54 protein-coding genes and 1 tRNA gene (1 of these 55 only partly in view) are annotated in these 57,671 nt (G+C 35.0%); 20 read left to right on the top strand and 35 right to left on the bottom strand.

What is annotated here, in order from left to right:
* The first annotated feature begins 10 nt into the window (after positions 1–10).
* Positions 11–499: an IPExxxVDY family protein gene (locus SLW70_RS04845; protein WP_320890912.1), complete on the top strand. Its 489-nt coding sequence runs from the start codon at positions 11–13 to the stop codon at positions 497–499.
* Positions 500–504: 5 nt separating this feature from the next.
* Positions 505–1,935, top strand: coding sequence for a pyruvate kinase (gene pyk / locus SLW70_RS04840; protein ID WP_320890911.1), 1,431 nt, complete (start codon positions 505–507; stop codon positions 1,933–1,935).
* Positions 1,936–2,012: 77 nt separating this feature from the next.
* Here the strand turns inward: pyk and SLW70_RS04835 are convergent, their stop codons facing one another.
* Positions 2,013–3,821 (bottom strand): chondroitinase-B domain-containing protein, encoded by a 1,809-nt coding sequence (locus SLW70_RS04835; protein ID WP_320890910.1) that lies wholly within the window; start codon positions 3,819–3,821, stop codon positions 2,013–2,015.
* Positions 3,822–4,049: 228 nt separating this feature from the next.
* Positions 4,050–5,348 (bottom strand): tyrosine--tRNA ligase, encoded by a 1,299-nt coding sequence (gene tyrS, locus SLW70_RS04830; protein WP_320890909.1) that lies wholly within the window; start codon positions 5,346–5,348, stop codon positions 4,050–4,052.
* Between the two features lie 257 nt (positions 5,349–5,605).
* Here tyrS and SLW70_RS04825 point away from each other — a divergent pair, with 257 nt between their 5' ends.
* Entirely contained in the window at positions 5,606–6,601 is a 996-nt protein-coding gene (locus tag SLW70_RS04825; RefSeq protein ID WP_320890908.1) for an NAD-dependent epimerase/dehydratase family protein, read from the top strand.
* On the opposite strand, the gene SLW70_RS04820 is transcribed toward SLW70_RS04825, so the two are convergent.
* The 3 genes from SLW70_RS04820 to SLW70_RS04810 are packed head-to-tail and all read right to left on the bottom strand — an operon-like array spanning position 6,598 to position 9,152.
* On the bottom strand, positions 6,598–7,086 hold the full coding sequence (locus SLW70_RS04820) for a DUF4296 domain-containing protein (RefSeq protein ID WP_320890907.1): 489 nt from the start codon (positions 7,084–7,086) through the stop codon (positions 6,598–6,600). The two genes, SLW70_RS04825 and SLW70_RS04820, sit on opposite strands and share 4 nt — an antisense overlap.
* Positions 7,070–8,416, bottom strand: coding sequence for a dihydroorotase (locus tag SLW70_RS04815; RefSeq protein WP_320890905.1), 1,347 nt, complete (start codon positions 8,414–8,416; stop codon positions 7,070–7,072). The genes SLW70_RS04820 and SLW70_RS04815 overlap by 17 nt, the downstream gene beginning before the upstream one ends.
* A gap of 10 nt (positions 8,417–8,426) precedes the next feature.
* Complete coding sequence (locus tag SLW70_RS04810) at positions 8,427–9,152, bottom strand: polyprenol monophosphomannose synthase (RefSeq protein WP_320890904.1); 726 nt, start codon at positions 9,150–9,152, stop codon at positions 8,427–8,429.
* A gap of 104 nt (positions 9,153–9,256) precedes the next feature.
* Here SLW70_RS04810 and SLW70_RS04805 point away from each other — a divergent pair, with 104 nt between their 5' ends.
* Entirely contained in the window at positions 9,257–9,928 is a 672-nt protein-coding gene (locus tag SLW70_RS04805; protein WP_320890903.1) for a DUF4271 domain-containing protein, read from the top strand.
* Positions 9,929–9,941: 13 nt separating this feature from the next.
* Positions 9,942–10,691: a uroporphyrinogen-III synthase gene (locus tag SLW70_RS04800; RefSeq protein ID WP_320890902.1), complete on the top strand. Its 750-nt coding sequence runs from the start codon at positions 9,942–9,944 to the stop codon at positions 10,689–10,691.
* Between the two features lie 354 nt (positions 10,692–11,045).
* Here the strand turns inward: SLW70_RS04800 and SLW70_RS04795 are convergent, their stop codons facing one another.
* Together SLW70_RS04795 and leuS are read right to left on the bottom strand one after the other, a co-directional pair.
* Positions 11,046–11,735: a zinc metallopeptidase gene (locus SLW70_RS04795; RefSeq protein ID WP_320890901.1), complete on the bottom strand. Its 690-nt coding sequence runs from the start codon at positions 11,733–11,735 to the stop codon at positions 11,046–11,048.
* Positions 11,736–12,120: 385 nt separating this feature from the next.
* Positions 12,121–14,982, bottom strand: coding sequence for a leucine--tRNA ligase (gene leuS, locus SLW70_RS04790; RefSeq protein ID WP_320890899.1), 2,862 nt, complete (start codon positions 14,980–14,982; stop codon positions 12,121–12,123).
* A gap of 196 nt (positions 14,983–15,178) precedes the next feature.
* Here leuS and SLW70_RS04785 point away from each other — a divergent pair, with 196 nt between their 5' ends.
* The 5 genes from SLW70_RS04785 (at position 15,179) to truB (ending at position 18,773) form a co-directional block, all read left to right on the top strand.
* Entirely contained in the window at positions 15,179–15,916 is a 738-nt protein-coding gene (locus SLW70_RS04785) for a sulfite exporter TauE/SafE family protein (protein ID WP_320890898.1), read from the top strand.
* Positions 15,917–16,043: 127 nt separating this feature from the next.
* A complete protein-coding gene (locus tag SLW70_RS04780) occupies positions 16,044–16,919 on the top strand; it encodes a cell division protein FtsX (protein ID WP_320890897.1) in 876 nt (291 codons plus the stop codon).
* A gap of 59 nt (positions 16,920–16,978) precedes the next feature.
* Positions 16,979–17,212, top strand: a complete 234-nt coding sequence (locus tag SLW70_RS04775; RefSeq protein WP_320890895.1) for a DUF3098 domain-containing protein — start codon at positions 16,979–16,981, stop codon at positions 17,210–17,212.
* An 83-nt stretch (positions 17,213–17,295) separates the two neighbouring features.
* Entirely contained in the window at positions 17,296–18,081 is a 786-nt protein-coding gene (locus SLW70_RS04770) for an undecaprenyl-diphosphate phosphatase (protein WP_320890894.1), read from the top strand.
* Entirely contained in the window at positions 18,081–18,773 is a 693-nt protein-coding gene (gene truB / locus SLW70_RS04765; RefSeq protein ID WP_320890893.1) for a tRNA pseudouridine(55) synthase TruB, read from the top strand. The genes SLW70_RS04770 and truB overlap by 1 nt, the downstream gene beginning before the upstream one ends.
* Before the next feature lie 378 nt (positions 18,774–19,151).
* Here truB and SLW70_RS04760 read toward each other — a convergent pair whose 3' ends face one another.
* Positions 19,152–19,763, bottom strand: coding sequence for a thioredoxin family protein (locus tag SLW70_RS04760; protein ID WP_320890892.1), 612 nt, complete (start codon positions 19,761–19,763; stop codon positions 19,152–19,154).
* A gap of 112 nt (positions 19,764–19,875) precedes the next feature.
* Between SLW70_RS04760 and SLW70_RS04755 the strand changes: the two genes are divergently transcribed.
* Entirely contained in the window at positions 19,876–20,673 is a 798-nt protein-coding gene (locus SLW70_RS04755) for a patatin-like phospholipase family protein (protein WP_320890891.1), read from the top strand.
* Positions 20,674–22,897: 2,224 nt separating this feature from the next.
* Here the strand turns inward: SLW70_RS04755 and SLW70_RS04750 are convergent.
* A complete protein-coding gene (locus SLW70_RS04750; protein WP_320890890.1) occupies positions 22,898–23,344 on the bottom strand; it encodes a hypothetical protein in 447 nt (148 codons plus the stop codon).
* Positions 23,345–23,609: 265 nt separating this feature from the next.
* Here SLW70_RS04750 and SLW70_RS04745 point away from each other — a divergent pair, with 265 nt between their 5' ends.
* Positions 23,610–24,440 (top strand): IS982 family transposase, encoded by an 831-nt coding sequence (locus SLW70_RS04745; protein WP_320888702.1) that lies wholly within the window; start codon positions 23,610–23,612, stop codon positions 24,438–24,440.
* Here the strand turns inward: SLW70_RS04745 and SLW70_RS04740 are convergent.
* The 17 genes from SLW70_RS04740 to aspS form a co-directional block, all read right to left on the bottom strand.
* Positions 24,437–25,627, bottom strand: a complete 1,191-nt coding sequence (locus SLW70_RS04740) for an NACHT domain-containing protein (RefSeq protein ID WP_320890889.1) — start codon at positions 25,625–25,627, stop codon at positions 24,437–24,439. The genes SLW70_RS04745 and SLW70_RS04740 overlap by 4 nt on opposite strands.
* A 294-nt stretch (positions 25,628–25,921) precedes the next feature.
* Complete coding sequence (locus tag SLW70_RS04735) at positions 25,922–27,292, bottom strand: NADH-quinone oxidoreductase subunit N (RefSeq protein WP_320890888.1); 1,371 nt, start codon at positions 27,290–27,292, stop codon at positions 25,922–25,924.
* Positions 27,293–27,443: 151 nt separating this feature from the next.
* Positions 27,444–28,883, bottom strand: coding sequence for an NADH-quinone oxidoreductase subunit M (locus SLW70_RS04730; RefSeq protein ID WP_320890886.1), 1,440 nt, complete (start codon positions 28,881–28,883; stop codon positions 27,444–27,446).
* 9 nt (positions 28,884–28,892) lie between these two features.
* Complete coding sequence (nuoL, locus tag SLW70_RS04725) at positions 28,893–30,776, bottom strand: NADH-quinone oxidoreductase subunit L (protein WP_320890884.1); 1,884 nt, start codon at positions 30,774–30,776, stop codon at positions 28,893–28,895.
* A gap of 6 nt (positions 30,777–30,782) precedes the next feature.
* Entirely contained in the window at positions 30,783–31,103 is a 321-nt protein-coding gene (gene nuoK, locus SLW70_RS04720; protein WP_320890883.1) for an NADH-quinone oxidoreductase subunit NuoK, read from the bottom strand.
* Complete coding sequence (locus SLW70_RS04715) at positions 31,103–31,615, bottom strand: NADH-quinone oxidoreductase subunit J (RefSeq protein WP_320890882.1); 513 nt, start codon at positions 31,613–31,615, stop codon at positions 31,103–31,105. The genes nuoK and SLW70_RS04715 overlap by 1 nt, the downstream gene beginning before the upstream one ends.
* On the bottom strand, positions 31,615–32,160 hold the full coding sequence (locus tag SLW70_RS04710) for a NuoI/complex I 23 kDa subunit family protein (protein ID WP_220763296.1): 546 nt from the start codon (positions 32,158–32,160) through the stop codon (positions 31,615–31,617). The genes SLW70_RS04715 and SLW70_RS04710 overlap by 1 nt, the downstream gene beginning before the upstream one ends.
* Positions 32,161–32,416: 256 nt before the next feature.
* On the bottom strand, positions 32,417–33,469 hold the full coding sequence (gene nuoH / locus SLW70_RS04705; RefSeq protein ID WP_320890880.1) for an NADH-quinone oxidoreductase subunit NuoH: 1,053 nt from the start codon (positions 33,467–33,469) through the stop codon (positions 32,417–32,419).
* Between the two features lie 3 nt (positions 33,470–33,472).
* On the bottom strand, positions 33,473–34,516 hold the full coding sequence (locus SLW70_RS04700; RefSeq protein ID WP_320890879.1) for a 2Fe-2S iron-sulfur cluster-binding protein: 1,044 nt from the start codon (positions 34,514–34,516) through the stop codon (positions 33,473–33,475).
* Between the two features lie 155 nt (positions 34,517–34,671).
* Complete coding sequence (gene nuoF / locus SLW70_RS04695; protein WP_320890878.1) at positions 34,672–36,039, bottom strand: NADH-quinone oxidoreductase subunit NuoF; 1,368 nt, start codon at positions 36,037–36,039, stop codon at positions 34,672–34,674.
* Between the two features lies 1 nt (position 36,040).
* Positions 36,041–36,571, bottom strand: a complete 531-nt coding sequence (locus SLW70_RS04690; protein ID WP_320890877.1) for an NAD(P)H-dependent oxidoreductase subunit E — start codon at positions 36,569–36,571, stop codon at positions 36,041–36,043.
* Between the two features lie 186 nt (positions 36,572–36,757).
* The gene (locus SLW70_RS04685; RefSeq protein ID WP_320890876.1) at positions 36,758–37,996 is read right to left on the bottom strand and encodes an NADH-quinone oxidoreductase subunit D; all 1,239 of its coding nucleotides are present in this window, start codon (positions 37,994–37,996) and stop codon (positions 36,758–36,760) included.
* 35 nt (positions 37,997–38,031) lie between these two features.
* Positions 38,032–38,553 (bottom strand): NADH-quinone oxidoreductase subunit C, encoded by a 522-nt coding sequence (locus SLW70_RS04680; RefSeq protein WP_320890875.1) that lies wholly within the window; start codon positions 38,551–38,553, stop codon positions 38,032–38,034.
* Positions 38,554–38,558: 5 nt separating this feature from the next.
* Entirely contained in the window at positions 38,559–39,107 is a 549-nt protein-coding gene (locus SLW70_RS04675) for an NADH-quinone oxidoreductase subunit B (RefSeq protein ID WP_320890874.1), read from the bottom strand.
* Positions 39,108–39,208: 101 nt separating this feature from the next.
* Positions 39,209–39,574, bottom strand: a complete 366-nt coding sequence (locus tag SLW70_RS04670; RefSeq protein ID WP_320890872.1) for an NADH-quinone oxidoreductase subunit A — start codon at positions 39,572–39,574, stop codon at positions 39,209–39,211.
* A 235-nt stretch (positions 39,575–39,809) separates the two neighbouring features.
* Positions 39,810–40,004, bottom strand: a complete 195-nt coding sequence (locus tag SLW70_RS04665; RefSeq protein WP_108739554.1) for a cold-shock protein — start codon at positions 40,002–40,004, stop codon at positions 39,810–39,812.
* Between the two features lie 108 nt (positions 40,005–40,112).
* A complete protein-coding gene (gene aspS / locus SLW70_RS04660) occupies positions 40,113–41,867 on the bottom strand; it encodes an aspartate--tRNA ligase (RefSeq protein WP_320890870.1) in 1,755 nt (584 codons plus the stop codon).
* Positions 41,868–42,106: 239 nt separating this feature from the next.
* On the opposite strand from aspS, the gene SLW70_RS04655 reads away from it, so the two are divergent.
* Positions 42,107–42,454, top strand: coding sequence for a membrane-binding protein (locus tag SLW70_RS04655; RefSeq protein WP_320890869.1), 348 nt, complete (start codon positions 42,107–42,109; stop codon positions 42,452–42,454).
* Positions 42,455–42,635: 181 nt separating this feature from the next.
* On the top strand, positions 42,636–42,983 hold the full coding sequence (locus tag SLW70_RS04650) for a membrane-binding protein (RefSeq protein ID WP_320890868.1): 348 nt from the start codon (positions 42,636–42,638) through the stop codon (positions 42,981–42,983).
* A gap of 79 nt (positions 42,984–43,062) precedes the next feature.
* On the opposite strand, the gene mtgA is transcribed toward SLW70_RS04650, so the two are convergent.
* Positions 43,063–43,809 (bottom strand): monofunctional biosynthetic peptidoglycan transglycosylase, encoded by a 747-nt coding sequence (gene mtgA, locus SLW70_RS04645; RefSeq protein ID WP_320890867.1) that lies wholly within the window; start codon positions 43,807–43,809, stop codon positions 43,063–43,065.
* Positions 43,810–44,074: 265 nt separating this feature from the next.
* Here mtgA and SLW70_RS04640 point away from each other — a divergent pair, with 265 nt between their 5' ends.
* From SLW70_RS04640 to SLW70_RS04630, 3 genes are all read left to right on the top strand, one after another.
* Positions 44,075–45,211, top strand: a complete 1,137-nt coding sequence (locus SLW70_RS04640; RefSeq protein ID WP_320890866.1) for a TlpA disulfide reductase family protein — start codon at positions 44,075–44,077, stop codon at positions 45,209–45,211.
* A gap of 198 nt (positions 45,212–45,409) precedes the next feature.
* Positions 45,410–46,519, top strand: a complete 1,110-nt coding sequence (locus tag SLW70_RS04635; protein ID WP_320891752.1) for a PQQ-dependent sugar dehydrogenase — start codon at positions 45,410–45,412, stop codon at positions 46,517–46,519.
* Between the two features lie 2 nt (positions 46,520–46,521).
* A complete protein-coding gene (locus SLW70_RS04630; protein WP_320890865.1) occupies positions 46,522–46,992 on the top strand; it encodes a cytochrome c in 471 nt (156 codons plus the stop codon).
* A gap of 2 nt (positions 46,993–46,994) precedes the next feature.
* Here SLW70_RS04630 and SLW70_RS04625 read toward each other — a convergent pair whose 3' ends face one another.
* Positions 46,995–49,088: a TonB-dependent receptor family protein gene (locus SLW70_RS04625; protein ID WP_320890864.1), complete on the bottom strand. Its 2,094-nt coding sequence runs from the start codon at positions 49,086–49,088 to the stop codon at positions 46,995–46,997.
* A 129-nt stretch (positions 49,089–49,217) separates the two neighbouring features.
* A tRNA-Ala gene (locus tag SLW70_RS04620) sits at positions 49,218–49,291 on the bottom strand.
* A 115-nt stretch (positions 49,292–49,406) separates the two neighbouring features.
* Between SLW70_RS04620 and SLW70_RS04615 the strand changes: the two genes are divergently transcribed.
* The 3 genes from SLW70_RS04615 (at position 49,407) to SLW70_RS04605 (ending at position 51,752) form a co-directional block, all read left to right on the top strand.
* The gene (locus tag SLW70_RS04615; protein ID WP_320890863.1) at positions 49,407–50,174 is read left to right on the top strand and encodes an enoyl-CoA hydratase/isomerase family protein; all 768 of its coding nucleotides are present in this window, start codon (positions 49,407–49,409) and stop codon (positions 50,172–50,174) included.
* Between the two features lie 328 nt (positions 50,175–50,502).
* A complete protein-coding gene (locus SLW70_RS04610; protein ID WP_320890862.1) occupies positions 50,503–50,955 on the top strand; it encodes a 6-carboxytetrahydropterin synthase in 453 nt (150 codons plus the stop codon).
* Positions 50,956–51,002: 47 nt separating this feature from the next.
* Positions 51,003–51,752 carry a UDP-2,3-diacylglucosamine diphosphatase gene (locus tag SLW70_RS04605; protein ID WP_320890861.1) on the top strand — a complete coding sequence of 250 codons (750 nt, stop codon included), beginning with the start codon at positions 51,003–51,005 and terminating at the stop codon, positions 51,750–51,752.
* On the opposite strand, the gene SLW70_RS04600 is transcribed toward SLW70_RS04605, so the two are convergent.
* From SLW70_RS04600 to SLW70_RS04575, 6 genes are all read right to left on the bottom strand, one after another.
* Positions 51,749–52,105, bottom strand: coding sequence for a hypothetical protein (locus tag SLW70_RS04600; RefSeq protein WP_320890860.1), 357 nt, complete (start codon positions 52,103–52,105; stop codon positions 51,749–51,751). The genes SLW70_RS04605 and SLW70_RS04600 overlap by 4 nt on opposite strands.
* A gap of 253 nt (positions 52,106–52,358) precedes the next feature.
* Positions 52,359–53,630: an MFS transporter gene (locus tag SLW70_RS04595; RefSeq protein ID WP_320890858.1), complete on the bottom strand. Its 1,272-nt coding sequence runs from the start codon at positions 53,628–53,630 to the stop codon at positions 52,359–52,361.
* Complete coding sequence (gene recJ, locus SLW70_RS04590) at positions 53,627–55,318, bottom strand: single-stranded-DNA-specific exonuclease RecJ (protein WP_320890857.1); 1,692 nt, start codon at positions 55,316–55,318, stop codon at positions 53,627–53,629. Before recJ ends, SLW70_RS04595 begins: the two co-directional genes overlap by 4 nt.
* Positions 55,319–55,351: 33 nt before the next feature.
* The gene (locus tag SLW70_RS04585; protein ID WP_320891751.1) at positions 55,352–55,696 is read right to left on the bottom strand and encodes a HopJ type III effector protein; all 345 of its coding nucleotides are present in this window, start codon (positions 55,694–55,696) and stop codon (positions 55,352–55,354) included.
* Positions 55,697–55,708: 12 nt separating this feature from the next.
* Positions 55,709–56,422 carry a 16S rRNA (cytidine(1402)-2'-O)-methyltransferase gene (gene rsmI, locus SLW70_RS04580; protein WP_320890856.1) on the bottom strand — a complete coding sequence of 238 codons (714 nt, stop codon included), beginning with the start codon at positions 56,420–56,422 and terminating at the stop codon, positions 55,709–55,711.
* Between the two features lie 357 nt (positions 56,423–56,779).
* Positions 56,780–57,671, bottom strand: partial view of a hypothetical protein gene (locus SLW70_RS04575; RefSeq protein ID WP_320890854.1) — the 3' portion only. 194 nt of this gene lie beyond the right edge of the window; the window shows 892 of its 1,086 coding nt (coding positions 195–1,086); its start codon lies off the right edge, out of view; the stop codon is at positions 56,780–56,782.

The following is a 57,671-nucleotide window of genomic DNA, read 5'->3' as shown; positions in this document are numbered from 1 at the left end:
TGGAAATATTATGGCTATTCACAAATTAGAAATTGGCGAGTTTGACGAAATAGATTACGATCTTATTGCGATACACACGGCATTAGAAGATTATCGATTAGCCTATTTCATCAATCAAAAGCTGCCCATTATTTTAGGCAAAAGTAAAGATGAAGTTCATATACAGATAAAAGATGGAGAAACACAATTTTCTAGATTTTATTATTATGACACCGAGAATACTGTTTCATGGAATTTAATCCAAAACAAAAATGAAGTTTTTCAACAGAAACGAGAAACAACACAGGATTTGTTTTCAGAGACAGCATTAGAAATGGCTACAAAAGTCTACTTACTTCCTGAATTTAAAAAAGCAGATTATTTTTTAAAAATAGAAAACACTGAAGACATGATAAATGTCTCCGAAATAAAACAAATATTAAATACAATTGAGGACATAACAACAGCCTATGCCGTTGATACGAATCAAATAAAATCAAAAAACAATTTAATTTTTTAACAACAATGAGTACAAACAAAAAAACCAAAATTGTAGCTACCCTAGGACCGGCGTGTAGCACAAGAGAGATCATCAAAGATATGATTGATGCTGGAGTAAATGTCTTCAGAATTAATTTTTCTCATGCGGATTATGAAGGTGTAAAGGAGAAAATCAACATCATTAGAAGTCTTAATGAAGAATTTGGTTATGCAACAGCAATATTGGCGGATTTACAAGGACCAAAACTTCGTGTAGGAGTTATGGAAGATGGAATTGTAGTTAATGACGGTGATACCATTACTTTTACTACCGCTGAAGATATTATTGGTACTGCTGATAGAGTATTCATGAAATACCAAAACTTTCCTAATGATGTTAATCCAGGAGAGAGAATCTTATTAGATGACGGTAAACTTATTTTTGAAATCCTTTCAACTGACAAGAAAACAGAAGTAGTAGCTAAAGTTATCCAAGGAGGTGAATTAAAATCTAAAAAAGGGGTTAACCTTCCAAATACAAAAATTTCTCTTCCAGCATTGACCGAAAAAGATATTGCAGATGCTATTTTCGCAATTGGACAAAAAGTAGACTGGATTGCACTTTCATTTGTAAAAACACCTCAGGATTTAAAAGACCTACAGGATTTAATTGCTGAGCATTCTGAATACAAAATTCCAATCGTTGCCAAAATCGAGATGCCAGAGGCACTTGAAAACATGGATAAAATTGTTGCTTATTGTGATGGTTTAATGGTAGCTCGTGGAGATCTAGGAGTTGAACTTCCTGCTCATGAAGTACCTTTAGTTCAAAAAGACTTAATCCGTAGAGCAAAAATGGCTCGTATTCCAGTTATTGTTGCTACTCAAATGATGGAAACAATGATCACTAGCTTAACTCCAACCAGAGCTGAAGTAAATGACGTTGCTAACTCTGTAATGGATGGTGCCGATGCTGTTATGCTTTCTGGAGAAACAGCTGCAGGAAACTACCCAGTTCAAGTAATTCAAAAAATGACTCAAATCATTGAAGCAGTTGAAGATGCTCCAGTAATTCAAGTTCCACAAAACACACCACAAATTAGAACAAACCGTTTTATCACTAAAACAATTTGTCGTCAAGCAGCTATTATAGCGAACACTATGGGAGCTAAAGCAATTTGTACCATGACTAATAGTGGATATACAGCTTTCCAAGTTTCTGCTTGGAGACCTGCTTCTCACATTCTTGTATTTACATCTAACAGAAGAATCCTTACTCAACTAAGTTTACTATGGGGAGTAAAAACATTTTACTACGATCAAGATGTAAGCACTGATGATACAGTAACAGATGTTAATAAGATTGTAACAGCATCAGGATTAGTTGAAAAAGGAGATTTCCTTATCAACTTAGCGGCTATGCCTATCAAAGAAAAAGGAATGGTTAATACCCTAAGAATTTCTGAAATAGTATAATCACCACTATATAAAACTAAAAAATCCGTCTTGTTCGTTTACAAGACGGATTTTTTTATGATTCTAAAATATTTATTTTACTTAACAAAGTGTTTACTCACACCTTGTACTTTAAGTACATAAGTTCCTTTAGAAAGAGTACTGACATCTAATTTATAAGCAGAATCAAAACAGAAATATTCTAAAACTACTTTTCCTTGAATATTGACTACCTGAATCTTTCCTAATATTTGATTCTCAAGATAGATATTGAGATAATCACCACTAACAGGAACAGGAAAAATTCTTAAGTTTTGATCTCTCAATTTATTTTTTGACAATCCTAAAGACCCACTACCACCAAAGCCTACTTTTACACCAACATCCGCTACTGTATAAGGCAAGCGAGTTCCGCCTGCTCCAAACTCCTCAGCGCCTGCATCAAAGGCTGTAGGACGAATCCCGTCTAAAATATCTTTTGTTAAGAAAGAATAAGTTCCTACCCCCGCATTAATTGCAGCACTTCCTGATTTTATTCTGTAAAAATCGGTATCACTTGTCAACAAACCTGATGTAACGAATTGATTATTTGATAATATCCCATTTAAAGTCCACGTACCTGATTGCCTTATATTTCCCGTATAGGTATATGGATATGACGAATTAGCAGCAATAAGTTCGTTAATGGCAATTTTAGTCGAGCCATTCATCAGAAAGATATTATTGGCTACTAACAAGTCAAGAGGTGGCAAAGTTTGACTACCGCCACCCACTCTAATACCGAAATCACAATTTACAAAAGTGTTATTAAGAATCGTAGCATTTTTCACCTGATAATACCCATTTAAAGGAGAACTAGCTTGCCCTTTCATAATATTGATACCTCCCAAATTACTAGAAGTACTGCTACCACTAGCACTTAGTTTTGTAGAGTTTACTCCTTCAATATAATTATTATATATTTTATGGTTTTCACCTATCACACGTATTCCTCCTGAAAAATTATTATTGTTCGCAAAAAAGTAATTGCCGTACACCTCGCAATTATCACCGTGTCTAAGTGTTAAGGAGCCACTATAATTCCTAAAAGTATTATTGTAGTATTTATTATTACCACTTTTATTAGAGATAATCTCTATCTCACCTTGCCAGTTATTAAATAAATTATCATAAACTTCGGTAAATGAATCTGATAAAGATGTACTACTGTTTCCTATTCGTATTGCATCTTGATCATTGTGATCATCAACATAGTCACCAACTATTCTTCTATCACTAAAATAGTTATGATGAATTTTGGAATAATTAGCCGTTGAAGCGTCTCTGTTATCATTAATCACACTACCTATTCCTTTTTTATTTACAAATGTGCAATAACTAATTTCGTTATATTGTCCATACAGCAATACCCATTTAAACGTTAATCCTGTACCACCATCTGCAGGTAATTTATCCGATTGAGCTGCTGTTCCGTTATATCCGTCAATTTTTACATTTGTAAGAGTACAATAATTACAAAGATTACTGCTATCATACCTAAATTTAACAACGGGTTCAATAGTGGTACCACTTGTCACTAAGGAATTGGGATTTCTAAAAACCACACCTTGAAATGTGATATATGCACTACCCATTGCAACTCTTGAATTTCCTTCAAAAAAGACTTGACCTGGATTTGCAGCTTTTACGACAATAGGATTTGCGGCTGTTCCAGTTCGTTTTATATTTATAAAAGCATCGGTATAGGTACCATCTGCAATAATAATAGTGGTAACCGTCCCAGCATTGATTCGGTTAACAGCACTTAATAAATCCGTTTTATTTGTAACAGTTTCCTGCTGAGCATTAACGGACAAGGTAATCACTAAAATAAATAGTCGTAATAGGAGTAATTTTTTAATCTTCACTGAAATAATTGAATTATAATTAGTTATAAATAATTCATAAACTTAATAAATAATTCTCGTAAAGAAGCAAAAACAGGCTTAAATTGGTTAACCAATTAACGTTTTGAGGAACAAATCTTACTAGACCAGAGTATAATTTCACATCTTTTGAAACTCAAAATCCATAAAAAAAACCTCGTTTAAAACAAATTAAACGAGGTTTGTAAATTATTCAAATAAGTCGCAAGACTAAACCACTCTCACTACAAAATAATTCTTCTTCCCACTTTGCAACAATACAAATTGGCCGTTAATTAAATCATTAGTACCAAGAACATAATCTTCTTTTACTTTTTCTTTATTTATCGAAATAGAATTTGCCGTCAACGCTCTTCTTGCTTCTCCATTCGATTTAAAGAATCCTGTTTTTTCATTCAAAACAGTAATAATTTCAATTCCAACTTCAATCTCTGTTCTTGCAATTTCTGCTTGTGGTACACCATCAAAAACCTCTAAAAAAGTAGCTTCATCTAAGGTTTTCAAATCTTCAGCTGTTGCATTTCCAAAAAGAATTGTAGACGCTTTTTGAGCTTTTTCTAATTCTTCTTTTGAATGAACAAAAGTAGTCAACTCTTCTGCCAATCTTTTTTGCAACACTCGTAAATGAGGTGCTATTTGGTGTTCAACAATTAATGCTTCGATAGTTTCTTTGTCTAAAAAAGTAAAGATTTTGATGTACTTCTCAGCATCAACATCAGTGGTATTCAACCAAAATTGATAAAACTTATAAACCGAAGTTTTATCTGCTGTTAACCAAACATTTCCGCCTTCAGATTTCCCAAACTTAGAACCATCGGCTTTTGTAATCAAAGGACAAGTCATCGCAAAAGCTTTCGCTTCTTCACCAACATTCATACGACGTACTAATTCGGTGCCTGTGGTAATATTTCCCCATTGGTCAGAACCTCCCATTTGTAACAAACAGTTGTATTCTTTATGCAAATGGTAAAAATCATATCCTTGAATCAATTGGTAGGTAAACTCCGTAAACGACATTCCTTCACCTTCACCATTAATACGTTTTTTCACAGAATCTTTGGCCATCATATAATTAACCGTAATTCTTTTACCCACATCGCGAGCAAAATTGATAAAAGACAAATCTTTCATCCAGTCGTAATTATTAACTAACACAGGCGCATTAACTTCTGTTGCATTAAAATCTAAAAAGCGGCCTAAAACTCCTTTAATTCCTTCAACATTACGGGTCAAAGTAACTTCGTCTAATAAATTACGCTCATCTGATTTTCCAGATGGATCTCCAATCATACCTGTTGCCCCTCCTACCAAAGCGATAGGTTTATGTCCGAAATTTTTAAGGTGTACCAAAAGAATAATAGGCACCAAACTACCAATATGCAATGAATCTGATGTAGGATCAAATCCAATATAAGTAGCAGTCATTTCTTTTAAAAGTTGTTCTTCGGTTCCAGGCATAATGTCGTGAACTAAACCACGCCATTGTAATTCGGAAATAATATTTTTCATCTTTATAATCAGTTTACTTCATCAGTTCAGCCTTTCAGGCTTCGAGTGCGCAAATATAACAATATGAACTGCAAAAATCAATTACAATGACCATCAAAAAAAATAAACAGATGGAGACATTGCCCTTTTATAAAATTGAAGTCAATTTGCTTTGGCTAGTATCGCATTAAGTATACCTTTTTACATATAAAACAACCGAACTCGAATTAAAAACTTTACCTATTGGCGACTTCGACACAAATAGGTATATTTACCAAATGATTTTAGTTACGGGAGGCACAGGTTTAGTGGGCGCACATTTATTACTTCATTTGGTTGAAAATGAAGAAAAAGTACGTGCTCTTTATCGTACTCCTCAAAGTATTGAAAAAACGAAATCTCTTTTCTCACTTTACAAAAAAGAAACTTTATTTTCTCGAATTGACTGGTTCGAAGGCGATATTACTGATATCCCATCGTTAGAAAGAGCATTTATTGATATCGACTATGTCTATCATTGTGCTGCCATTATTTCTTTTGATCCAAAAGACGAAAATGCCATGCGAAAAACCAATATCGAAGGAACAGCCAATATTGTCAATTTTTGCATCGACAAAAACATCCAAAAACTATGTCATTTCAGTTCTACTTCAGCCTTAGGCGATTTAGCAGAACATGAAACTATAATTACCGAAGAAACAGAGTGGAACCCCGAAAAACCACACTCAGACTATGCTATTTCAAAATATGGAGCCGAAATGGAATTATGGCGCGGACAACAAGAAGGCTTAAACAGCATCATCATAAACCCTGGAATTATCCTTGGCCCTGGTTTTTATAATCAAGGAAGTGGTTTGTTATTTCAAAAAGTCTCCAAAGGGCTACCTTATTACACCGACGGTACAACTGGTTTTATTGCCGTAACCGATGTGGTTCGAATAGCGGTTGAACTCATGCAAAGTGCTATTTCAAATCAGCGATACACGCTTATTGCCGAAAATTGTAGCTTTAGAGATATCATTTACACAATGAGTGACGCACTACATAAAAAACGCCCTCAAACTCATTTAAAACCTTGGTTAATAGAAATTGCTTGGCGCATCGATTGGATTAAGTCGGCTCTTTTCAAAACTAAAAGAAAACTAACTCGATACACTGCTAAGTCTTCCTACACAAAAACGACCTTTTCAAATGAAAAAATAAAAGCTGATTTAAAAACCAGCTTTTTAGATATTCATCAATATATTAAGGATATTTCTAAATTGAAAAATTAATCTAGTACCCCTTCATCTTTTGTCTTTGCCCCTTCTTCAAGTCGTTCTTTTAAACTTTTCTTTCTTTTTAATGAATCAGAAACCCTCTTCTCCTTAAGTGAAAGATTTTTTTTGTTTTCTTCTCGATTGATTATTGTATCCAGTTTTATTCTCTCGTTATTTATCCTTTCGGTTACCTGATCAAACATTTTTTTATACTCCTTATAATTAGACGTATAATAATTATTGTTTTGTATAAATTGGGCGCTATCTATTTTATATTTTTTATAAATATATTCCAATTCATTTGTATCATACCCTTCTAATTGACTTTGGCTTTGATACTTCATAGCATTCAAAAGAGATAAATCATACATTATATCAACCATCACTCCTTTTTCAATAAGATGCTCTGGTTTTTGAATGACTTCCTCTTTGCAGCCTGCAAAAAACAATAATAAAACGATGAAAACTGATTTTCTCATGGTGTTAGAAATTCCTGTCAAACAACAATCTTTTACCAGCCTTGGTGTTTTTAACTTTAAAATTGTTATAAACCAATTGACCGTTAACAAAAGTATGCGTGATTCTAGATTTAAAAGTAAATCCTTCAAATGGAGACCAACCACATTTGGCCAAAATATTTTCTTTCTTAACTCCCCAAGGCAATCCTGCATTGACAATCACTAAATCAGCATAATATCCTTCTCTAATAAAACCACGTTTTTCAATTTGGAAAATTTTAGCTGGATTATGACACATTTTTTCGACGATTTTCTCAATGCTAATCTTACCCTGATGAAACGCCTCAAACATAGCCACTACTGCATGTTGTACAAGAGGTCCTCCTGAAGGTGCTTTTAAATAAGGTTGCTTTTTCTCTTCTAAAGTATGTGGTGCATGGTCTGTAGCAATTACATCAATGCGGTCGTCTAACAATGCTTTCCATAGTGCCTCTCTATCATCAGCTGTTTTAACAGCAGGATTCCATTTTATCATATTGCCTTTGGTTGCATAATCATCATTTGTAAACCACAAATGGTGCACACATACTTCAGCAGTAATTTTCTTTTCTTCTAATGGAATTTTATTGGTAAACAAATCCATTTCCATAGCAGTCGAAAGGTGAAAGATATGCAAACGAGCACCAGTCTTTTTAGCCAACTCAATTGCTTTTGAAGACGATTTATAGCAAGCCTCAGTCGAACGAATTAAATGGTGTGCTGTTACAGGAACATCATCCCCGTATTCAGCAATATATTTTGCCGTATTTTCCTTAATCGTTGCTTCATCTTCACAATGAACAGCAATTAACAAAGGCGTGCTTGAAAATATTTTCTCTAAAGTAGCTTCATTATCCACCAACATATTCCCAGTTGACGAACCCAAAAATATTTTGATACCCGCAACATTTTTTGGGTTGGTTTTCAAAACCTCTTCTAAATTATCATTAGTTGCCCCCATCATAAACGAGTAATTCGCATACGATTTTTGAGCAGCCACTTGATATTTTTCTTCTAAAATTTCTTGAGTAACAGCATTAGGAACTGTATTTGGCTGTTCGATAAATGAAGTAATCCCACCAGCTACAGCTGCTTTAGATTCTGATTCAATATCCCCTTTATGCGTTAATCCTGGCTCTCTAAAATGAACTTGATCGTCAATTGCACCTGGCATCAAATAATTTCCTTCGGCATCAATAATCATATAATCAGATGATTTTGCACTAATGCTTTCTGAAATTTCAACAATTAAGTCATTTTCAATTAAAACATCGCCCTCAAAAATCACCCCTTCATTTACTATTTTGGCATTCTTAATTAAAACCCTATTCATTGTATTTGTATTATAATGTATTAAATATTTTTTTCAATCTAAGTGATATCACTCCAAAAACAGCCTCTACGATAATTGAATTACTCATCTTAGACTGCCCTTTGGTTCTATCGGTAAAAATAATAGGAACTTCAGCTATACTAAACTTTTTACAATAGGTCCTGTATTTCATTTCTATTTGGAAAGCATAGCCTACAAACTTGATTTTATCAAGATTAATAGTCTCTAACACCTGTTTTTTATAACATACAAAACCAGCAGTTGCATCATGAATTTGCATTCCAGTAATCATACGAACATAGACAGATGCAAAATAGGACATCAAAACTCTGTTCAATGGCCAATTGACCACATTAACACCTGTTTTATAACGAGAACCAATAGCTAAATCAGCATCACCAAAATGGCAAGCATTATATAATTTTTCTAAATCATTCGGGTTGTGTGAAAAATCAGCATCCATTTCAAATATAAACTCATACCCTCTTTCAATTGCCCATTTAAAACCATGAACATAAGCAGTACCTAAGCCCGATTTTTTCATTCGTTTTTCCAAAAACAATCGCCCTTCAAATTCTGACTGGAGTAGCATCACTTTATCAGCAGTGTGATCTGGCGAATTATCATCTATAATAAGTACATGAAAATTTTTATGCTGCGATAACACTGCGCGAATGATACTTTCGATATTTTCAATTTCGTTATAGGTCGGAATTATAACAATACAGTCGCTCATATTTCAACTAATTTCACCGCAAAAGTAAACTTTTTAATGCATTTGTATGATAATAAATCTATAATAAAAAGTTTGAATCAAAAAATTACTAATTTTGCTCCACTATGACAGAACATTTACTTCATCCGAGGATAGTTGAAAGCAAGGATTGGGCTACAATATTATTTGTATTGTCTTTTTTGCTTATTACGGTTACCAAATCGACAAACGAGAATCGTTTTGGAGATTTTATGAAACTTATATTTTCAGACAAATACTCCAAAATATACCGTGACTCTAGTCATTTAATGAGTGGGTTTACTCTTTCTTTATTTATTGTACACGCCATTTCTTTTGCTTTTTTCATTCAATTAACCTTGACTATTTTTGGCTATGCATCTAAAACAGATTACCTTCTTTATATCCAAATAATTACTTTTGTTGTTTTCTTCATTTTATCAAAATATTTGATTGAAAAAATCATTGCCACTGCTTTTAACATTGAAGAGTTTGTAGAACAATTTAACTTACAAAAAGTTACATATCGAACATATATTGGATTGCTCATCCTTCCTTTTAACATTATTTTATTCTACAACGAAAGTATTCCTGTAATAATTCCACAATTAATAATAGCTATAGTGTTGGTTTTCAGCGTAGTAACTTACCTGATGTCAATAAAAAATTATCAAAATATAATATTCAGTAAGTTGTTTTATTTTATTTTATATCTTTGCACTCTCGAAATAGCACCCTATTTTTTGATGTATTATTGGTACACAAAAAGTATCGCTTAGAAACTGTTAAAATATGAAAGTGAAAACTATTTTGGTGTCACAACCTGAGCCTAAAGTTGAAAATTCTCCTTATTATGAATTACAACAAAAGCATAAAATAAAAATTGATTTCAGACCTTTTATCCATATAGAAGGAGTAAATGCTAAAGAGATTCGTCTTCAAAAAATCGACCTCAACAACTATACTGCAATTATTTTAACTAGTAGAAATGCTGTTGATCATTTTTTCAGAGTAGCCGATGAAATGCGTTATAAAGTTCCTGAAACTTTAAAATATTTTTGCCAATCAGAAGCAGTTGCCTACTACTTGCAAAAATACGTGGTTTACAGAAAACGTAAAATCTATGTTGGAGCCAAAGATTTTGCTGACTTATCTCCATTGATTAAAAAGTATAAGGATGAAAAATTCCTTTTGCCTGCCTCAGACCAATTAAATGCTGATGCCCCAATTACTTTAGATAACCTAAAAGTAGATTGGACTCAAGCAACTTTTTACAAAACCGTAATGAGTGATTTGTCTGATTTAGCAGATGTTTATTATGATGTATTGGCTTTTTTCAGTCCAACAGGAATCAAATCATTATTCAAAAATTTTCCTGATTTCAAACAAAACAATACTCGCATAGCAGTATTTGGAAGTTCGACTCAAAAAGAAGCTTTAGACAACGGATTGCGAATTGACATTCTTGCTCCAACACCTGACACACCTTCTATGACAATGGCTTTGGAAAAATACATTGTAGAAGCAAATAAGACAAAATAAGATAACCTTATTCAATATAATACTAAAACCGCAATGAAAAATTGCGGTTTTTTTTTGTGCGAAAAAAACACTAATTTATAAAATAAATGGCGTTATGCAGCAAAGAGGCGCTGCAGTGCCCTATCCCCAATACATCTCTACACAAAACGACACAATACTATTCACAACAAAAAAATCCCAAACCCCAATCGTAGAACAGACAAACGACCAGTGATATGTTGACGTAGAGAGGCACTGCAGTGCCTCTCTACTACACAAAATAACACAACACATATGAAAACAAAAAAATCCAAACCCCAATCGTAAAAATTGGAATTTGGAATTTTATATTTTTTCTGGATTTCGCTTTATAATTTAATCTCTTCTATTGCCTCCTAGATAAATTGAAAGATAATACAACAGTGTCGCAATAGACCCTAGAGCCGCAACCAAATAGGTTCGTGCTGCCCATTTTAAAGCATCTTTAGCACCTGCTTGCTCTTGTTGTGTCAACATTCTTTTGTTTTCTAACCAAGCCAAGGCACGATTACTCGCATCGTATTCTACTGGTAACGTAATAATCGAAAAAACAGTCGTTGTGGCAAACAATATAATTCCAATTAACAACAACTGCGGAAAACTCTCTAAAAGTAAAATCCCTCCAAGCAACACCCACTGCATATAGGTCGAAGCCACGTTTACAAACGGTACTAACTTGGAACGCATCGTTAACCACTCATAACCCACAGCATGCTGGACGGCGTGACCACATTCGTGTGCCGCTACTGCTGCCGCTGCTGCATTACGCTGATTGTATACTGCCTCACTTAAATTGACCGTTTTATCCATCGGATTGTAATGATCCGTTAAACGGCCAGGTGTTGAAATAACACGCACATCGTAAATCCCGTTATCCGCAAGCATTTTTTGAGCAATCTCGGCACCACTCATGCCGTTCTGTAAATGTAACTTAGAATAATGTTCGAATTTACTTTTGAGTCTCGAACTTACTAACCAACTCGCTAGCATAATCATACCAGCCAATATCATATATCCCATTCCCATATTTTATATTTTTTATTGATTTCTAATTTAGTTTAAATTTATCAAAATGTGCACCAATTTTAAAAAATGCCAAATTGACATTTTTAAAAGGAAATTCCAATACTAAAAATTCCAAATCCCAAACGTACTGCGAATAGGCATTATGTAAAGAGGCACTGCAGTGCCTCTCTATACAGAAAAAAATTCCAAATTGTGATATTCCAAATTCCAACCGTATCCCGCAAAGAGGCACTGCAGTGCCTCTCTACAATATAACATTCCTTTTACAACAAAAAAAATCCCAAATCCCAATTACACTTCGATCCTTCGACAAACTCAGGACAGGCTGAGCTCAGTGTGACAATTGGAATTTGGAATTTAAAATATTGGAATTTCTCTTATTTGGCTATCCTACCAAATTGATAATTTTCCCTGGAACGATAATCACCTTATTCGGTGTTCTACCGTCTAATTGTTTTTGCGTTCTTTCGTCTTGCATTACAATTTCTTCGATTTGATCTTTGGTTAAATCCAAAGGCAATTTGATGGTGAAACGCATTTTTCCATTGAAAGAAACAGGGTACTCTTTTTCAGATTCTATCAAATGTTTTTCTTCGAATTTTGGAAAAGCTACCGTAGCAATCGAACCTTCATGTCCTAAAGCCGACCATAATTCTTCAGCGATATGCGGCGCATATGACGAAATCACAATCGCCAACGGCTCTAAAATTGCACGAGAATGACAACCTTGCGTTGACAATTCGTTTACACAAATCATAAACTGAGAAACCGAGGTATTGAAAGAGAAACTCTCGATATCCTCAGACACTTTTTTAATGGTTTTGTGTAATGATTTTAGATTATCTTTCGTTGGTTCATCATTAGTTACAATCAATCCCGACTCATCAAAATACAGACGCCATAATTTTTTTAGGAAACCAAATACTCCCGAAATACCGGCCGTATTCCATGGTTTTGCTTGTTCCAATGGCCCTAAGAACATTTCGTATAAACGCAAGGTATCTGCTCCGTATTCATTACAAATATTGTCTGGAGTCACTACATTGTATTTGGATTTTGACATTTTTTCGACTTCACGACCTACAATGTATTTCCCGTTTTCATCACAAATGAATTCAGCATTAGCGTATTCCTCTCTAAATTTTTTAAATTTTTCAATATCCAATTCATCAGAAGCATTTACAAAGGAAACATCTGTATGAATTGGCTGAACTGCTTGTCCTTCAATTTTATTTTTAGAAACAAAAGTATTTGTCCCTTCCAATCTATACACAAAAGCACTCGTCCCCAAAATCATTCCCTGATTAATCAGTTTTTTGAATGGCTCTTCGGTTGGAGCAAAACCTTTGTCTTTTAGGAATTTATTCCAAAAACGAGAATACAATAAGTGACCCGTAGCATGCTCGCTTCCACCAATATATAAATCCACCGATTCCCAGTATTTCAAGGCCTCTTGACTCGCAAATTCGGTTTCGTTTTTAGCATCCATATAACGCATCCAATACCAAGAACTTCCTGCCCAACCTGGCATGGTGTTTAACTCTAAAGGGAAAATGGTCACATTGTCTATCAACTGATTACTAACCACTGTACACTGAACACTATCCCAGGCCCAAACCGTAGCATTTCCTAATGGAGGCAAACCATCTTCTGTTGGCAAATATTTCTCCACTTCTGGCAAAATGATAGGCAAATGTTGCGCATCAATCATCTGTGGCAAACCATCCACATAATATACTGGGAAAGGCTCTCCCCAATAACGTTGACGCGAAAAAACCGCATCACGCAAACGGTAATTGATTTTACCATACCCTTGACATAGTTTTTCTAATTCTTCAATTACTTTTTGAGTTCCTTTTTTATAACCTAATCCGTTTAAGAAATCAGAGTTTACTAATTCAAAACCTTCTTTACCTCCAAAAGCTGCTTCCGAGATGTCTTTATCAAAAATGTTCTTGATGTCCTGCATTCCGTTTTGACCTTTAAAGAAATTAGCAAAAGCATAATCTCTCTCATCACCACAAGGCACCGCCATTACAGCCCCTGTTCCGTAACCTGCCAAAACATAATCCCCAATCCAAACTGGAATAGCTTCTTTAGTAAACGGATGTTCTGCATAAGCTCCCGTAAACACACCCGAGATGGTTTTTACATCGGCCATACGCTCACGCTCCGAACGCTTGGCTGTTTTTTCGATATAGGCTTCCACAGCTGCTTTTTGTTCTGGAGTTGTGATTTTGGCTACCAATTCGTGTTCTGGCGCCAAAGTCATAAACGTCACTCCAAAAATAGTATCAGGACGAGTGGTGAATACCGAAATATTTTCTTGATGTCCATTCACTTTAAAAGAAACCATCGCCCCTACTGATTTTCCAATCCAGTTGCGTTGACTTTCTTTAATACTTTCTGTCCAATCAATTTCATTTAAACCTTGCAATAAACGCTCTGCATAAGCCGAAATACGCATGCTCCACTGGGTCATTTTTTTTCGAACCACCGGATAGCCACCACGTTCTGAAACGCCGTTGATGATTTCGTCATTAGCCAAAACCGTCCCTAATCCCGGACACCAGTTTACTTCGGTTTCTGCTAGGTAGGTCATTCGGTACTGCAATAGTATTTTTTCCTGCTGCGCTTTCGCGAAAGCGTTCCATTCTGATGCAGAAAATGGAGTAATATTATCATCACAAACAGCATTCACATTTCCATTTCCTTCTTTTTCAAAAATCGAAATTAAGGTCGAAATACCTTCTGCTTTGTCTGAACTTTTATTATACCAAGAGTTGAACAACTGGATAAAAATCCATTGTGTATGTTTATAATAATCAGGATTGGATGTGCGTACTTCACGGTCCCAATCATATGAAAATCCTATTTTGTCCAATTGCTTTCTGTAACCTGCAATTTGGTTTCCTTCTTTATCAAAACCACCGTCAATATTCACACGAGTTGTATCTTCTGGACGTTGTCCTGTTTGAATCGCATATTGCTCTGCTGGCAATCCAAAACTATCGTAGCCCATTGGGTGCAACACATTAAAACCTTGATGTCTTTTGTATCTCGAATACACATCCGAAGCAATATACCCTAACGGATGCCCCACGTGCAATCCCGCTCCTGATGGATAAGGAAACATGTCAAGTACATAATGTTTTGGTTTTTCAGAAGTGTTGGATGCTGCAAAAGTTTTATTATCAGCCCAGTATTGTTGCCATTTGGCTTCGATTTCGTTCGGATTGTATTTCATTTCAAAGTTTCAAAGTTGCAAAGTTGCAAAGTTTCTAAGGTTTTATTGCTTGATTTTCAGTTGGCAAATTTACGTTTATTGTAAATTGTACGAAAGGAATTTAATGAAAAGAAGAAATAAATAAATATCTCAATAAATACTAAGTAATAATACTTACTTTTGGAAAATTATTTTTATTTATCCAAATCCTCATATAATGGACTATACTTCTATTCTGTTGTTATTCTTATTAGCATTGGTTGCTTTCTTATATTCATCTGTAGGTCACGGAGGTGCCAGTGGATACCTAGCCATTATGGCTATTGCAGGTGTTGCTCCTCATATGATGAAACAATCAGCATTAATCATGAACTTAGCTGTATCCTTATTTTCTTTTATTGGTTTTTATAAGGCGGGATATTTTAGAATAAAACTGTTTCTCCCCTTTATGATAGCAAGTATACCAATGGCTTTTTGGGGCGGCACGATGAGCTTACCTGATTCAATCTATAAAAAAATATTAGCTGTATGCATTTTTATATCCATCATTAGATTGTTGTATCAATTTGAAGACAAAGACAAACCTAATCGTGAAATTCCTCTATGGGCAGGACTACTTTCGGGCGGAAGTATCGGTTTACTTTCAGGACTTTTGGGCATTGGAGGTGGGATAATCCTCAGCCCCTTAATGCTTTTGATGCGTTGGTCAAAATTAAAAGAAACGGCTGCCGTGTCAGCACTATTTATTTTTGTTAATTCGGTTTCAGGTCTTTATGGTCAGGTTCAAAAAGAAGGTCTTTTTATTCCAAAAGAATTACAAGTCGCTGTTCTAGCTACCATCATAGGAGGTTTATTAGGCTCTTATTTTGGAAGTCAAAAATTTAACAACAAAACACTAAAATACCTTTTAGCAGTCGGACTAACAATTGCGAGTTTAAAACTACTATTTACTTAAAACGACAGCTTTTTCTAAAAATGTTTTAAAAATCTCCGCTTTATGACACGAAACTTAAAACTTTGAACGTTATTAACTTCAAATAAAGAAATTCTTTATTATTTTTACCGCATAATTAAAATAGACTATGAGTTCTTCATTTGATAAGTTTCAAAAACGCAGATTAATTTCTTCTTATTTTTCGGTTGTCCTAAGCATCTTCTTGGTTTTGTTTCTTCTGGGAATACTAGGACTTTTCATCATTAATTCTCAAAAATTAGCCAACGATTTTAAGGAAAAAATTGCTATGACAGTTTTCTTCAAAAATGAAGCTAACGAAGATGATTTAAAACGTTTTGGTGAAGAACTAAAAAAAGAGGCTTTCGCAAAGTCTTCTGTTTATGTAAGTAAAGAACAAGCAGCAAAACAACATACGGACATCATTGGAGAAGACTTTTTGACTTTTCTCGGTGAAAATCCATTGCAAAACTCTTATGACATTCACTTAAAAGCTAGTTATGTTGAGAAAGATAGTATATCGAAAATTGAAAGTAAGTTTCGCGAAAACCAAATGATTTCGGATATCGTTTATGACAAACAATTAGTCAACTTAGTTAACGACAACATCAAAAAAGTGAGTATGTGGATTTTAATCATCAGCGGCTTTTTGACTTTTATTGCCGTTTTGTTAATCAACAGTTCATTGCGTTTATCAATATATTCTAACCGTTTCATCATCAAAACCATGCAAATGGTGGGTGCCACTAAATCTTTTATTCGCAAACCATTTGTAATGCGTAGTATCAAACTAGGGATTCTGGGGGCGGTTTTAGCTATTTTGGCATTAATTGGTGTTTTAGCTTATGTAGAAACGAATTTTCCAGACTTACAAATTTTAGACAACAAACTTATGATTGCAGCTGTGTTAATTGGTGTTTTTGGTCTTGGTGTTTTAATCACTTGGATTAGTACTCATTTTGCCACGCAACGTTTCTTGAATTTAAGAACAGACGATTTATATTAGTATTCAGTTTACAGTAATAAATATTCAGTAAATTCTGGAGAAAACAAAAATATAAAATGATGAAAGACAATAAACAAGAATTCTTATTTGATAAAGTAAACTACAAAATTCTTTTGATAGGAATTGGAGTAATTGCCCTAGGTTTTATCCTAATGTCAGGCGGAGGAAGTGATGACCCAAATGTGTTTAACGAAGATGTTTTTAACTTCCGAAGAATCAGATTAGCACCTACAACTGTTCTAATTGGATTTGGAATTACCATTTATTCGATCCTTAAAAGCCCTAAAAAATAGTTTGCAGTTTCAGTTGTAAGTTTGCAGTAAAAGCAAATTTAAAAAAACTGAATACTAAAAAACTGAACATTGAATACTAAAAAATGAACACACTTCAAGCCATTATCCTTGCTATTATAGAAGGAATTACTGAGTTCTTACCCGTATCTTCAACTGGACATATGATTATCGCATCTTCCTTTTTTGGAATTGCTCAAGAAGATTTTACCAAACTTTTTACTATTGTCATTCAGCTAGGAGCGATTCTTTCAGTGGTGATTCTATATTTCAAGCGTTTTTTTCAAACCTTTGATTTTTATTATAAATTATTAGTTGCCTTTATTCCGGCAGTTGTTTTAGGATTATTACTGAGTGATAAGATTGATGAGTTACTTGAAAACCCTATAACGGTAGCAGTTTCTCTTTTGGTAGGAGGTATAATTCTTTTAAAAGTTGATGATTGGTACAACAAGTCCGAAGAAACTGAAATCACTTATTTAAAAGCCTTAAAAATTGGATTATTTCAATGTCTTGCCATGGTCCCAGGAGTTTCCCGCTCGGGTGCGAGTATCGTAGGCGGAATGTCTCAAAAATTATCTAGAACTACAGCTGCTGAATTTTCTTTTTTCCTTGCTGTTCCTACGATGTTTGGCGCTACAGTAAAAAAATGTTACGACTATTACAAAGACGGTTTCGTATTAAACCAGGAGCAAATTAACATCTTAATTATTGGAAATGTAATTGCTTTTATTGTAGCCATGTTGGCCATCAAAAGTTTTATTGATTTCTTAAGTAAAAAAGGATTCAAAATCTTTGGTTACTACCGTATTGCCGTTGGAATCATACTCTTAGTAATTCATTATTTTATTCATCCTTTGACCATCATCTAATGACTGTAGAAGACTACTTAAGCGGACAAATAATTCTAATTGACAAGCCCCTAAAATGGAGTTCGTTTCAAGCAGTGAATAAATTAAAATATGCCCTTATTAATAAAGTAGGCCTTCCTAAGAAATTTAAAATTGGACATGCCGGAACCTTAGACCCTTTGGCCACAGGATTACTCATCATATGTACTGGGAAATTCACCAAAAGAATCACCGAAATTCAAGGTCAAGCCAAAGAATATACTGGAACTTTTCATATCGGAGCCACCACTCCTTCCTACGATTTGGAAACCGAAATTGATCAAACCTACCCGACCTCACATATTGACGAAGCACTTATTCACGAAACAATAAAGCAATTTTTGGGCGAAATTGACCAAAAACCGCCTATTTTTTCCGCTATAAAAAAAGATGGAGTGCGCCTATACGAACATGCACGTGCAGGAGAATCTATTGAAATCGCTTCTAGAAAAACAACGATTCACGAATTTGAAATCACCCGAATCGAATTACCTGAAGTAGATTTTAGAGTAGTTTGCAGCAAGGGAACCTATATTCGCTCCTTAGCTTATGATTTTGGGAAAGCAATGCACTCTGGCTCCCATTTGACAGCGCTACGCCGAACTAAAATAGGAGATTACGATGTGACTAATGCCATTGATGTTACTTTATTTGAACAAAGTCTGAAGCTGTAACATCAAAACATGAAAAAACACACAATAAAAACAATACTGAATTTATCATGTATTTTTAATTAACCGTTCTGTCTTTTAATGAATAAACTTTCACTATTTACACTAGATTAATAGTGAGAGATATGTTCATTACCGAATAGTAAACGAGAGAACCAATCATACAGTTTTTCGAAGAATTTTTTCATGACGATGTTTTTTAAATTGTTAAACAAATTAGTAAACACCATAAAAAAAGCAACTTTTATAGATAGATTTATCTGGGTGTCACTAAGATACGATTTTTTTTCAATAAAAAAAACATTTCCGCTAAAACTGCTAAGATAAGTACCAATAGGCTTTATAAACGGAATAGACCAAAAATTAACCGAATTAAAACCATTACAAATGATCAAAACTTGCCATCATAGCTGTAATTTCTTTTTGAACCGATACACCTTTGTCATGCAAATACCACAATTGTAGTTCTGTTTTTGCTTCCTCATTAATCTCACCATATTTCTTTTTATACTCCTTAATTAAATCCAAAGCACCTTCTGGACGAGGTCCCCAATCCCCAAGCACGGAAGTGGTTTCTTTATCAATAATAATCAATTTAGGAATCGACCTAGTATTATTGGTCAAGAACAAATTCATCAGAGCATCATTTTCATCACGAAGAACAATTTTAAGATCAATTTTCCCATTTGAGACCAGCGCCATCTTATGTAAGATAGGCACTATTTGAGCAGCATCGCCGCACCATCCTTCCGAAAGTACCACCCAAATATATTCTTTTTTCAAAGTCTCTAAATGAACACTACATTCAGGGATTATTTTTATTGTTTTATCTAATCGACTCATCCGTGTATCGTTCAATTTACTATACTGAGTCAAAGCTTCAGTTTGTTCTAAACCTGTAGATTTTTGTTCAGTCAATAAATCAGAGACTAATTTTCGGTATTCTAAATAGGAATGACTATTAAATAAGGCTTTTGCAATTATTGTTTTCATAGCTCTTTTATTGTTTTCAAGTAAATTTAGGACAAAAAAACCATTTAAATCTGATAAAAATCACCTTCCAAACAATCAAAAAGTGTATTTTTATGAAAAGATTACGCAACATATGAATTTAGATAAAAAGTCAATTGGCCTTGTACTTTCCGGCGGAGGAGCCAAAGGAATTGCTCATGCAGGTGCCATCAAATTTTTGGAAGAAAAAAATATCATCCCAGAGCGAATAGCTGGCACAAGTGCTGGGTCCATCGTAGGTGCTTTATACTCTTTTGGAAAAACACCTGCAGAGATTTTATCTTTTTTTCAATCTATTTATATCTTTCACTGGAGACATCTTACCTTCAAAAAAGCAGGCTTGATTGATTCGGAATCTTTCTACGCCGACTTTTACTCTATTTTTCAAGATGCCACTCTTGGTGATTTGAAAATCCCTTTACAAGTCACCGCAACCAATATGGTTAGAGGAAGGTTAAAAATCTTCAAACCTTCTACAAAAATTGTCGATGCGCTTATCGCCTCGGCCGCTTTTCCTGGAATCATCTCTCCTTACGAAATCAATGGAGAAACCTATAGCGATGGCGGTATTTTAAACCATTTCCCATCGGATGTTTTGTATGGTCAATGTGAAAATATTATTGGTATTTATGTGAGTCCGATTCAAAAGATTAAAGCAGCCGACCTAAATTCTATTCGAGCAGTAACAACAAGGGCTTTCGATATCTTTTCTGCTAATTCGGACATCCAAAAATTTACCGTTTGCGATTGGGTTATAAAACCCGAAGAATTATGTATTTACAGCACTTTTGAGACCAATAAAGACCGAATGGAAGCGATATTCAATATTGGCTACGAAGCGGCCAAAAACTCATTTGAAGAGCTGTCTAAAAAGAAACTTTCAGTGAAGTAATTAGTTTTTTTTTTTAATGTGAACGTTTCACAAAGAGGCTCAATAGAAATACAGAGATTCACGAAGGTTTTAAAATACAGTAGCCAAAACCTTGTCTTTTTGACGATACGAGGGCTCGAGCGATAGCGAACAGCCGAAGCAATCTCCACAACAAGATGGATTAAAATCTTTCCCTACAATATAAGCCGAGCCTACGGCTCTTTGAAATATTTTACACGATCAATTGCAATTCTATATGTTGTTTAAGTGGTAAAGTTCCGTAGGAACGATATATTTTGTAGCCCCGAAATTTATTTCGGGGGAAATAAGATTGACAGACAATCTAAAGTCCCGTAGGGACGGCATATATGAATCACAAAGATTAGCAAAGTTTATAAAGCACTATAACCACAATCTTGTCTTTCCGACGAAAGGAGCAATCTCCACAACAGGATGGATTAAAATCCATCCCTACAATATAAGCCGAGCCTACGGCTCTTTGAAATATTTTATACAATCAATTGAAATTCTATATCTTGTTTAAGTGGTAAAGTTCCGTAGGAACGATATATTTTGTAGCCCCGAAATTTATTTCGGGGGAATAAGATTGACAGACAATCTAAAGTCTCGTAGGGACGGCATATATGAATCAGAAAGATTAGCAAAGTTTACAAAGCACTGTAACCACAATCTTGTCTTTCTTGACGAAGGAAGAATCTCCACAACAGGATGGATTAAAATCCATCCCTATAAAATAAGCCGAGCCTACGACTCTTTGAAATATTTTATACAATCAATTGAAATTCTATATGTTGTTTAAGTGGTAAAGTTCCGTAGGAACGATATATTTTTAGCCCCGAAATTTATTTCGGGGAAATAAAATTGACAGACAATCTGAAGTCCCGTAGGTACGGTATATATGAATAACATTTACAAAGATTAAAAGCCAGTAACCACAATTTTGTCTTTCCGATGATAGGAGCAATCTCCACAACAGGATGGATTAAAATCCATCCCTACAATATGAGCCGAGCCTACGACTCTTTGAAATATTTTACACGATCAATTGCAATTCTATATCTTGTTTAAGTGGTAAAGTTCCGTAGGAACGATATATTTTTAGCCCCGAAATTTATTTCGGGGAATAAATTGACACGCAACCTAAAGTCCCATAGGGACGGTATATATGAATAACATTCACAAAGGTTATCAAGCCCAGTAACCACAATCTTGTCTTTCCAATGATAGGAGAAACCTCCACAACAGGATGGATTAAAATCCATCCCTACAATATGAGCCGAGCCTACGGCTCTTTGAAATATTTTATACAATCAATTGAAATTCTATATGTTGTTTAAGTGGTAAAGTTCCGTAGGAACGATATATTTTGTAGCCCCGAAATTTATTTCGGGGGAATAAGATTGACAGACAATCTAAAGTCCCGTAGGGACGGCATATATGAATCACAAAGATTAGCAAAGTTTATAAAGCACTGTAACCACAATCTTGTCTTTCAAACGATAGGAAGACTCGAGCGATAGCGAACAGGCGAAGCAATCTCCACAACAGGATGGATTAAAATCCATCCCTACAAAATGAACCGAGCCTACGGGTCTTTGAAATATTTTACACGATCAATTGAAATTCTATATGTTGTTTAAGTGGTAAAGTTCCGTAGGAACGATATATTTTTAGCCCCGAAATTTATTTCGGGGAATAAATTGACACGCAACCTAAAGTCCCATAGGGACGGTATATATAAATAACAAAGATTAGCAAAGTTTATAAAGCTCTGTAACCACAATTTTGTCTTTCAGACGACAGGAAGACTCGAGCGATAGCGAACAGGCAAAGCAATCTCCAAAAGTAACTAAAGCACTGTACTTGCCAATCGTTATGGCGCAAAGTCGAAGACATTTACTCAACAGCATTCCACCCCAACTTGAGGTGCCAAACTGACTCATCAAGTTATCGAACTTTTGTGTACTAAGTTGAAACATGAAATCTTCGGGGCTCACAGAAAAAATACTAAGAGTCATAAAATTTATAAAGCCCAGTAACCACAATCTTGTCTTTCCGACGATAGGAGAAACCTCCGCAAGTGACTAAAGTACTGTATTTATCAATCATTGTGGCGCAAAGTCAGAGACATTTGCGCAGCAGCTACACTTTGAGGAGCTGGGACATTTGCAGTAGCTACACTTTGAGGAACTGACAACCTGTACACACAAGTACGAAACACTTACTATATTAAGGATATTATGTCCGTGTCACTTTGATTTTGTTCATCTAGGTGATTTTCTAGTTCAATGATTTTATGTTTAATATTCTCTTTATAACTTATAATAAAAGGTTGAATGTCTTCTTTTGCCAATTTTGCTCTTGCAAATTCTGAAAGTTTTTCTGATTCTTTATCAGCATTTTTTTCATCTTCAATACGAGGATTGTACTTCCTAAATTGTTCTGAAAAGTACTCACTTTTTTTTATCAAATCGTCAGTTCTTATAATAGAATAAAATGATTCATACACACTTCTTAAATTAATGAAGTTATCTATTATTTTATTTGTGTTGATAGTTTTTAATTCGACTTTTTTTAAGTAATCTTTCAAAAAAGGTAGAATACCATATTTTATAACACCTTCCTCATCTAATTCTGACAACAGAAGATGAAAATTATCCTTTGAATTCATGCCAAAACTATGGTCTTTTGTTAATGAATTTATTATTTTTTTGTAAACCACTTTTTTGTTCTCGACACTCTTTAATGATGATATATATGTAGCTGTAAAATACTCTTGCAATGAACGATGCGGAAAAGTAAATTCTGTTCCATCTTGATTAATTATTCCTATGGCAACTTGTAAATCATTAATTAATTCAAGTTGCTAGTTGCTGTAGTATAAAAACAAAGCAGAGGTTAAGTAAATTTGTTTTGCGAACCAATAAACCTCCCCAATGCTTTGTAAAGACAAAATTATATCAATTTTTTGTTTAATAGATGATATTTTACAAGGAATTCAACATGTTGAAGATGTAAGAAGACAAGTTAGTGATAGCGAAATTATCTTGACTGCAATAGTTTCTTCAACGAGTTTTTATGGTAATCATTGCTCTGCTATAAAATTTATGAAACAATATGGATTCATCCCTAATATGCTTGATAAGAGTAGATTCAATAGACGTTTACATAAAGTTGGAAAACTTTTATACGAGTTATTTGAGATAGTAAGTTCTTATTTTAAAGATTTCTGTTGTGAAATGCATTATATCATTGATTCTTTTCCTGTTTCAGTTTGCAACAATATGAGGATTACAAATTGTAAGATTGTTTCAGGTAATAAATGGAGAGGCTATACTGCCAGTATGCGAAGTTATTTTTATGGAGTAAAAGTACAATTACTCACCACAAAGGATGGGATTCCAATAGCTTTTCATTTCACGCCAGGAAAAACTGGCGATGCAAAAGCTTTAGGGAAAATGATTGATAAATTACATGTAGAAGCTTCATTATATGGTGATAGTGCCTATACAGATTACGGACTAGAAGACATTGCATTAAATAAAAAATGCATCTTATTAAAAATTCAACGTAAGTCAAATGCTAAAAGAATTGATACGCTAGAACAAAAAAACGAAAAACTCAAGATGAGGAAAAGAGTAGAAACAACAATAAGTGATATAAAGAAAATGTTTCCAAGAACAATTCATGCTGTTACATTAGAAGGTTTTTTAATAAAACTAACACTATTTGTCTTTGGACTACAATTAAATAAGGCTATTAACTAGCAACTTGAATTAATTAATTTATGATTTATAAAATCAATTGATTTCTTTTTATCTTTAATAAGATCTAATTTCTCATTTAAATAATGATTAGTAAAGATAAATTTTTGTTCAAAATAAGATATGAAAGAGAATAGTTCAAGAACCTCAATAATTTGTTCTTTTGATAAACCACTTTGTTTCTCTCGGACAAAAGCAAGTTTGGACATACTATCATGAACCGAGAACAATGCGTCAAAAACTTGACTATAAAAAGCACTTCTTTTTTGAGGAATACTGGAATAAGATTGAAACGTTAATATAAACATCGAAAGCAATAAAGGATTGCTTAGAAAAGTTTTATACGCGCTATTTTCTGGACTATTTATTGCCTCAATAATTTTCTCTTGCAGTTCTTTTTCTTGAGATGGAATTTGTTTAGCTATAAATTGATTAATATCCTCATCTGATAATTCACAAACTTCAAAATTGTGAAATAAGGGAAGTAAATCTATCTCTGTATATGGTCTAGATGTAAGTAAGTAATTATTTTTGTTATAAAGTTTAACCAAGTCATCAATTTCCTTTGTGAGTTTTTCTTTTTTAGTAGATGTTATCTCATCATATCCATCTAAAAAGAATACAAAATCACCTGATTTCATTAACCTCTCAATTATATTATCACCAGACGATAATCTATTTAGTTTAAATATCTTTTCCTTAATAAAGTCAATTAATGAACCATTATGATCGTTTAAATATCTTAATTCTACTTTGATTGGAATTTTATAATCTGAATCGATTGAATTTAAAAATAGATATTTTACAATTGTACTCTTTCCGCTTCCTGCATTTCCTATTAAAGTTACGAATTGATTTTTTTCAAAAAGCTTTGCGATCGAATTTGTTGCTATTCTTGATTCATTTCTTATGCCAGAATATAAACGATGTTCATTAATAATTCCATTTCTTTTGGTTTTACCACATTTACGTATAAATAAAGGTTGATAAAATTCTTTTAATCGTTTCGGTTCTACTCTGTGAAGTAACGTTTTAGAAATTGAATTTCTGTTATATTCTTCGACTTGATATTCTAAAATATTGTTAGAAATAGTATGTTTTATTTCTTCAGTAAAATCTTTGGTAATATTTGTAAACAATTTTGTTAATTGTCCGCTTATAATTCCTTTAACAAATGATGTTATTTCCATAGTTTATTTTCAAATTACATTTAATTAGTTCGTTAGCATAACAAATATCATACTTTATTCTGTCTCAAATATAAGAAAAACATTCCTACAAAAAACAAAATCCCCTCCTTAGCCCTGACAGCAGCGGCATCCTTGTGGCGGCAGGCGTTAAGCCGCCACAAGATATAGCGAATGGCAGGAACAATCCTTCCTGAAACCACCTAACCTTCTGCTCCAAAAAAAACAAAAAAAACAGCAATAAATCAAGATCTATTGCTGTAATGTATGTGGTTTCCGAAAATTTCGGGAGGGCGTTTATCCTAATAAGTCCAAAACGAACGATGGGAATAAACCAAGGGCGATATTCAGTACAATAGCGATGATGGCTACGGCATAGATTACGACTGGGGTTGCTGTTCTAGCTTCGTTTGGCTCCTTGTTGTACATCGCTAGGATGAGTTTGAAGTAATAGCCCACACTGATGATGGAGTTGATTACCGCTACGATTACTAATGATAAATAGCCAGCTTGGATAGTGTTGTTGAACAAAAACAATTTTGCAAAGAATCCTGCGAATATAGGAATACCTGCCATAGACAATAATGAGGCTGTCAATATAGCGGCCAATAGCGGGTTTGTTTTTCCTAGACCATGGAAATTGTTGATGTCCTCGTTATGTTTGTTGTAACACACGTATAACACCACGCTGAAGGCTGCAATACCTGCCAACGCATACGCCGAAGTATAATACAATAAAGTTCCTGCTGCGTTTTCGGTATTCAATAAAGTCATTAACATAAAACCGGCATGCGAGATTCCTGAGAAGGCTAGCATACGTTTTACATTCACTTGGCGCAAGGCCATGATGTTCCCCACGGTCATCGATGCCATAGATACGATTACGATTACGAGTTGAAATTGATCTGAAATTTCAGCATTCATTATCGTTAGTAATTTGAATAGAGTTGCAATAGCTACAACTTTGGCCAAGGTACTCATTAAAGCAGTGGTCAATGCTGGCGAACCTTCGTACACGTCTGGAGCCCAAAAGTGGAAAGGCACTGCTGCGATCTTAAAGAACATTCCGATGGTTACTAAGATGATTCCAATAGGAAACCAGATAGGCAATTCAGCTGAATATGATAATTCACTGATTTCGATCACGTCAAAAGTTCCCATGGCTCCGTAGATCAAACAGATTCCGAATAGGATGATTCCAGAAGCGAAAGATCCCATTAGGAAGTATTTCATTCCGGCTTCATTGCTTTTTATATTTTTTCTGTCGCTTGACGCCAAAACATATAACGAGATAGACAAGACTTCGATTCCAAGAAAGAACATCGCTAAGTTCCCGAAAGAAACCATGGCTACTGCTCCTGCAAGTAAAAATATTTTGATAGCAATAAAATCAGATATTTGAGATTGGTGGAATTCATAAAATTTATGCCCCAAAGCAATCAAGAAAATGGCAAGAATAATAAACAAACCACTGAAGGCAGTTGAAAATTTACTTACCACAATCATATTGTTGTAATAGGATGCTGGATTGCTGAATTCAGTTGCATTCAGTCCCAAAACAGCCAATAGGCCAATGATGCTTATCGGGATAATGGCTTTTCTGAAGTCGAAAATTTCAAATAAAAGGCATAAAATACCTAGTCCTATTATAGCTATTAATGTACTCATTGTTTTTGTTGATTTAGGAATTTAGTGATTTGATTTGAAATCATTTTCAGCTAATACCCTAATTTATTTTTACTATTAATCTACTCTTCTGTATGATAATTGAATTCGGATTACTTCTGAAATCAAAAATCGTTAATCTTCAATCTTAAATCTAACTTCTATTGATCACCGCTAGAATATTCTCCAAGCTCGGCGTAATCAAATCGTTAATCGGTTTTGGATACAAACCAAAAACGAACAATACCGCAACGATAATTACTAACACTGCTATCTCGTTGAAATTCACTTCGGCGAAAGCCTTCGTATTGGTTTCTCCTAACATCACATGTTGGTACATTTTTAACATATAGTAAGCGCCTAAAATGATGGTGGTTCCACCTAATACAGCGAACCAAATATTGATTTGTGACAAACTATATAAAACAGTAAACTCACCCACAAAGTTGAAAGTCGTAGGCAAAGCTACTGACGCCAACACTAAAATCATGAATAAAGAAGCAAACTTAGGGGTTTGAGAACGAATTCCGCCCATCTCTGCAATCGTTCTTGTTTCGTATCTTCTGTAAATGATTTCGGCTACAAAGAATAAACCAACCACTACAAAACCGTGTGCTATCATTTGTAAAACGGCTCCACGCAAACCGTCAAGGTTCAAAGCATAAGCTCCCGCTGCAATTAACCCCACGTGTGCAAGTGACGAATACGCTAATAATTTTTTTAAATCTTTTTGACGTAACGCTACAATCGAACCGTAAATCACACCTGCAATCCCAAGACCTATCATGATATTCATATGACCTTTGGCTGCTATTGGTGCAATTGGTAATTGCCAACGGATTACACTGTACAATCCCATTTTTAACATAATTCCCGATAGTAACATGGTTCCCACAGTTGGTGCTTTTTGGTACACCTTGGCTTGCCAAGTATGAAAAGGAATCAACGGAATCTTAATTGCATAGGCTAAAAAGAAGGCGGCAAAAATCCAAACTTGTTCGTCAGCCGTTAAGTTTAATTTGTATAAATCTTCGATTATTAAACTACCTGCTTTTTGGTACAAATACACAAAAGCAATTAGCATGAATAACGAACCCGCCAATGTATAGATAAAGAATTTAACTACTGCCGCTTTACGGTCTTCGGCATCACCGTTACCCCAAATTAAAGCGATAAAGTAAATTGGAATCAAAGCTAGCTCCCAAAAGATATAATATAAAAGTCCGTCAGCTGCTAAGAAGGTTCCCACCATCGCAAAAGCCATGAATAAGATTAAACCATAGATGCTTTTAGCATTTTTAAATGTAGTTCCAAAAGAAGATAAAATAATCAACGGCGTCAAAGCGGTAGTCAGTAACAACATCGCCATCGCCAAACCATCGGCTGCTAATGCTAAAGAAACTTTAGGCTGATTAATCCAAGGTGCTATATAACTAATGTTTTCACCTAGGTTGAATAGATTTAACAACATCAAACTATAACCCAAAGCCACAACGCTGAAAATAAAGGCTACTTTTGAGGCCATTTTATCCCCTGAAAGGTAGGTTATAAAGGCTCCAACTAAAAGGATTATTAATATAAGAGATACGTTCATAGTATATAATTATTGAGCTAAAAATAAATAGGTTACAATGGCACAAAGTCCTAAAACAAAAGCAAAAACGTATAGTCCAATACTTCCGCTGTGTACTTTTTTTCCTTGATAGCCTAATTCGTTAGTTAATTTTCCAAATCCAAAAACAACTGATGACAATCCAGTTTCTATATAATTGATAAACAATCTAGACAAACTGTTGATAGATTTTACAAAAACAGCATCGTAAATTTCATCTACATAATATTTGTTGTAAAGCGTTTTTGAGAAACCTGTAATCGCTTCGTCTGCTTCAGGAACTTGTTTTTGTTTCAAATATTTAGAAAAAGCAATTCCTATTCCAATCAATCCACCAACAACTGCAATCGCCATAAGTGCATATTCTTGTGTTCCAAAGTGGTGTGCTTCATGTGCTTCTTTCGAAAATAAAGGTGCTAAATATCCGTTTAACCAGCTATTGGTTGGCAAACTAATCAATCCACCTATTGCAGCTAGAATAGCCAAAACAATTAACGGGAAAGTGATTAAAGCGGGACTTTCGTGTAAATGACTTTTTTGATTGTCCGTTCCTCTAAAATCGTTGAAGAATGTCAAATATAACAAACGGAACATATAGAACGCCGTAAGTAAGGACGCTAACGAAGCAATAACCCATAATACTTTGTTGTGCTCAAATGCTACCATTAAGATTTCATCTTTCGAAAAGAAACCTGAAAAAGGAGGAATTCCAGAAATTGCTAATGATGAAATTAAAAATGTTATGAAAGTGATTCCCATCCATTTTTTCAAACCACCCATGTTGCGCATGTCTTGTTCGCCATGCAAAGCGTGTATCACAGAACCTGATCCTAAGAACAAACAAGCCTTGAAGAAAGCGTGTGTAATCACGTGGAAAACGGCTACTTCATAAGCACCTAAGCCCAAAGCCAAGAACATAAGTCCTAATTGAGAAACTGTTGAGTAAGCCAATACTTTCTTGATATCCGTTTGTACTAATGCAATTGTCGCAGCTACAAGAGAAGTAACAGCACCTACAATGGCGATGATGTTTTGAACTTCTGGAGCCAAATCAAATACATAGTTCAATCTGGTAATCATAAAAATTCCAGCCGTTACCATCGTAGCCGCGTGAATCAAAGCCGAAACCGGTGTAGGTCCCGCCATCGCATCAGGCAACCAAGTGTATAATGGGATTTGCGCTGATTTTCCACAAGCTCCAATGAACAAACAGAAAGCCGCAACCGATAATAAAGTTAAATCCATGTTAGAAGCGGCAGAGATTGCCGTTTTCAAACTAGCATAATCCAAAGTCGAAAACATCGAACCTAAGATGAAAATCCCAATTAGCAATCCTAAATCCCCAATACGGTTCATGATAAAAGCCTTCTTAGCCGCATCATTGTAGTCTTGATTTTTGTGCCAAAATCCAATCAATAAATACGAGCATAATCCAACACCTTCCCAACCAATGAACAGCACCAATAAGTTGCTACCCATCACCAAGCTAATCATAAAGAAGATAAACAGATTCAAATACGCAAAAAACTTGTGCATATTCTCATCGTCGTGCATATAGCTGATGGAGTATAAGTGAATCAAAGAACCAATTCCCGTTACAAACAATAACCAAAGCACCGATAATTGGTCTAATAAAAAACCAAAGTCTACTTTGAAATGGCTAATCTGAATCCAATCAAATAAGGAAACTTGGATGGCTTCTTGAGTGGCATTAATGCGAGAGAAAAAGTAAAGTGTCACGGCAAAAGAAAAAGCAACCGTCAAAGTTCCTATAATTCCTGATGCTGTTTTACCAACCGCTTTCCCGAAGAAAATATTAAATAAAAACCCTAAAAAAGGAGCTAATAATAAGAGTAAAGCTAAATTTGTATTCATTATAGTTTATCCTTTTAAATTTTTTAATTTGTCGATGCTTATCGAACCTATATTCTTGAAAATCGATACCAAAATCGCTAGTCCTACCGCTACTTCGGCAGCAGCAACCGCCATCGAGAAAAAGACAAAAATTTGCCCTTGCGCATCCTGATGATAGGTAGAGAAAGCCACAAACAATAAGTTAACAGCATTCAACATAATTTCGATAGACATAAATACAATAATAGCATTACGGCGGTACAATACTCCAAAAATCCCAATACAAAAAAGGATTACTGAAAGAAAAATATAATTTTCAATACCTATTTCGTTTAATATATTGCCCATTATTTTTCGGTTTTTTGTTTTTTAGATAGTAAAACAGCTCCAATCATTGCTACTAATAATAAGATAGAAGCAAATTCAAATGGCACCATGTATTCGTTCAGCAATACTTTTCCAAGTACTTTTATAGATTGGTAATCTTCGCCTGTTGTGGTGTATTCACCCACAATCGGTTTCGAATCAATAAACACTTTGATTAATACCAAGCACACCAAACTGAAAGCCACAATAGCACCCAATCGAGTCACACGCGGACGGTGCACTTCCTTTTTTTCGTTCAAATTCATCAACATAATCGTAAACAGGAACAAAATCATAATCGCACCCGAATATACTATCACGTGTACAATCGCTAAAAACTGAGAATTTAATAATAAGTAATGACCTGCAATCGAGAAAAAACAAATCACAAGATAAAGTGCACTGTGTATAGGATTTCGGCTAAAAACAGTCAAAAAAGCTGTCGATAAAGTGATGGCCGCCAAAACACAAAATATAATAAGTATTGTTGACATTAATTAGCGTTTTTAAGTTGAGTATTTTTCATGGCTACATCTAAGGGCATTACCAAACGGTCTTTACCAAAAATGAAATCTTCCCTATCGTAGCTCGCTGGAACTAACACCTTCGAAGTAGTTAAATAAATCGCGTCTTTAGGACAAGCCTCTTCGCACAACCCACAAAAAATACAACGCAACATATTGATTTCGTAGATTTCAGCATATTTTTCCTCACGGTACAAATGTTTTTCATCAGGCTTACGCTCCGCAGCCTTCATCGTAATCGCTTCAGCAGGACACGAAAGCGCACACAACCCACAAGCTGTACAATTTTCTCTCCCTTGCTCATCGCGTTTCAACTGGTGTTGCCCTCGGTACACCGGACTCATCGTACGCACCTGCTCAGGGTACTGAATCGTAACTTTTCTTGAAAACAAATGCTTTAATGTAATCCACAATCCCTTAAAGATTGCAATGATGTACATCCGTTCTAAAAAACTCATCTCTTTGTGAGAGACTTGCTTTTTTCTTCCCGATAAGGATATGGTTTCTATTGCCATTTTTTAATTTTTATTTTTTGTAGCTAATCCTGCTATCCGCTCTATCTTGTGGGGGCCATAGGCCAGCCCCCACAAGGATGCCGCTTCTATCAGGGCTAGGGTATTCTGCTATTATTTACTTTTTACTTTCAATTTGAAGATTTGTTTTCAAAACAACACTTCTAATTTTCATGTTCTATTCCATTTAAAAATTTAAGTAAAGCTTAATAAACTTAATTTCTTAATGGTGAAATTTTAATGGTTTCAATTGGAATACTTAAAATCCTAAAAACACCGCAATCTCCGCTCTCAATATCACAATTCCCGTGATGATGATATTGAATATCGACAACGGAATCAATATTTTCCATCCCAAATGCATCAACTGATCGTATCTAAATCTTGGAATCGTCCATCTTACCCACATATAGAAAAAGATGAAGAAACATATTTTGGCAAACAAAACACCAATTCCAATCACATTTCCAATGTTGACACCATAATTTTCAATTACCCATTCCATTCCAGGATAGTTGTATGCTCCAAAGAACAATACCGCCAAAATAGTTGATGAAATAAACATATTCGCATATTCAGCAAATAAGTAGAAACCCATTTTCATCGAAGAATACTCTGTATGGTATCCTCCAATCAATTCCGTTTCACATTCCGCTAAATCGAATGGTGTTCTATTGGTTTCAGCAAAAGCACAAATCAAAAAGATGAAGAACGATAAAGGTTGGTAAAACACATTCCAATTCATCCCTGATTGTTGTGCTGCGATTTCTTTCAAACTCAAACTTCCAGTCATCATCAACAAAGCAATGATAGACAATCCCATCGCTACCTCGTAAGATACCATTTGCGAAGCCGCACGTACCGCACCAATCAATGAAAACTTGTTATTGGAAGCCCATCCCCCAATCATGATGCCGTAAACACCCAATGAAATGATTCCGAAAACGTATAACAACGCCACATCAATATCCGTAGCTTGCAAGATTACATCACGACCAAAAACATGTAATTTATCTCCCCACGGAATCACGGCGCTCGTCATCAAAGCAGTAGCCATCGCAATGGCAGGCCCTACATAAAACAAAAAGATATTAGGCGTATTGGGTTCAAATTCTTCTTTAGAGAATAACTTCAATCCATCAGCTAGTGGTTGTAACAATCCTCCTTTACCGGCTCTGTTCGGGCCAATACGGTCTTGCAACCAAGCCGCAACCTTACGTTCTGCTAGTGTTGAATACATCGCCATGACCATCGTAATGGCAAAAACAACAAGAATAACAATGCTTTTTTCTATAATAATTGCTGTATCCATTTCTTATGCATTAGAGTTATTCGTTTGCTCTTCTTTTCCGTTTTGCAAAGGAATAGCCGACATACTTATTTTTTTACGGTCTTGCTCTCTCCCTTTTAAGATACCTTCTTCGGTATTGATAGTAACCGTTTCTAATTTTTGTGTGTAGTTATTTTGATTGATAACCGAATCTTTATCAAATTCTCTTGGCCCCTCAATCACCCAGTCAGCGGGATCTTTGTGGTCAAAACGACAGCTGTTGCAAATGAATTCTTCTACTTCATGGTATTGGTCTTTACGACCAGTCACTCTTTGAATTTCGTTACCAAACATCCAAACCGTAGTTTTTCCACAACATTTGTCGCAATCTCTGTGCGCATTGTAGGGCTTGTTGAACCAAACTCTCGATTTGAATCTAAAAGTCTTGTCGGTCAACGCTCCTACCGGACACACATCAATCATGTTACCAGAGAATTCATTATCAATCGCTTTTGAGATGCAAGTCGAAATATTCGCGTGATCACCTCTGTCCATCACACCATGTACTCTGTTGTCTGTCAATTGATCAGCCACTTGCACACAACGTTGACACAAAATACAACGGTTCATGTGTAATTGAATATTCGGACCGATATCTTCTGGTTCAAAGGTTCTTTTTTCTTCAATAAAACGGGTTTTTGATTTTCCGTGCTCAAAGCTTAAGTCCTGCAAATCGCATTCTCCCGCTTGGTCACATACAGGACAGTCTAAGGGGTGGTTAATCAATAAAAATTCCGTCACCGACTGACGCGCTTCACGCACACGGTCAGAGTTTTTACTGTTCACTTCCATTCCGTCCATACAGCCCGTTACGCACGAAGCCATTAATTTTGGCATCGGTCTTGGGTCGGCATCACTACCTTTGGCTACTTCGACCAAACAACAACGGCATTTTCCACCGCTCCCTTTTAGTTTAGAGTAATAGCACATCGCTGGAGGAACAGACTCTCCACCAATCATACGTGCCGCTTGCAAGATGGTTGTTCCTGCTTCAACTTCAATTTCTTGACCGTCTATTGTTACTTTCATTTATCTTTTGGTTTAAAGTTTCAGGTTTAAAGTTTCAAGTTGTTGGACGTAAAACTTTAAATATGAAAATTTAGATACTATTTTTTTTAGTTTAAGGTTTAAAAGTTTGAAGTTGTTAGACTTGAAACTAAAAAATCTTGAAACTTGAAACTATTCTATACTGTTTGTTTCGTCACCAAATGCTTTACGCTTGAAAACGGTTCAGCTACAAAGTGATTTCTGTTTTTAATTTTTTCAGGGAAACGAACATGATATTCAAATTCGTCTCTAAAATGACGAATCGCAGCTGCTACTGGCCAGGATGCGGCATCACCTAATGGACAAATCGTGTTTCCTTCAATTTTTGATTGAATGCTCCACAATAAATCAATATCTTCTTCACGTCCTTGACCGTTTTCAATACGCCACAACACTTTCTCTAACCAACCTGTACCTTCACGGCAAGGGGTACATTGACCACAACTTTCATGGTGGTAAAAACGAGAAAAATTCCAAGTATTTCTAACAATACAAGCCGTATCATCATATACAATAAAACCTCCTGAACCCAACATTGATCCGGTAGCAAAACCACCATCACTTAAAGACTCATACGTCATCAAACGATCTTCACCGTTAGCTGTTTTGAAAATCAAGTCAGCTGGTAAAATTGGCACAGAAGAACCTCCTGGCACCAGTGCTTTCAAAGGTCGGTCAGAATACATTCCTCCTAAATATTCGTCAGAATTCATGAATTCATCCACGCTTAATCCCAATTCAATTTCGTAAACTCCTGGGTTTTTAATATGCCCTGAAGCCGAAATTAATTTGGTTCCCGTAGAACGGCCCACACCTATTTTGGCATAATCATCGCCTGAATTGTTTACAATCCAAGGCACAGAGGCAATTGTTTCTACATTGTTTACAACGGTAGGGTTTGCCCATAATCCTGAAACCGCAGGGAAAGGTGGTTTGATACGAGGATTTCCTCTTTTCCCTTCTAAGGATTCAATCAAAGCCGTTTCTTCACCACAGATGTAAGCTCCAGCACCACAGTGAACGTGTAGTTCTAAGTCGTAACCCGAACCTAATATATTTTTTCCTAACCATCCTGCCGCTTTGGCTTCAGCGATGGCTCTTTCTAAAATTTTGAAAACCCACATGTACTCTCCACGAATGTAGATGTACGAAAGGTTAGCCCCCAAAGCAAAACTAGAAGTAATCATTCCTTCAATCAATAAATGTGGAATAAATTCCATCAAATAACGATCTTTGAAAGTCCCTGGTTCTGATTCGTCGGCGTTGCAAACTAAATGTCTTGGTTTTCCTGATTTTTTGTCAATAAAACTCCATTTCATTCCAGCAGGGAAACCCGCACCACCACGACCACGAAGTCCCGATTTTTTTACTTCTTCAACCACTTCATCAGGCGTCATTTTTTTCAAAGCTTTCTCTACAGAGGCATAACCGCCTTCTTTACGATAGACTTCGTAGGTTTTGATTCCTGGAACGTTGATTTTATCTAATAATATTTTTTGAGACATCTTATTTATCGTGTAATATTATTTTATTATCTCTACAATCAGCAATTAACTGATCGATTTTATCTTTGGTTAAATGTTCTTGGTAAAAATCACCTAGTTGCATCATAGGTGCATAGCCACAAGCCCCTAAACACTCTACACCACGTACTTCAAAAAGTCCATCAGCGGTAGGTTCTCCAATGCCAACACCTAGTTTTTCACAGGTATAATCCATCAAATCCTCCGTACCTCTTAAACAACAAGAAGACGTTTGGCAAAATTCAAACATGTATTTCCCAATAGGACGACGGTTGTACATCGTATAAAAAGTAACCACTTCATATACTTCTACGGGTTTGATATTCAAAATCTCAGCTACTTTGTCTTGCAATTCAATACTCAACCAGTTGTCGTGAGCATCTTGAACCTCGTGCAAAACAGGTAATAAAGCTGATTTTCTTTTATCTTCTGGATAATGACTGATTAATTCATTGATGCGAGCCATCAATGCGTCAGTTATGTTTATCTCTTGTTTGTGATGTGTTCTTTCCATTCTCTATTTTAGATTTTAGATTTAGGATTTAGGATTTAAATAGGGTTACCGAGATAATCCGTCTTTCCTAAAATGCCCAAAATCTATATGTCTTATTTCTTAATCAATATTTTTTCTAAAATCCCAAATCTTAAATCTTAATTCCCAAATTTCAATTCCTAAATCCTTAATCTTAATTCCTTAATTTTAAGCATCTAATTCTCCAGCAATTACATTTAAACTTGATAAAATCACAATCGCATCTGATAACAAAGCGCCTTTGATCATCTCTGGATAGGCTTGGTAATAGATAAAACAAGGTCTTCTAAAATGCAATCGGTACGGTGTACGGCTTCCATCGGTAATTAAATAGAATCCTAGTTCTCCATTTCCACCTTCTACGGGATGGTAAATTTCGGCCACTGGAACAGGAACTTCACCCATCACAATTTTAAAGTGATAAATCAACGATTCCATATTGTTGTACACATCTTCTTTTGGAGGCAAATAGTAATCAGGAACTTCAGCATGGTATTCGTTTCCTTCTGGCATTTTGGCCAAAGCCTGACGAATAATGCTTAAACTTTCCCATACTTCGGCATTACGCACACAAAAACGATCATAAGTATCACCTGATTTTCCTACTGGAATTTCGAATTCAAAATCTTCATAAGAACTGTATGGTTGTGCTACACGCACATCGTAATCTACTCCAGCAGCACGTAAGTTAGGCCCTGTAAATCCGTAAGCCATTGCTTTTTCGGCTGTAATTGGACCTACATTAACCGTTCTATCAATAAAAATTCTGTTTCTTTCAAAAAGGTTTTCGAATTCTTTCCAAGCCGGTGGAAATTCTTCTAAGAAGGTGTTTAATAATTCAAATGCTTTAGGTGTCCAGTCTCTTTCAAAACCACCCAAACGTCCCATATTAGTTGTCAAACGAGCCCCACAAATTTCTTCGTAGATTTCGTAAACTTTCTCTCTAAATTGGAACACATATAAAAATCCAGTGTAAGCTCCTGTATCTACCCCAAGAATAGAATTACAAATGATGTGGTCTGTAATACGTGCCAACTCCATGACAATAACTCTTAAATACTGCGCTCTTTTTGGAACTTCAATATTTAATAATTTTTCTAAAGTCATCCACCATCCCATGTTGTTGATAGGAGAGGAGCAATAGTTCATACGGTCTGTAAGCGGCGTAATTTGATAAAACGGACGATTTTCAGCGATTTTTTCAAAAGCACGGTGAATGTATCCAATGGTAGGTTCAGCTTCCAAGATACGTTCTCCATCCATCAATAAAATATTTTGAAAAATACCGTGGGTTGCAGGATGCGTAGGTCCTAAATTCAGAATCGAAAGCTCGCTTCCGTCTTCATTTAGTTTCTCTTTCATTATTTTAGCATAGCGATGCTCTGGTGGTAATAATAGTTCTGACATTTATAGCATGTGAAAAATTATATATTGTATCTTTTTTAGCAATTGCTAGTTGTTCTTCCAAAGAATCTATCGTCTTTGTCGGTACGTCCTCCATCTTCCAATGGAAATTCTTTTCGCATTGGAAAAGAAGTCATTTCATCCATATTCAAAATACGTTTTAATTGTGGATGACCAATGAAATTTACACCGTAAAAATCATAGGTTTCTCTTTCCATCCAATTGGAAGTGGGGAATATAGTTGTAATGGATTTTATTTCAGGATTAGAACCGCTGATGAAGGCTTTGATTCTGATTCTTGTATTTTCATACCAATTATGCATATGATACACAATTGCCATTTGTCTTTCTACTTCGTTATCTGGGTAATGTACACCACATAAGTCTGTTAAAAAGTGAAAACGCAAATCTGTATCATTTTTCAAAAAAAGGATAATGGCAGTTATTTTGTCCGCAGGAACCTCAACAGATAAAATATCTCTTTCTTGTTTGAAAACAAAAGGAATATCACTGAATGTAGCGGTTAATTTGTCTTGAATTTGAGCTGTTTCTAATGCCATCTTGATTATTTGATATTATATGAAGCTAGTAATTCTTGGTATTCAGGTGAACTTCTTCTTCGTACCGATTCTGATTTTACTAGTTCTTGCAATTTCATTACACCTTCTACAATTTGTTCTGGTCTTGGAGGACATCCAGGAACATAAACATCAACTGGAATTACTTTATCAATACCTTGTAAAACAGAATATGTATCAAAAATACCTCCCGAAGAAGCACAAGCACCAACAGCCATTACCCAACGAGGCTCAGCCATTTGCTCATAAACCTGACGTAAAATAGGACCCATTTTTTTAGATATTGTCCCCATTACCATTAGCATATCGGCTTGACGAGGAGAAAAACTCACACGCTCAGAACCAAATCGAGCCAAATCATAATGCGAAGCCATTGTTGCCATAAATTCGATTCCACAACAAGAAGTAGCAAAAGGCAAAGGCCAAAGCGAGTTTGCTCTTGCCAAACCAACCACATCGTTTAATTTGGTTGCAAAAAAACCTTCTCCAACAACGCCTTCTGGAGGCGCAACCATATTTGTTTTAGATTCAGTCATCTTTATATTTTATATTTAGAATTTTAGCCTTAGGACTTGCCAATGCTAAAATCTGTATTTTAATAAATCCTAAATTAGGAAATCTCAAATCCTAAATTTCACTATTCCCACTCCAAAGCTTTCTTCTTGATGATATAAAAGAATCCCACCAAAAGTAAAAGCATAAAAACAATCATTTTTAAAAGCCCTTCCATTCCCAATTCCTTGAAATTGATTGCCCAAGGATATAAGAAAATAACTTCAACATCAAATAAAACAAACAATATAGCAACTAAGAAGTACTTAACAGAGAAAGGAATACGAGCATTACCAACAGATTCGATACCACACTCAAAGTTGCGGTCTTTATTTGCCGACCTCCTTTTAGGCCCTAATTTCCCTGATACAACTATAGTTCCTGCAACAAATCCTACAGCTAATAAACACTGCATAAAAATTGGAATGTAATTTAATTGGTCGGTAAGCATATATTTGTTATATTATAGTTTTATTTTAGGTACAAAGATAGGATTCGATTAGCGAAATCACAACATTAGATTAAGAATAAGTTATAATTTTTTGCTAAATTTTGCGTTATTTATAATTTTTCTTTTTAGAAATCCGTACTCCACATTTTCAAAAATTTTAAGCAAAAAAAAACGTCCCAACATTAGTTGGAACGTTTTTTAAACATTCGTTGGCAATAAAAAATGAATTTTTATCTTAGATAACTGCTACTTGAGCAGCAACTTTACCTTTTCTTCCTTCTTCTTCTTCGTAACTAACTCTGTCACCTTCGCGTAATTCTTCCGCGTTGATTCCTGAAGCGTGAACGAAAATGTCTTTTCCTGTTTCTTCGTCTGTAATGAATCCGTAACCTTTAGACTCATTGAAAAATTTAACTGTACCTGTACGCATTGTAATAGTAATAATAATTTATAATGAGACAAATGTAATATTTAATACAATACAATCATCATTATTGTGTATTTTTTTGTAAAAATAATTGATATTCAGTGTTTTCGCTTAATTATTTATGTCCAAATTGATGTGTAGTTCCTTTAATTGTTGACTATCAATTTGTGAAGGCGCATCAATCATTACATCTCTTCCTGAGTTGTTTTTTGGGAAAGCAATAAAGTCTCTGATGGTCTCTTGACCTCCTAAAATTGCTACTAATCGATCTAAACCAAAAGCCAATCCCCCATGTGGTGGCGCTCCAAATTGGAAGGCATCCATCAAGAATCCAAATTGTGCTTTCGCTTCCTCTTCGGTAAACCCTAAATATTTAAACATTAATTGTTGGGTCTCTTTATCATGAATACGAATTGATCCACCACCTATTTCATTTCCATTCAATACCATATCATACGCATTGGCACGCACATCAGCAGGATTGGTTTCTAATAAATGCATGTCCTCAGGTTTTGGAGAGGTAAACGGATGGTGCATAGCATGGTAACGGTTACTTTCTTCATCAAATTCTAATAATGGAAAATCAACCACCCATAACGGCGCAAATTCATCTGGTTTTCTTAATCCTAGGCGTGTTGCTAATTCCATACGCAAAGCAGAAAGTTGCGCTCTGGTTTTGTTAGCTGGACCCGATAACACAAAAATCATATCACCTGCTTTGGCCCCTGTCACTTTAGCCCAGTTGGCCAAATCTTCTTGGTCGTAAAATTTATCTACTGATGATTTATAGGTTCCGTCTTCGTTGCATTTAGCATACACCATTCCTGACGCACCTACTTGTGGGCGTTTTACCCAGTCAATCAAAGCATCGATTTCTTTACGAGTATAATTTCCCGCTCCTGCAACAGCAATACCAACTACCAATTCAGCCGCATTAAAAACTGGAAATTCTTTGTGTTGAGCAAATTCATTCAACTCACCAAACTCCATTCCAAAACGAATGTCTGGCTTATCATTTCCGTAGGTTTTCATCGCATGCTCATAAGTCATACGCGGGAATTTATCTACTTCTACTCCTTTAAGTTCTTTTAGCAAATGACGGGTTAGACCTTCGAATATATTCAAAATATCTTCTTGCTCTACAAAAGCCATTTCGCAATCGATTTGTGTAAACTCTGGTTGTCTATCTGCACGCAAATCCTCATCACGGAAACACTTCACAATTTGGAAATACTTATCCATGCCACCTACCATCAACAATTGCTTGAAGGTTTGTGGTGATTGTGGCAAAGCATAAAACTGCCCTTCATTCATACGAGACGGCACAACGAAATCTCTAGCTCCCTCTGGAGTCGATTTGATTAAATAAGGCGTTTCCACTTCGCAGAAATCCAAATCAGATAAATATTTACGTACTTCCATCGCTACTTTATGACGGAACAACAAACTGTTTTTTACAGGATTTCTTCGAATGTCTAGATAACGGTATTTCATTCGGATGTCTTCACCACCATCCGTTTCGTCTTCAATGGTAAATGGAGGCGTTATCGCAGCATTCAATATCGTTAACTCTGAAACTAAAATCTCGATTTCACCAGTAGGAATGTTTTTGTTCTTGGCTTCACGCTCAATCACAGTTCCTTTTACTTGAATAACAAATTCTCTTCCTAGCGTTTTTGCTAATTCAAAAACAGTTTTATCTGTACGTCCTTCGTCAAAAATAAGCTGAGTGATACCGTAACGATCTCTCAAATCAACCCAGTTCATAAATCCTTTGTCTCTGGATTTTTGTACCCAACCCGCAAGTGTAACTTCGGTGTTAATGTGTGATGCGTTCAGTTCGCCGCAATTATGACTTCTATACATGATAAAAATTTTAGATTATTCGTTTTCTCGTTTTTGAGAACGGATGCAAATTTAGGACTAATTATGAAGAATGAATTGAGAATTTTTGCTTTTTTAAGTTAAAAACAAAATATCTATGCAAAATCCCAATGTTAAGTTTTTACTCAATGTTATTAAATTGTTACCAAATTGTTTTTTTAATGTAAATTCCTTCTTATATTTGTTATATCATCAGTTTAACCCTTTAAATTCTCAATAAAATGAAAAAATATATAATGATTACCCTATTATTGGTTTCAGGAATGTTATTCTCTCAAAACCTCCAACCAAAACTAGAGGCCGTAAACAATATGGTTAAAGCCACGTATTTTCATGAAAATGGTCAAATCATGCAAGAAGGTTTCTTTAAAAATGGAAAACTTCAGGGCGAATGGACTTCCTATGATCAGGAAGGAAACAAAACAGCCATTGCAATCTACGATAAAGGACAAAAAACAGGGAAATGGTTCTTCTGGAATAAGAGTTCTTTGAATGAAGTCGATTTTACCAATAACAAAATTGCAGCTGTAAAAAACTGGAAAAGAGAAGCTATTGCAAATGACGAATAGAAAATTTGTCATCTCCCTAAGGAATTTAAGGCTTTCGTAATCAACGAAAGCCTTTTTTATTTTGTCAAAATAAATTTCCAATGTTAAGTTTTTGTCTATGTTATGAAATTGTTACCAAATTGTTTTTTTAACGTAAGTAAAGTTTTTACATTTGAAAAACAAACCTTAAAAACTTTAAACCATGAAAAAATATATAGTATTAGGAGCCGTTTTACTTTCAGGAATGTTATTTGCTAATGAAGGAAAACCAAAATTAGAAGTTGCAAAAAACAATACCGTTATGGCTACTTATTATTATGAGAATGGTCAAGTCCAACAACAAGGTACTTTTAAAGACGGAAAACTTCACGGCGAATGGATTTCCTACGATGAAACTGGTAATAAAATCGCTATCGCACAATATAGTAACGGAGCAAAAGTGGGAAAATGGTTCTTATGGAACGATAGCTCATTAAACGAAATAGATTATACTGCTAATAAAATTGTAGCAGTAAAAAACTGGAAAAAAGACGCTATAGTAACTAATTAGTTCAGTTGTATTCTTGTCAAAAAGGCTGTATGAAATATTGATTTCAAACAGCCTTTTTTTTATGAATTTTAATTCTGAATTAATATTTTACAGTGCCTACTGAATTCATTACCCTAACAATCTTAGATTTTCGCCCATTGATATATGACGAAGAACTAGTTGCTTTATACTTTCTAGGATTTGGTAATATAGCTGCAATTCCAGCTGCTTGTATTGGGGTTAAACTTGTACAATCTTTTCGATACCAATACTGTGCTGCAGCTTGTGCACCGTAAATTCCATCCCCCATCTCAATACTATTAAGATAGACTTCCATAATACGCTCTTTTCCCCAAATAAGTTCAATTAGAACAGTAAAATAAGCTTCAAGTCCTTTTCTCAAATAACTTCGTCCTTGCCAAAGAAAAACATTCTTAGCTGTTTGTTGGGATATGGTACTACCCCCTTTTATTCTACGGCCTCTTTCGTTGTTTTTGTATGCCTTTTGCATTGCTGTAAAATCAAATCCGTTGTGTCGTAAGAACAAACCATCCTCACTAGCGATGACTGCTTTTTGCAAATTCATAGAAATGTTCTCAAGAGGTTCCCAGTCGTGACTAAAAACAGCATCTTTACCAGAAGTTTTATTTTCGATAATTCGAATAACCATAAGAGGAGTCAATGGCACTGGAACAAATTTAAAAACTACTACAAAAAATATTGAAATTCCAAAAAACCATAGAATCACCTTCAAAAGGAAAAGTTTAATTTTACTACCCATAGAGCTAGAATTTTGTTTTTTTACTGGATTTTTATCAGATTTCTTCGGTCTTACTTTTGCTCCCATTATTTAAGTATATCTTTTTAAAAAATGTATAATTTCATTAAAACTACTTGAATTGTAAAATTAATCAGATAAACTACAACAAATCCAAAATGCTAATAAAATTCAAAGATACAATCAATTCTAATCTTGCAAAATAAACTTCAAAAAATCATAAAAATATCGGTAGAGAGATTAATATTTTTTCCGTATAATAAAATAAAATATGTATTCTTGTAAAGTATTTCTAACGAAAAAAGTTTTGATTAAAAACATTATCCTCTCAACTATGAATAATACAAAACGCTTTTGGAATAAAATAAAAATTACAAATAACTCTCTTTTATTAATTGTTCAATTATTAACCATCAGCACTTGTTTTTCACAATGGAAAACCGCGGAAGCAAACAATATTAAGAACGACATTTTGATTATCTACGATGTTATCTACGAAAGAAATTTAACAGCCGAAGAACAAAATTCAACAGACTTTATAACCGAAATCACTGTCACTTTCAATAAAGACAAAATGATTGAAAGACAACTTAAGAACAAATCACAGATTCAGTCTTTCAAACTTTATGATTATAATAAACGTAAAGTATATAGCAATTCTATTTTAAGTACTTTTAAAAAAAGTATAGAATACGATTTTACAGAACCCAAAATTAGTGTAGAAGCTTTTCCAAATATCGAAGACAAAAAAATATGTGATTTAGCATGTGAAAAAGGTTTTGTCATTATAAATGGAAAACCCAAAGAAATAATGTACACCAATAAATTAGGTTTAAGATATTGCAAAGAGTTTAAAATAGACGGCTTTTTACTTCAATATCCTGGTTATAGTAAACAATTTGGACATTTTATGGTGGTAGCCAAAAGTATTTACTATGAAAAATTACCTGAAAATTTTTACTCTTTGGAAGGTTTTGAAATTCAAACTTTGGATGAATACAAAAAAAGTAAAAATGAATCCGAAGAGAGATATAAAGCCCTTAGAGAAAAAAATATTGGCAATAAAGCCTCTTTTCTTAAAGATTACACTATATATAGCAAAAAAATAGACACCAAAAAAATGCTTGGTGATGTTGTTGTTCTTAATTTTTGGTTTACAACTTGTGCTCCTTGTAAAGCCGAAATCCCAAAACTCAATGAACTAAAAGAAAAATACAAAGATCAAAAAGTACATTTCATAGCCATAGCCTTAGACACTAATGATAAAATAGATGATTTTTTCAAAAGGCTTAAACTCAATTATGACGTTATCGCTGAAGGGAGAACTATCGCATCCGACTTTAATGTAACTTCTTACCCCACCAATATTGTTATCGATAAAAAAGGAATTATACAATTATTTGAGGTAGGTTATAAATCGGATATTATCTCTAGAATGTCCAAAGTAATTGATAATGCGAATGCGGAATAAAGACAATGAATGGAACTGAACTTTTTTAAATAACAGTACACTTTCATTATTCACTATGCTGTGAACCCAAATTACAACAATCATCATTAAGCACCAAATCAACTGATTTTCAGATAATAATAGTAAATTTTATAATATTAATAAATAACACTATATTTACTATTACCTATTTTTTGATTTCAAAAAAAACATAAAATGATGTCTAAAATCTGTTCGTTTTTCTTTATATTTTTTATTCTGAGTTGTTCCTCACAAGTTAAACATGATGACATTCTATTAGCTGACGAGGAAGTAAAGTACCGCTTTGAATCTGTTGCAACAGGAATAAGCATTCCTTGGGGCATGGTCATGTTAGCTGACGGCAGTTTATTAGTAACTGAAAAAAGTGGGACGCTTTTTCATGTTAAAAATGGTGTAAACACTGAAATAAAAAATACACCTGATGTATTCAAACGTGGTCAAGGTGGACTCCTAGATATTGCGTTACATCCCAATTACGAAAAAACAGGATGGATTTATTTTACTTATTCTTACGGACTTAGCGAAGGCGCAAATACGAAACTCATAAGAGCAAAATTAGTGGATGGCAGTTTGACACAAATTGAAGATTTATACACCGCAGCACCCGACACTAATGGTCCAAATCATTTTGGTTCCCGCATCGCTTTTGACAATGAAGGCCATCTTTATTTTAGCATAGGTGAACGAAATAGAAAATTTGATAATCCACAAGATATCAATCGTGATGGAGGTAAAATCTATCGCTTGCTAGATGATGGAAAAATCCCCACTGACAATCCGTTTGTCGGCAAAGCAGGAGCTAAAGAAGCTATTTATTCCTATGGACATCGCAATCCTCAAGGAGTGACTAAAAACCCAACGACAGGTGAAATTTGGACTCACGAACATGGGCCTAAAGGAGGTGATGAAATCAACATCATTAAGAAAGGAGCAAATTATGGCTGGCCTGTAATTACCTATGGTATTAACTATGATGGCTCAATTTTAAGTGATATTACTGAAAAAGCAGGAATGGAACAACCATTGTATTATTGGACACCTTCCATTGCTCCTTGCGGAATGACCTTTGTTACTGGTGATAAATATCCTGATTGGAAAGGACATTTACTTGTAGGCTCTTTGAAATTCCAATATTTAGAACTCCTTAAACTGAATGGAAATACAGTAATCAAGAGACAAAAAATCGCCACTGATATTGGTCGTGTAAGAAACGTAATCCAAGGCCATGATGGTTACCTCTATTTGGCTGTGGAACAAAAGGGAATCTTTAGAATTATACCTAATTAACTATGAAATTTAATCAATTTTATTTTTTGACTTGCCCAGTTTTAGTAAGCTTTGCATTTTTTGTTTCATCGAGTTCTGTATTAGAAAAAGAAAATAGTACCAACTACATCAACCTTAGTTCTCAACAACAAAAAACAGAATTACAAAAGAGCATAAACAGAGGTAAAGACATCTATGCTGATTTTTGTATCCAATGTCATTTAGCAAACGGAAAAGGCGACAAGCTTAATTTTCCTCCACTTGATGGTTCCGACTGGCTCATCAAAAAACGAAAACAAAGTATACATGCCGTGAAGTATGGTCAAACTGGACCAATAGTCGTTAACGGAAAAAAATACAATAATACGATGCCTGAAATGGGTCTGGAAAACCAAGAAGTAGCTGATGTTATGAATTACATTATGAATTCATGGTCTAACAAACAAACTAAAATAGTTACCCTTGAAGAAGTAAAGTCGATTCCCAAAGACTAAATTTAATTAAAAAGATAGGTAAAACTTGCTCCGCCGTATAGGTTTCTTGGATTTCCTGGATAATAATAACGTGGCGAAGCACCGCTAAAACCAACCGCATTTGGTAAAACACTTGAAGCGTACTTTTCGTTTAAGATATTCTGCATCCCTATGTTCATTTCTGTCTTTACCTTTTTTAGTAGAATAAAAGCATAAGTAACCTTGGTATTTAGTAATTGGTAATTTTCAGTGTATTTTGAATTGGCATCATTCAAAGCCATTTTTCCAAAAAAAACATAGTTTGCATTCCAATTCAATCCGAAATTAGATTTTAAATCAAACCCTAGATTCCATTGCACATCAGGAACAGCAGGCAAGTTATTTCCAGAGAAATCGCTATCCTTATCTATAAACTCATCAAACTTAAAGTTATTGATTGCTCCTGAAAAATAGGGTTGAATTTGAATGTTTGAATTAGGAATCCATTTATAGTTGACCAAGAATTCAATCCCCCGATGGGAACTTTTCCCTGCATTAATTCCCATGTATTGATCGTCTGCAAAACGTCTGGCTACTAATAAATTTTCAACATTCATAGTATAAAACACAAACTCGGTATAGAGTTTAGAATTTAAAAAAACACCTTTGAACCCCAGCTCATAGTTCACCCCTATTTCCGGTTTTAAACTTGTATTGATTTGCCCCTCGGGCGTTAATGTTTCCGCAACAGTCGGTGTTGAGAACCCTTTACTAATGGATGAAAATAGGTTTTTCCCTTTTGCAATTGCATAAGACAGACCTAAACGGGGTGACCAAATTGACCCAAAACTATACTTTTTTTCATCCATATTATTTTCAACAAAAACATCGTTTTGCTGATAATTGGTTCTATTTAATGCCAAGCCCGATTCTAAAAACAACTTGCTGGTAAGCTGTATATTCATTTGGATAAAAGCATTCGAATTGTTTCTATTTTGATTGATTTCACTAAATCGATCTCCCTGAATACTTCCTTGACCTGGCTGTGACTTATATAAATTTTTATAAAGTGAAAAGTCATAGTTTTCGGTTAAATATTCTACGCCCAAACTAAAAGTAGTTGGATAGGAAAACAATTGAGTCGAATGATTAACCTTTGACCTAAATCCAAATAAAAAACTGTTGTCTTTTAAAATGTCAAAAGGCCGAGCTTCATAGCCATTTTTGAACGATGAAGAAATACTAGAATTCCAAGTCCAGTTTTCCGTAAAATTATGTTGGTGACCTAACCCCATCACTAATTTGTCATAAGACTCAAATCCTTTAGCCTCTCCCCATGTTGTTGCTGCTTTTTGAGGAGCATTGTTAAAATCCATTTCGCTAATAGAACTTGGAATAAAAGCTTTCAATCGTGTTCCAATAGCAAAAAGAGACAATATATCCTTTTTCGAAATATGGTGCTTTCCAAATAGATTCAATGACTTTCGGTCATATCTACTGTTTGCTCTATAACCTTCATTATGCAAATCAACATAATTGGTATAAAAACTTGATTTCTTATCGCTATAGCCCGCACTGACTGTCTGTTTCAATAATTCAAAACTTCCTACTGTCGTCCCCGCTTTAACAAATGAATTATCAGAAGGACTTGTGTTCGCCAGTAAGTTAATTACCCCTCCTAACCCTGCTCCAAAACTAGTTGAATTAGGACCTTTGATAATTTCAATTTTCCCTATTGCTTCTAAATCAATATCTTCTAATGTTGTTTCTCCCTCAGTACTAGTAAGCGGAATTTCTTCAAAATAGGCTTTGATTCGAGTGGTACTATATTGCGATCTAGAACCAACAGCACGGATGCTTATTTTATTGGTATTCAGCGAGCCTTGTTGCATAAATACTCCTGGAATCTTGTTGAGAACTGGGGTAAGAATGATGCCATCAGACATTTTGATTTCTTCCCTTGAAATGATGGAAATAGATGAAGCCGAATTTTGAATTGAGCTTTGAATAGGTAAACTTTTGACAATTAGTTCTGACAACCCTATAGTATCATTCTTTATTTGCCCCAAAAGACTTTGATCATTCAAAAGAATAAGAAAAAAAACAAAATAAAAGGATACTATTTTAGTCATTTTCATAAAACGGTTTTAAATTAAATAGTTGTACAATATCAATCTTTAGAACAATAAATTTCCTTTTTAATGATTCGTTACAATAAAAAACCCTTGTAAATTTATACTTTACAAGGGTTACTATTTTATTCTTAGTGGAGAAGATGGGGCTCGAACCCACGACCTCTTGACTGCCAGTCAAGCACTCTAGCCAACTGAGCTACATCCCCATTAGTTTCACAAATATAATATAATAAGTCATCCAAAAAAGGAAATTCTAATAATTCGGCTATCAATAACAAACCATAAGCCTAATATTTTTAACTTTACATCAAAGAAATCCCTATGGCAGTGCAAGAAACAATTGGAATCGTAACGACAAGCATTCAAAACAAGACCGCAACACTCACTTTTGGACATCCAGCGAGCAATTCGTTTCCCAGAAATTTACTCGACCAACTTACGGAGCAAATCAATACATTGAGCACTAATCAGGAAGTTTCAGTTATCGTTTTGCAAAGTCAAGGCAATGGCGCTTTTTGTGCTGGAGCCTCTTTTGACGAACTTTTGGCGGTACAAACCCCTGAGCAAGGCACACATTTTTTCTCAGGATTTGCTCTTTTGTTAAACGCCATGCGCAACTGTTGTAAAATCATTGTGGGTCGCGTCCAAGGCAAAGCCGTGGGTGGCGGTGTAGGTATTATAGCTGCTTGTGATTACGTTTTTGCCACTGAAACCAGTGCTATCAAACTGTCTGAAATCGCCATTGGTATAGGCCCTTTTGTTATAGAGCCTGCTGTCAGTCACAAAATTGGGAAAACTGCTATGAGTCAGTTGGCACTTGCGCCACACACATGGAAAACCGCAGCATGGGCGAACGAAAAAGGTCTTTTTTCCGAAATTTTTGATAACCAAGAAATAGTAGATAAAAACCTAAATTCTTTTGTCGAAAAACTAGCATCCTACCATCCCGAAGCCCTATACGAAATGAAAAAAGTTCTTTGGGAAGGCACTGAAAATTGGGATACACTCTTATTCGAAAGAGCCGAAATCTCAGGAAAACTAGTCCTTTCTGATTTTACTAAAAACGCTTTAAGTCAGTTTAAGAAATAATTTTTTTAGGAGCTATTCCTGCTGTCCGCTATATCTTTATTGCCCGAAAAAGGGCAATAAAGGATGCCGCTTCCATCAGGGCTAAGCCAAACTCATGAGTTTTATAACCGCAGATTCGCTAATTTTTTAATTAAATTTTACTTAATATTAACCGCTTTAAGCGGTATTAGCGCAAATAAATCAGTCCTAATATTAATATAAAAATCTGCGAATTAGCGGTTAACTTTTATAAGATTTTTTAAAACTGTTTGAGTCAATTCTTGTGAAATAATCATTAGTGCTTAATTATCATTTCTATTCACTAAATTTGCATTCAAAATAAAACAAAATGAGCAACATTAGAATCACCAAACAATTTAGTTTCGAAACCGGTCACGCCCTTTATGGATATGATGGAAAATGTAAAAATGTTCACGGTCATAGTTATAAATTGTCGGTAACCGTAATGGGGCGCCCTATTACTGATCGTTCTCATGTGAAATTTGGAATGGTGATTGACTTCTCTGATTTGAAAAAAATCGTAAAAGAAGAAATCGTTGATCAATTTGATCATGCCACTGTTTTCAACGAAACCACACCTCATATAGAATTAGCCAAAGAATTAAAAAACCGTGGTCATCATGTCATTTTGGTAGATTATCAGCCTACAAGTGAAAATATGGTTATTGATTTTTCAAATAGAATTAAGGGACGTTTACCTGAAGGAATTGAGTTATTTTCGCTAAAATTACAAGAAACAGATTCATCATTTGCAGAATGGTTTGCTAGTGATAATCTATAAAGTTTCAATTACTCAAATCCCAAATTCCAAAATTTGATATTTTTTAAATGACAAGTAATAAGAAAATATATTTCGCTTCCGACCAACATTTTGGAGCACCTACAGCCGAATTAAGTTTGCCACGCGAAAAGAAATTTGTTGCTTGGTTAGACGAAGTAAAGCAAGATGCCGAAGCTATTTTTTTATTGGGTGATTTATTCGATTTTTGGTTCGAATATAAAACTGTTGTCCCTAAAGGTTTTGTGCGTGTTTTAGGCAAACTAGCTGAAATTAGCGACAGCGGTATTCCTATATACTTTTTCGTAGGAAACCACGATTTGTGGATGCATGATTATTTCCAAAAAGAATTGAAAATCCCAGTGTATCACGATAATCAAGAATTCACTTTTGGAGGTAAAACTTTTTTGATTGGTCATGGTGACGGAAAAGGTCCTGGTGACATGGGATACAAACGCATGAAAAAAGTATTTACCAATCCGTTTTCAAAATGGTTGTTCCGCTGGTTACATCCCGATATTGGCGTACGATTGGCACAATATTTATCGGTAAAAAATAAATTAATTTCTGGTGCTGATGATGTTAAATTCTTAGGCGAAGACAACGAATGGCTTATTTTATATGCCAAACGAAAACTGGAAACCAAGCACTACAACTACCTCATCTTTGGACACCGCCACTTACCAATGATTCATCCTGTGGGCGAAAATGCTGATTATGTGAATCTAGGTGATTGGATTACTTACTTTACGTATGGCGTTTTTGATGGTGAAAATTTCGAATTAAAAGAATACCACTAATTCAAACCCGCTCCCCATAAATAACTTTCCAAATCAATTTTAAACAAAGCAGTAGAAACTAGGTTGTTCATCTGTATCATTTCATTGATGGAAAGCGCCAAATCAACTTCTTTAAAAGGTGTTTTGACTAAATATTTAGAACAACTAGCTTTGAATTCGCAATCATCACAACAGTAGTTTTGATTGTAACTCTCTTCAATTAAACACTTAAAAGCGGTTAGTTCCTCAGGATTCATTTGTAAACCCGTTTCTTTAAAAACGAGTTGTACTTTGTCTTTTAGTATCTCTTTCTCTACTTTCCAAAAAAATGCAACGCCAAATTCGTTTTGATATATGGGATGTATATCTTTCATAATAATGTTATCTGAAAACAAATATAAAAATTATTTATATTTAATCTAAATAAATATAGTGTTTTAACAAATAATACTACTATCGTTTTTATGGAGACGGTATCTAATTCTTCTTGAAAGCAATAAACATAATGGATAGCCCTGATGGAAGCGGCATCCTTGTGGCGGCGGGATTTATGCCGCCACAAGATATAGCGGACAGCAGGACAAATCTTTCTTGATTAGCGGAATCTTTTTGCTCCTTGAACATAATCTATTCTTCGTCTTCGATATCTTTATTAAGATCTAGATTTCTAAACGTTGGCGATAAAGTTCCTGTCAAAATTACAACTAGTAAAGTCATACTTCCTCCAAAAACTACAGCGGTAACGGTTCCCATTAATCGCGCTGTTAAACCACTTTCAAAGGCTCCTAATTCATTAGAAGAACCCACAAACATCGAGTTTACTGCCGATACTCGACCACGCATATGGTCAGGCGTTTTTAGAAATAAAATGGTTTGACGAATCACTACAGATATTCCATCGAATACACCACTTAAAAACAAGGCTAATAGTGACACCCAAAAAATAGTAGAAAGTCCAAATACAATTATTGAGACACCAAAACCAAAGATAGCAGCTAGCAATTTAATCCCTGCATTGGTGTTTAATGGAACATAAGCAGTAACTAACATGGTCAGAAAAGCACCTACTGCGGGTGCGGCTCTAAGGAAACCAAATCCCTCAGGCCCAACTTTAAGAATATCTTGGGCAAATACGGGCAATAAAGCCACTGCTCCACCAAAAAGTACAGCCACCATATCTAAGGTAATCGCTCCTAAAACGGTTTTGTTATTAAACACAAATTTGATTCCCTCAGACAAACTCTGCATAACCGGTTCGCCAATTTTTGGATTCAAAATAGGTTTTCTCTCTATCTGGGTTAAACCTAACAAGGCAATAACTGAACAGATAAAAACAGAACACATCGACCAGTGTACCCCAATTAAATGAATAGAAAAACCAGCAGCAGCAGGCCCTACCACAGAACCAACTTGCCAAACCGAACTACTCCAAGTAGCGGCATTCGAATAGGCTTTTTTGGGAACAATTAACGATAAAAGAGAGAATATTGTTGGCCCTAAAAAAGCACGAACCAAACCGCCTAAAAAGACCATAAAATAAATTCCGTAAAGAACGGTTTGCGTTTCAAAATCAGCAATTACCGCTGGCCAAGTCAATAAAAACAAGCCAAAACTAACCACTGAAAAGGCGAGAATACATTTTAAGAGCATGCCTTTTTTTTCTTTTTGATCTACAATATGCCCCGCAAATAAGGCTAAGGCAACCGCAGGAATAACTTCCATTAACCCAATTAATCCTAATGAAAGAGGATCTTTGGTAATACTATACACCTGCCATTCGATTACGATAAATTGCATGGACCAAGCAAATACCATCGCGAAGCGCACTAATAAAAAGGTGTTGAATTCCTTGTATCGTAAGGCTTCGTAAGGGTCTTTTTTTATTTTTTCAAAACTCATGCTCTAATATCTTTTAATCGTAATTGTGTTGTTATTTTTCCGTTCCATTCGTTTTCGTCTATACAATAGGCTAGTTCAAATGGTTTTTGGTCTGTAACCATAGGCATTTTATTTCCTAAACCAAATCCGATGGCAGCTAGGCCTTCACTATTGTTTTGCTTTACAAAAAGCCTGATGTGTTCATCTTGTTGCCCCATGGTTTTGCCATAGCCAGTATCCTTGACGTTCTTGCTCAAGAAAACAGGAGTCATATTTTGTGGACCAAAAGGTTCAAATTGTTTTAAAATCCGAATCAATTTGGGTGTAATTTGGTTAAAGTCGATTTCAGCATCGATTTCGATTTCTGGAATCCGTTGCTCTGGAAGGATGGTTTCTTGTACTTGTTTCTCAAAGGCGTTTTTGAATTGATTGTAATTCTCAGCTTTCAAAGTCATTCCTGCGGCATACATATGTCCTCCAAATTGCTCTAAATGTTCCGAACAAGCTTCGAGTGCGTTATAAACATCAAAACCTTTTACAGAACGTGCCGAAGCGGCATATTTATCGCCACTTTTAGTAAAAACCAAAGTTGGTCGGTAATAATTCTCAATCAATCGAGAGGCCACAATCCCGATAACCCCTTTATGCCAATCTTCTTTGAAAACAACCGTTGAGAACCTTTCTTCTTCGTTTTGTTCGATGATTTGGCTTAAGGCTTCTTTAGTGATTTGTTGGTCTAATCCTTTACGATCAGAGTTGTATTGCTCAATTTCGGATGCAAATTGTTGGGCTTGCTCAAAGTCGAATTCCGTTAACAATTCGACCGCATGATTCCCATGTTTGATACGACCAGCTGCGTTAATTCGGGGTGCTACTATAAAAACAACATCTGTAATATCGAGGGTTTGTTTTTTTACTTGGTGTACCAAAGCTTTAATTCCGGGACGAGGATTCTCATTGATAACCTTTAGCCCAAAATGAGCCAAAACTCTATTCTCTCCTGTCATTGGAACAATATCAGCCGCAATGGCGGTAGCCACCAAATCTAAATACGGAATCAAATCCTCTATCGTTTCGTCTCTATTCTGACCTAAAGCTTGGATTAGTTTGAAACCGACACCACAACCACACAATTCGTCATAAGGATAATGGCAATCGCTTCTTTTTGGGTCTAGAATAGCCACTGCTTCTGGCAAAGTATCGCCAGGGCGGTGGTGATCGCAAATAATAAAATCGATGTTTTTTTCTTTGGCGTATGCCACATGTTCAATCGATTTGATACCACAATCCAGCGCAATAATTAATGAAAAACCATTGTCCTCTGCATAATCAATTCCTTTGAATGAAACGCCATACCCCTCCAAATAACGGTCTGGAATATAAGTGGCAACATTGGAATAATGCGATTTTAAATAAGCCGAAACTAAGGAAACGGCCGTTGTACCATCGACATCATAATCCCCAAAAACCAAGATATTTTCGTTATTCTGAATAGCATTTTCTATTCGTAGCACCGCTTTGTCCATATCCTTCATCAAGTACGGATCATGCAAATGCTCGAGTGATGGACGAAAAAAGGCTTTGGCTTCTTCAAAGGTTTCAATCCCGCGTTGCACTAATAAAGTGGCTACAAAATCTTCCACATTTAAGGCTTGTGCCAAATGTTTTATTTTATCTTCGGAAGGTTTTGGTTTTAAAGTCCAACGCATTGCTTTTTTTGTTTAAAGTTTCAGGTTTAAAGATTATTTAAAATCTAAAGCAATCCCTTCAAATTCAATTCCGTCCCAGCCGTATTTCATAAAATTGCGGATATTTTGGTGGCTGTCTCCTTCTGGATCACCCAAAACTTCTTCAAAATAATAGCTCCCAAAACAAGCTAATGTTTCTTCTTTTGTCAGCTGTTGCATTTGGGCGAAAGCAAATAATTTACAAGAACCTGAATTAGTTCCTGCTGCATTATAAGTATCTCCGTTTTTGAAAGCGGTTGGCGTAAAATTGTAATTTTCTTCAATTACTGCCATCGTTTCAGCGAAAGCAATTTCGCTTGGCGTTTCTTGTAATTTAGCTCTGAAAGCTGCTAAGGTCATCGTACTAGTCATTTATTCGTCTTTTTGGAATTTACTTTTTTTCGGTTCTTTTATAATGGGCTTGCCACCAATAACGACAACAATTTCGCCACGTGGTGCTGTTTTTTCAAAATGTGTTAGCACTTCACGAGCCGTTCCTCGCACATTTTCTTCATGTAGTTTAGATAATTCTCTCGACACACAGATAGGACGTTCTTCACCAAAATAGGTAATAAATTCTGCCAAGGTTTTAACCAATTTATGTGGTGACACATAGAGAATCATGGTTCTCGTTTCTTCGGCAAGTTCTAAGTATCGAGTTTGGCGCCCTTTTTTTTCAGGTAAAAAACCTTCAAAAACAAACTTATCATTAGGCAAACCACTGTTGACCAAGGCAGGCACAAAGGCCGTTGCACCCGGTAAACATTCCACCGCGATGCCGTTTTCAATACAAGCACGCGTGAGTAAAAAACCAGGGTCGGAAATAGCTGGTGTTCCTGCATCCGAAATCAAAGCGATGGTTTCACCCGCTTTTAATCGGGCAATAATGTTTTCGGTGGTTTTGTGTTCGTTATGCATATGGTGACTATGCATATGGGTACTAATCTCAAAATGTTTCAAGAGTTTTCCGCTCGTACGCGTATCTTCGGCTAGAATCAAGTCGGCTTCTTTTAGAATTCGGATGGCTCTAAAAGTCATGTCTTCAAGATTGCCAATGGGCGTAGGAACGATATATAATTTTGACATAGTCAGTCTAACATTGGTTTTTAATAATCATTAGCCACAATTTTAAAAAAATAGATTTTTTATAGTGGCCTATTTTTTAAACACATAGAGACATAGGTTTTTGCTTGTGAAAAGTCGCTCTGCTTAGGATAGAAAATCATAGCATTACCAAAGAACATACACTTTGTTTGAAATATTCTATTAGCTCTACAATTATTCTACTTTGAAGCTTATTAAAAACTAAATATATAACTACAATTTAATTTTCTAATCTAATGTATTCAACAACAATTCTATGAATTACTATGTTAAGCAAAGCGTTTTTTAAGTTTTACAAAAACCTATGTCTCTATGTGTTTAAATTATTTTTACTGGAATTTACAAAAATTTCTTCTCGATAATTTCCATAAAACGCTCTTCGTAGTCTTCTTTACCTTGCCAATCATTGTAATCAGGTTTTACCATTTCGTCAATGAAAGCTTTGGTTTCATAGAAATTATCAAAGGTATTTAGTTGGCTCAACACACGATTATAATCTTCACGGCTATTACCAAAAAGGTGTTTTACAAAAGCAATTTGGTCATTCAAATCGATTTCAATTCCTTTAGAAAATTTATCGTTTAATGAAACAATTTTAGGAGTTGCTCTTTCTACTACTTTTTCAGTTGTTATAGTATTGTCATTGTTTGATTCCTCAAAACGACTATAGGTATTGACTGGTTCAAAAACAGGTTCTTTAGGCACTGCAGGAACATCCTCTACTTTTACAAATTGAGGTTCGCTATAATCAGCCCCTAATAAATCTTCAAAAGAAATCTGAATTGTTTCTGGTTTTTTAGCAGTTACTATTTCTTCTACTTTAGGCTCGTCAATTTCTTCCTCTAATTCAAAGGCAGGTTTAAAAGCTGGAGGACTTACTATTTCTGGTTTTTCTTCCTCAATCGTTTCTTCGGCTACTGGAACTTCCGCTACGATTTCTTCTACTTCTTCTGCTACAACTTCTTCTGCTACAACTTCTTCGGTAATTACTTCTGTTGGCTCAATTTCTGCAATAGGCTCTTCTATAACTTGAACTTCTTCAACTTTTTCATCCATTGCCACTATTTCTGCAGGCTCTTCTGTAGCTTGAACTTCTTCAACTGTTTCTTCTGACGCCACATTAATTTCTTCTTGTATTGGTGCTTCAGTAGGAATTTCAGCAATTAGGTTTTCTTCTAAAACAGCTGCTACTTCAGGTGTAAGATTGTCTTGGTTATCATAAAACTTTTCG

Source organism: Flavobacterium sp. NG2 (assembly GCF_034119845.1).
In the GTDB taxonomy this organism is placed as follows: Bacteria; Bacteroidota; Bacteroidia; order Flavobacteriales; family Flavobacteriaceae; genus Flavobacterium.
The sequence above is the reverse complement of the archived record's forward strand: the minus strand, read 5'-3'. Positions and strand labels throughout refer to the sequence as shown.

Coding starts and splice junctions, on each gene's coding strand:
- SLW70_RS04845 (WP_320890912.1), top strand. CDS start 11: ATGGCTATTCACAAATTAGAAATTGGCGAGTTTGACGAAATAGATTAC.
- pyk (WP_320890911.1), top strand. CDS start 505: ATGAGTACAAACAAAAAAACCAAAATTGTAGCTACCCTAGGACCGGCG.
- tyrS (WP_320890909.1), bottom strand. CDS start 5,348: ATGAAAAATATTATTTCCGAATTACAATGGCGTGGTTTAGTTCACGAC.
- SLW70_RS04825 (WP_320890908.1), top strand. CDS start 5,606: ATGATTTTAGTTACGGGAGGCACAGGTTTAGTGGGCGCACATTTATTA.
- SLW70_RS04815 (WP_320890905.1), bottom strand. CDS start 8,416: ATGAATAGGGTTTTAATTAAGAATGCCAAAATAGTAAATGAAGGGGTG.
- SLW70_RS04810 (WP_320890904.1), bottom strand. CDS start 9,152: ATGAGCGACTGTATTGTTATAATTCCGACCTATAACGAAATTGAAAAT.
- SLW70_RS04805 (WP_320890903.1), top strand. CDS start 9,257: ATGACAGAACATTTACTTCATCCGAGGATAGTTGAAAGCAAGGATTGG.
- SLW70_RS04800 (WP_320890902.1), top strand. CDS start 9,942: ATGAAAGTGAAAACTATTTTGGTGTCACAACCTGAGCCTAAAGTTGAA.
- SLW70_RS04795 (WP_320890901.1), bottom strand. CDS start 11,735: ATGGGAATGGGATATATGATATTGGCTGGTATGATTATGCTAGCGAGT.
- leuS (WP_320890899.1), bottom strand. CDS start 14,982: ATGAAATACAATCCGAACGAAATCGAAGCCAAATGGCAACAATACTGG.
- SLW70_RS04785 (WP_320890898.1), top strand. CDS start 15,179: ATGGACTATACTTCTATTCTGTTGTTATTCTTATTAGCATTGGTTGCT.
- SLW70_RS04780 (WP_320890897.1), top strand. CDS start 16,044: ATGAGTTCTTCATTTGATAAGTTTCAAAAACGCAGATTAATTTCTTCT.
- SLW70_RS04775 (WP_320890895.1), top strand. CDS start 16,979: ATGAAAGACAATAAACAAGAATTCTTATTTGATAAAGTAAACTACAAA.
- SLW70_RS04770 (WP_320890894.1), top strand. CDS start 17,296: ATGAACACACTTCAAGCCATTATCCTTGCTATTATAGAAGGAATTACT.
- truB (WP_320890893.1), top strand. CDS start 18,081: ATGACTGTAGAAGACTACTTAAGCGGACAAATAATTCTAATTGACAAG.
- SLW70_RS04760 (WP_320890892.1), bottom strand. CDS start 19,763: ATGAAAACAATAATTGCAAAAGCCTTATTTAATAGTCATTCCTATTTA.
- SLW70_RS04755 (WP_320890891.1), top strand. CDS start 19,876: ATGAATTTAGATAAAAAGTCAATTGGCCTTGTACTTTCCGGCGGAGGA.
- SLW70_RS04750 (WP_320890890.1), bottom strand. CDS start 23,344: ATGAATTCAAAGGATAATTTTCATCTTCTGTTGTCAGAATTAGATGAG.
- SLW70_RS04745 (WP_320888702.1), top strand. CDS start 23,610: ATGCTTTGTAAAGACAAAATTATATCAATTTTTTGTTTAATAGATGAT.
- SLW70_RS04740 (WP_320890889.1), bottom strand. CDS start 25,627: ATGGAAATAACATCATTTGTTAAAGGAATTATAAGCGGACAATTAACA.
- SLW70_RS04735 (WP_320890888.1), bottom strand. CDS start 27,292: ATGAGTACATTAATAGCTATAATAGGACTAGGTATTTTATGCCTTTTA.
- SLW70_RS04730 (WP_320890886.1), bottom strand. CDS start 28,883: ATGAACGTATCTCTTATATTAATAATCCTTTTAGTTGGAGCCTTTATA.
- nuoL (WP_320890884.1), bottom strand. CDS start 30,776: ATGAATACAAATTTAGCTTTACTCTTATTATTAGCTCCTTTTTTAGGG.
- nuoK (WP_320890883.1), bottom strand. CDS start 31,103: ATGGGCAATATATTAAACGAAATAGGTATTGAAAATTATATTTTTCTT.
- SLW70_RS04715 (WP_320890882.1), bottom strand. CDS start 31,615: ATGTCAACAATACTTATTATATTTTGTGTTTTGGCGGCCATCACTTTA.
- SLW70_RS04710 (WP_220763296.1), bottom strand. CDS start 32,160: ATGGCAATAGAAACCATATCCTTATCGGGAAGAAAAAAGCAAGTCTCT.
- nuoH (WP_320890880.1), bottom strand. CDS start 33,469: ATGGATACAGCAATTATTATAGAAAAAAGCATTGTTATTCTTGTTGTT.
- SLW70_RS04700 (WP_320890879.1), bottom strand. CDS start 34,516: ATGAAAGTAACAATAGACGGTCAAGAAATTGAAGTTGAAGCAGGAACA.
- nuoF (WP_320890878.1), bottom strand. CDS start 36,039: ATGTCTCAAAAAATATTATTAGATAAAATCAACGTTCCAGGAATCAAA.
- SLW70_RS04690 (WP_320890877.1), bottom strand. CDS start 36,571: ATGGAAAGAACACATCACAAACAAGAGATAAACATAACTGACGCATTG.
- SLW70_RS04685 (WP_320890876.1), bottom strand. CDS start 37,996: ATGTCAGAACTATTATTACCACCAGAGCATCGCTATGCTAAAATAATG.
- SLW70_RS04680 (WP_320890875.1), bottom strand. CDS start 38,553: ATGGCATTAGAAACAGCTCAAATTCAAGACAAATTAACCGCTACATTC.
- SLW70_RS04675 (WP_320890874.1), bottom strand. CDS start 39,107: ATGACTGAATCTAAAACAAATATGGTTGCGCCTCCAGAAGGCGTTGTT.
- SLW70_RS04670 (WP_320890872.1), bottom strand. CDS start 39,574: ATGCTTACCGACCAATTAAATTACATTCCAATTTTTATGCAGTGTTTA.
- SLW70_RS04665 (WP_108739554.1), bottom strand. CDS start 40,004: ATGCGTACAGGTACAGTTAAATTTTTCAATGAGTCTAAAGGTTACGGA.
- aspS (WP_320890870.1), bottom strand. CDS start 41,867: ATGTATAGAAGTCATAATTGCGGCGAACTGAACGCATCACACATTAAC.
- SLW70_RS04655 (WP_320890869.1), top strand. CDS start 42,107: ATGAAAAAATATATAATGATTACCCTATTATTGGTTTCAGGAATGTTA.
- SLW70_RS04650 (WP_320890868.1), top strand. CDS start 42,636: ATGAAAAAATATATAGTATTAGGAGCCGTTTTACTTTCAGGAATGTTA.
- mtgA (WP_320890867.1), bottom strand. CDS start 43,809: ATGGGAGCAAAAGTAAGACCGAAGAAATCTGATAAAAATCCAGTAAAA.
- SLW70_RS04640 (WP_320890866.1), top strand. CDS start 44,075: ATGAATAATACAAAACGCTTTTGGAATAAAATAAAAATTACAAATAAC.
- SLW70_RS04635 (WP_320891752.1), top strand. CDS start 45,410: ATGTCTAAAATCTGTTCGTTTTTCTTTATATTTTTTATTCTGAGTTGT.
- SLW70_RS04630 (WP_320890865.1), top strand. CDS start 46,522: ATGAAATTTAATCAATTTTATTTTTTGACTTGCCCAGTTTTAGTAAGC.
- SLW70_RS04625 (WP_320890864.1), bottom strand. CDS start 49,088: ATGAAAATGACTAAAATAGTATCCTTTTATTTTGTTTTTTTTCTTATT.
- SLW70_RS04615 (WP_320890863.1), top strand. CDS start 49,407: ATGGCAGTGCAAGAAACAATTGGAATCGTAACGACAAGCATTCAAAAC.
- SLW70_RS04610 (WP_320890862.1), top strand. CDS start 50,503: ATGAGCAACATTAGAATCACCAAACAATTTAGTTTCGAAACCGGTCAC.
- SLW70_RS04605 (WP_320890861.1), top strand. CDS start 51,003: ATGACAAGTAATAAGAAAATATATTTCGCTTCCGACCAACATTTTGGA.
- SLW70_RS04600 (WP_320890860.1), bottom strand. CDS start 52,105: ATGAAAGATATACATCCCATATATCAAAACGAATTTGGCGTTGCATTT.
- SLW70_RS04595 (WP_320890858.1), bottom strand. CDS start 53,630: ATGAGTTTTGAAAAAATAAAAAAAGACCCTTACGAAGCCTTACGATAC.
- recJ (WP_320890857.1), bottom strand. CDS start 55,318: ATGCGTTGGACTTTAAAACCAAAACCTTCCGAAGATAAAATAAAACAT.
- SLW70_RS04585 (WP_320891751.1), bottom strand. CDS start 55,696: ATGACCTTAGCAGCTTTCAGAGCTAAATTACAAGAAACGCCAAGCGAA.
- rsmI (WP_320890856.1), bottom strand. CDS start 56,422: ATGTCAAAATTATATATCGTTCCTACGCCCATTGGCAATCTTGAAGAC.